The following is a 40831-nucleotide window of genomic DNA, read 5'->3' as shown; positions in this document are numbered from 1 at the left end:
TGTGCTGGTTATGACGACTACATCTTGGGAACCGAGGATGGTCGGACGCCACTGTTCACCGCCATGGGGTTTGAAGAGGCGCTGCCGTCGCGAGACAACAGCGCATTCCAAAACCTGCTGATCGGCTTGGACAACACGAACGGTCTGGTCCAGCAGAAGCTGGAAGAGGCCCGGGCAGCCGAGGCGCGAGTCACGATCGCCTATCGCCGGTATTTGGAAAGCGACCTGAGCTATCCGCAAGAGCGGATGCACCTGTCGCTGCTCAATCGGCAGTACGAAGGCGATACCGCAACGCTCACCTGCGGACTGTTCGACCTGCTGGGCACCGAGTACCCGCGCCGCAAACTGACCGCTGCCATCGCCCCGGGAATCATCTTCATATGACCGACCTCGCCAAGTACATGCGGGCTCCCTACGTGGACGAGGCGCGGGGCCCTTTGGCGTTCGATTGCTGGGGCTCTGCCGCGCGATACGCGCCGAGGTGTTCGGCTTCGCGATGCTCCCAAGCCTTGGAGGTGTCGGGCGCAATCGTCTGCGCAGCAACACCAAGGCTTATCAGGAGTTGAGCAGGGGCATGGAAGAGTGCCAGCCAGAGCCTGGGGCAATCGCCGCAGTTTTCCGTAGCTCCCAGCTTGCCCACGTCGGCGTAGTGGTCGAGGTCGAAGGCCGGCTAAAGGTCATCGACACCAACCCTGGCGGCGTGCGGGTTCGCACAGTGCGCGACTTCGGAGTCCGATTATCCGAGAGTGGTGTATTACAAATGATCGAATTTTACCCGAACAAGATCGCCGACTCGGCGCCGATCGCGACCTTCAAGACCAATCGCCGCATGTCCCTGGAAGAGTGGCTGAAGTCGCAGGCACCAGGGTACGAGCGCCGGGAAAGCGCGCCGATCAGCATTGAGCTCAACGGCGAGATCATCGAGCCGCACCTGTGGCACAAGGTCAAGTTCAAGCCTGCCGACCATGTGCAGATCTGGCGCGAGCCGAAAGGCACTGACCCGTTCTCGATGGCGATCGCTCTGTTCAAGGGCGTGCAAGCCGTTGGCAAGTGGCTCATGCCCAAGATGCCAGGCATGCCATCGACGGCCGGCACCCAGCAGGGCGACCCGCTCCGGGAAGCCAGCGCCCGAGGCAACAAGGTCAAGCTGGGCGAGACCATTCGGCACGTTGTCGGCAAGCAGAAGGTGTTCCCCTCCTGCTTGAGCGAACCGCGCACTTGGTTCGCCGCTCCTCGCGAGCAGTGGGTGGAAATGCTGCTCTACATCTCCGAGGGCGATGTGGACGTTCCGATCAACACCATCAAGGTGGGCGACACGCCGCTGATCTCCCTGGGTGCCGACGCACAAGTGACGGTCTACGCACCAGGTGCAAGCGTGCTTGGCGATACCGCCCTCAATGCTCTGGTACAACGTCGGCGAAGTCGGGGCCAGCTCCAGCGGTTCGGCAGGTCTCGAAATGACCGAGTCGAAAAGCATTGCGCCATCGTCCACGGCGTCTGCCTACCAGTTCAACGGCGACTCGATGCGATCCCCGCCGGCGCCGGGACATTTCCGGATGACTGGGAAAGCGGTTTGGTGATTCGCGTCCAGGCACCCTACAACTACACCGTCGTGGATGGCGGGGCAGGGCGGGACATCGTGCAAGGCCCGCTTGAGATGCTTAACCCAACACCGGGCATGCTGATCGAGGTAGCCGGGGCGAATGCAGGCAACTACGTCGTCAACAGCTACACGCCGTATGCGCCGGCGGTTCCGCCTACATCGGGTACCGCGTCGACCATCCTCGGATCGAGCATCCCGGCGCGCTACGACTTCAACGTCACGCCGCTGTCGGTCACTGTGACGCTGGGCGGCACGCCGTACGCGGTCAACCTGACCACGGCAACCACGAACCTTGCCGGCTTGGTGTCGGCATTCAACACCGCCAAGGGCTCTGCTCCGTTCATTGCCAGCGCTTCATCTGGGCGTCTGCTTATCACGCAGTTCGGCACCTTCGGCGGCGAAACGATGGTGGCCACCGGCGGCGCAGATATCCTCGGCAGCAGCCCGACCAACACCACAGGCACACCGGCCAGCACCGGGACGGCTGAAGTTCCGGCCCAAATGACCCTGGACTACGACGGCGGCACACCAGTTGTCGGCCTGGCCCTGGGCTCTGGGTTGGCAACCATCGGGCCGCGCGGCCTGCGCTACCGGATCACCGCCTTCAGCTCCACGGTGATGGTGGTGGATCGTCTGACTTCGGCAGGGCCGGTTGATGCTGGGTGGCCTGGCTTCAACCTGATGGAGACAGTAAACGGGGTTATCACTCTTGACCCGTCAAGTCTTGAGGGAAGCTATCGAGGTCCCATCACCTGCAGCCCAGATGGGGAGTTGGTCTCACGCCTTGAGTGGACCGTATTTCATCCAAATGGATTGTATGGCGCCGGCAGGGAAGGCCAGATTTATGAGGTCCGCTCATTCCATACCTTCGAATTTCGTGATGCAGACGTGGCCGGACCATGGACCGTGATCGAGAAAGAACACGCAGGAAGCAGTCGCGATCCTCAGGGATTTACCTATTGGACAGATCTGCCATACCCGATGGCGAACCCAGAGGCACGCGTCAAAAACGATTCGTCAGCCAGCCAGGCCGCATCGACAGTGAGAAGCAGGACGACATCAATTGGTACAACGTTCGCGCGCTGCGTCTGGTTAGGCCTGCAAGTTACCCAGGCATGACTGTTATGTCGGTCAAGGTTCGCGGCGGTGATCGTCTTTCCGCTCAATCGGAGAGCCAGATAAGCGTCGAAGCTACTCGAAAACTGCCACTCAGGTACGCCGGGACCTGGCTGCCGCCAGAGCCTACACGCGAGATCGTGCCGTGGTGCCTGAATATCCTGAAGGCTTTGGGCTACGAGGATTCGGACATTGATCTGGCGGAGTGGGATCGTCTGCACGGTGTTTTCTACGGAGCCGGCCAGACCTATGACCGAACGATCGACGCCGGTAGCACGGCGAAGGATCAGTTGAACGACGCGCTGGCCTGCGGCTGGGCTGAACTGACCATCAATAACGGCCTCGTCAGCCTGGTGCGAGACGAGCCTCGGGCAGCCTTCGATCGCGAGTACGGCCCGAAGACTCAGACCTACTCGCCGCAGAACATGACCGAGAAGCCGCTGACCATCAACGGACCTCACTCCTCGGCCAACGACTTCGACGGCGTTGATGTCGAGTTCTACTCGAGCACCACCTGGGCATGGGAAACCGTGCAATGCCGGTGGCCTGGCGATGCCGGGCAGAAGGTCGAGAAGCTCAAGCTCCCAGGAGTCGGCAGCAGGAATCAGGCCTACCGGTTCGGCATGCGCCGTCGCGGTCACCAGAAATTCCGGCAGGACGTTTACAGCTGGGAAACGACGATGGCCGGTATGAACTCGGGCTACCTGAGCTTCTGCGCAGTGGCCGGCAATGCGCCGGGCACCTGCCAGAGTGCCCAGATCGAGGATGTCCAGCCTGTCACCGGTGGATTCGTCATCACCTCAACCGAGCCGCTCGACTGGTCCGCAGGTGGCGCGCACAAGATCGGCTTCAGCCGGCCAGACGGCACGCTTTCTGGGCCCTATCCAGCGACTCAGGTGGATGAGTACCAGGTGCTAATTGCTGATCTGGATTTCGATCCGGACACCAGCCATGACATCAACCTGCCGCAGATCCTGTTCGGGCCTAATGGCAAGTGGGCCTACCCGGTCCTGGTAACCAAATCTGATCCATCAAACGGAAACGTGGCCATGAAGGGGATGCCCTATGACGCCCGCGTCTACACATACGACAACGCCACTGCGCCCGCATAAGGATTGGCCATGATCGATTACCCGGAAGGCCTGCCGTATCCGCTGCGGGAGAACTACGGGCTTGAGCCTGTCAGTCCCATGACGCGCTCGAAGCTCGGCAACGGCAGGAGTGAGGCTCGGCGCAAGTTCAAGAACGTCCCAGTGCTCGTCAACGTAATCTGGGAACTTAGCGCAGAGCAGGCGCAGCTATTCGAAGCTTTCTTCGAATACACGCTGGTCTCCGGCGTGAAGAAGTTCGAATGCCCGCTGCTCACTCCCCTGGGGCTTGATAAGTACACCGCTGAGTTCGACGACATCTATAAAGGCGGCTACCTCACCAAGCTCAACCACTGGCGCTACACGGCGCAGCTCTGGCTTCTCAAGCGTCCGCTGATCGACAAGGATTGGCTGTATGCGCCTGAATTCGTGCTGTATTCGGACATTTTCGACAGGGCCATGACCCAGAAGTGGCCGAAGCACACGGGCTAATCAAGCCACACCACGTCTTACGAAATTCCACCGGCAGCTCGCCGGAACTTAAATCCCAGCGCTCACGACTCCGCGATCATGCGGTGGACATGGCGTGCCTGCGAGAAAATGCCCATGGCTTTCAACACCGGAAACGCCCCCGGATCCAAATCCCCGAAGGACTTGATCGATAACGCCGAGGACTTCGACCTTCTCATGACCACCGAGGCGGTATCTGTTCCAAACCGCCTGGGTGTTGCGCTCAGGTCGTGGAGAGGAATGGTGGCCGAGTTTGTGGCCGATCAGGTATCTCGAGCCAATACCTTTATTGCTACCCAGAATGCAAAGCAGTCGGAGTTTGATGCGACCCAGAACGCGAAGCAGGCGGCATTTGATGCTGCGCAGGTAGCACGGGAAAATGCGTACGCAACCAGGATTTCCTCGGGGATCTATCCCAATACAGCACTTGGTTTGGCGTCGACCGTTTTCGAGCAATACTTCAGCGTGCCGCCACCAGACAGCAATGACTACCTGATCCTTTACCAGAACAGTGCTGGTGTAGCAGCTGAGATTAAGCGCTATCCGAGCGCCGCGTTCGTTCAAGCGGTCAGCGACTCGTTCAACGCCGTTATACAAAAGCCGACGGCCCCCGGCGTACTGATATCGTCCACTGATGCGGCTGGTAATCCAACATGGCTCCAGGCCAATGATACCGATGGTGGACCCACCGCGTGGGCCGCTCAGATGCTAACCAAAAGCCTTGTCCCGTCGTTAGTGCCGCCCGCAGTGACCTCCTCCCTCACGGCCGGCGTTCTCGCCGAAGCTGGCATCAGCAAGCCCGTGGTGGCTGGCGCCTTGGTGGCAATTTCGGACATTGTGGGTAATCCTACATGGCTTCAAGCGCGAGACACTGATGGTGGTCCGACTGATTGGGCGCTCAGCTTGCTCAGTAGTCGGTTGGCATCCGGTACTGCACCCAAGACGGAATTTAACAACTCCGAAGCCTTGCGCGCCGTGCGTATGCGCCTGCGTCAGATCAGGGCCGCCGATGCCGGGGCGGTATTGAACATTGCTTTTATTGGTGACTCGTACACCGCTGGCCACATGTACTACTTGAATAAGCTCAACCTTGCGATGGCGCAGGACTTTGGCTTTGCCGGTCCCGGGTACATCGGCTTTAACCACGGCGCGGCCTTGGGCGATACGAACTTTCAGTACACAAGGTCGAGCACCACTTACTTCGGTGGCGCCTGGGCTGTCTCTGGCCTAGGTGCTGCCAGCCCCGACAACCGCACGATTACCTCTACCGCCCTTGGCGATTATGTGAGCGTCAACTCTATCGAATCGGCCGGCATCACCACTGCTATCTCGGAAGGCAAGCTGCTGTACCTGGGCAACGGAGCTACGCATACACTGCAATATCGTTGGGCTGATGCGGGCGCCTGGAACACCCTGACCTTGACGGGCACAGGCCCTCAGCAGATCGCCTTCCCGGTCTTGCCGGTAGGTACTGGGTGGAAGTTGCGCATTGAAGTGGTTTCCGGCGCTCCGACCCTATTCGGTATTTATCTGGCAAACAGCTTGCCGGGCGTCCGCTTCTCGAAAATGGCCGCCAGCGGTTCCACCTCGGGCAACTGGTACAGCACCGACCCAGCTTGGCAGACTCAATGGAAGGCTGCTGCTGCTCTTATCCCGGCTGATGCCTACATGATCATGCTGGGTGCAAATGACCAGGGCACCAGCGTTACACCAGCTCAATACCTTGCAAACATCCAAGGGTTGGTTGGAATGATCCGGGAAGTAGCCCCCGGCGCCGATATCCATCTGTGTATGCAGGCGGAGACGCCGCGAGTCAGCACTTACCCGATATCGGCCTACGGCACGCTGTTGCGCAACTGGGCCTATACACAAGGTATCCCTTGCTCAGATCTGCAATACACCTTCGGTCGCGACGTACCCGGATATGCCAGTACTGGCGCATTCCCGCTGATCGACACCGACAATCTTCACCCGATAATTACGAAGGGCGGCCGGTTAATTACCGAGTTCTTCTATCGTCTTCTTCGACTTTCCTGAGAGGTTTAAAAAATGACTTTGGTTTTCCGCGCCCCCGGCGTCCTATCCGCACCTCTTCCTGGCGCACCTGTAATTCCAAATCTTGAATACGGCGTTCTTTGGACGCTGGACGCGCAGGATCTGGCGCTGCCCAATGGTGCTTCTATCAGCAGCTGGGTTGCATCGGGCCCTGCTCCCGCTGTCGACCGTACCTTCAACTCTAAATACGCCGGCTGGAACTTTCCGACGTACTCGCTCGCAGGTGGTCCTGGCGGGAAACCGGCAGCCCTCTTTAACGGCACGCAGCAGATCGCCAACGACGTAGGGGTAACCCTCGAAAGCCAGCCGTTGAGCCTGGTCTTCGTCTGCAAGTCCGATACGTTCGCGTCCACCCAGTCGCGGATTCTCACGGCCGGCAACCAGATTATTGGTCCGGGAGCGACTGGCTACTACGCCAGTAATGCCGGTGAGTCCAGGCTGGAGAGCGGCGTAAGTGCCGCAGGCTGGTTGTTCTGGCCGTGGTGTTTAACGGCGCCAACTCCAAGATCAAGGCGGGGGCGGGCGCTATTGTCAAAGGCGCTACTGGCACTGCCCAGAACAACCGAAACACCCTTGGTGGTCAAGAGTCCGCCTTTAGCGGAGTCGGCCTGAGCGGTGGGATCGCGTATGCCCGCTGCTACAACCGCGCCTTGGCCGATGAGGATATAAACGCCATCGTTGCGCAGCTGAACGCTCGCTTCGGCTTGTAATCGCTGCCATGACAATCAGCCCGCCCCGAGCGGGTTTTTTTACGCCCGGAGAAAAGTAATGACCACAACCGACAAAGACCGCGACATCCTCGCCCGCACGCTCTGGGGAGAAGCTCGCGGCGAAAACCTGGCAGGCCAAATCGCCGTAGCCTGGACCATCCGAAACCGAGTGTTCGACGGGAAGGCCAAGTCGTGGTGGGGCGAAGGCTACGCCGGCGTCTGCCTCAAGCCGTGGCAATTCAGCTGCTGGAACAAGAACGATCCGAACTACGCCTATTTGAGCGGAGCGAAGCCTATCCCGGCTGTGCAGTATGCCCAGGCGCTGAAGGCTGCTGATCAGGTCATGGCGGGAACCACGCCCGACCCAACTGGCGGCGCGACTCACTACTACGCGACGACCATGCCGAAGCAACCGACCTGGGCAAAGGAAGCCAAGCAGACGCTAAAGCTCGGCCACCACGTCTTTTTCAAGGATGTGCCATGAAAGTGCTTGCTCTATAGCCTATTCAAACTGGAACATTGGCGTATTGACAGCGCCATCAAATAGCAGAACCGTCTCGTCGCCTTCTCCTATAATCGAAATTGGCACCGCATTTATATAGTCCACGTCACCACATTTACAGAAGTTTATAGATTTTTCCGTGATTACAATGGCTGCATTACCTTCCGGCCAAAATCCCTGGACTCGAACCTGCCCAGGCTTTATTACTTCTAAATCAATAGCTATGATTCGACCATCGGCACCGTAACTCGGGTCACTGTTTCTCATGAGCATGAGAGCTGTTGCTGGCAAATAAAATTTATTAACGGGAACAGTTACGCGAAACCTGCCAGGCCTTTGCTCCAGAATTAAATCGTCGTCAATATTTATTCTGATGTTATTGTCTGTGACTTTTAGTACGGTTCGACCAAGTCGGTCAACTAGTGTCGCGCTTACTTTAAGCCATTCATCTTTTACAGAGTATTGAAGTTTATTCAGGCTTGGTAAGTCAAAGATTACCGTTTCTCTTTCTTTGGTTGCTTCGAGTGTGACGGTCCCTGCGCTGATCCTAGTTTTAGGAGAGGAAGATACAAAAATATGAGATTCGGCGTATCTTGCTTCTTTCGATATGCCCTTCCACTGATACAGTTGTTCATCCGTGATTTTCATTTTTCCAAAATGGCAAGCATCGTGGCAAGCGGGACACACTGCAATCATGTGTTTGTCGTCGTGAGTTTTGTAGACAGCCCACTGCTTGATATGATGAATTTCTAGGCGAGAGTTATCACATCCCGGGTTGGCGCATTTACCGCCAGCGTCATCCAGTATTTTTTCCCGTATTTTTCTAGGGATTCTTCGGGCGTTCTCTGCCATTGCCTTCTCCAAGAAGGATTAGTGATGTCTAGCACGGCTCCACTTTATCAAACCGAAGGTTATCGCAGTACTGGCCTTATCAGGTCTGGACCTTGATTGCGCACGTTACCGATCGCCCGGTCCACCCTGAACCACTCGAACGCCTCGGTAGGCTCACCCTGGAGCAGCACCATCTGCTCGGCGCGCTCCTTCGCCGTAGCCGGGTCCAGCCATTCGCGAGCAAGCTCAGGCGTGAGCGCCACCGGGCGCCGGTCGTGGATGTCCACCATGCCGCCCGCGCTGTCTGCAGTGATTATGACAAAGCCGTCGTGCTCACCTGGCTCATGCGTTGCGTTCGGGTATTGGCCGATTGCAGCGCAAAGGATCGGCGACTGATCGCGGTGGCGGATGAGGTAGGGCTGCTTCTTCGGACCACCCTCATCAACCCACTCGAACCAGTTGTCGATCGCGATGATTGCCCGGTGCGGCCAAATAGCGCGGAAGAACGGACCGTGCGCGACTTTCTCAACTCGGGCATTGATCGGCGCGGCGCGATCTTTCGCCCAGTGCGGCCGCCACCCCCATCGAACCATATCAGCGCGCAGAAACTCACCTTCCTGGTGGAAGAGGGCGAGCTGAGTAGACGGCGCTGCGTTGTAGCGTTCGAACGGCTGCTCACTGGTGTTGTTGATAAGCGGGTTCGGAAACGCGAGCGCCTCAACGAAGTCGTGAATGCCGCGATACTGGGTGAGTCTTCCGCACATGATCATCTCCTGTGATTCAGCTTGAGCGCCTCTAGCTCGCGAATGACGACTTCTCTCTGGTGAAGAATTTGATTCAGGCGCCGGATATCAGTCAACTGAACGGTGGTCTCCGATTCGAGGTTCGCGATCCAAGTCCGCTTTCTTTGGAGGTCGGCGGACAATTCATCGTTCATTGTGATGAGCCCAGTTATATTTTCCTTGGCTGCACGAAGCTCTAACTTCAGCGCCTCAATATCTTCCTCCAGCATGCCCGCGTAATGCTTCAGGGTTTGGAGCTCAGTAGGGCTTCCCAGCCAGTCGCTGGTGTCTTCGATGTCGTACGGGTCCACGGTGATGCCTTTTCGATACTGTTTGGATGTACAGTAATCGAGGATGGCGGATTGGGCGAGGGTGATGCGATGAGCTGCAGGTTTCGGGATTGTGTTCGGTCGGCAGGACGCCGAAGAAGGGGTGCGTGACTTTTGCGTGACTTTCTCACGCACTTGTAAGCACTTGTGGGCATTCGATTGCAGCGAGCGCCAGTAAAAACGGCTATTGCACAAGGACTTACAGCGGTACTGCGTGCATGGGGTGCTAGGGGTCGAGTGTTCGAATCACTCCGTCCCGACCATATTTTTCAATGACTTAGCCCAATCTGAAAAGGTTGGGCTTTTTCATGTCTAAAAAAATACTCCCACATTTACTCCCACGGATATCTTGGATCTCGGTAGATATGCCACTTTAGAGGCGTTCGACTCTCGTTTCCCGGGCGGCTCGTATCAGTGCAAGAGCCTGAAGGCGCGAAGTTGCTTGTTAAGGGGTTGCCGATTTGGAGAGTCTGCGAGGCAAGCTTCGGGCGAAGGCGATAAATAGTGCGGAGCCCTCTGTTGCTGGTTAGGTGGGTCGGGCATTCGCTCAGACTCCGCTAGAGTCATCGGATATCACATGGTGCCAGCGGCGGAGTTCGTATTTTTGGCGGCATGAACTTCCTGATGATGGAAAAAAACGAGTTATGCCCCATTTTTCCCCCATTCGCACCGGGTGTTGGGAGCGATCGCGAATGGCGATTTATGACAGAGACCAGGACGGATTCGGATGGCTTTGGGTGTACCTCCATCGCAGATTGGACTATTTGGCCTCGATATTCGGTTGATGAGGGCAGAGAGGGTGGCGGGTTTGAACGCTGCTTTTCAGGGTACACCTAAGAGGATGTTCACTGATAGCATGTGGCCACTGATTAATCAGCGCTGATTTTCACATTCAATTTGGTGAATGCAATGGCCGATGCTACAGGGAAGTACTTAGACGTCTATCAAAGCTGGCAGCAACACCTCTTCAATTTCAACTTGGCAGTCCGGGAAACCAATACGCCAGGCTTGCGTAAGCCTCAGCTTGCCGCCCTCTACGCTTCACTGGGCCACTTAGTGATGTCTCCGGCCACGACCGCAACGATCGTGATGCCAACGGGTACCGGCAAGACTGATACCATGTTGGGTTTGCTTATCGCAGGGCGGTTGGCAAGGACATTGGTGCTAGTCCCGTCAGATGCCTTGCGCTCCCAGCTTGTCGAAAAATGCCTCGGGCTGAAAAAACTTCGGGAGATCGGTGCTGTTTCTGCCACTGCACTTAACCCTGTGGTGAGAGCGATCGGCTCAGGAATGTCGGCTGAAGATGTACAACAACTTGCCGAGGCGAATGTAATTGTCGCTACCCCGCAAGCGTTGCAGCGATTCGACACAGAGGCCCTCCAAGCCTTGGCTGAGCTCTGCAGCCACCTGATCATCGATGAAACGCATCATGTGGCCGCCATGACGTGGGGCAGGGTGAAGACCGCGTTCAAAGAAAAGCCCTGCCTGCAGTTCACTGCTACGCCTTTCAGGGAAGACAACCAGCCTCTTGAAGGCAAAATTATCTACAACTACCCGTTGAAGGATGCACAGATCGATGGCTACTTCAAGTCGATCGAATTTCACCCAGTGCGCGAATACAACCTCGAGTTGGCTGACCAAGTGGTTGCTGATAAGGCGGTAGAGTTGTTGCGAGGCGATCGAGAGCAAGGCTTTAACCACCTACTGATGGTACGTGCACGATCGCAAAAACGTGCTGAAGCGCTGTTTGAACTCTACAAAAAGCATGAAGACCTCTCACCCATTCTCATCCACAGCAAGGTGCCGAATCGGGTCAAGCTGCTGGGTGAAATTGTCGAGAAGAAATACAAGATCATCGTCTGCGTGGACATGCTGGGCGAAGGCTTCGACCTGCCAGAGCTGAAAATCGCGGCTATTCACGATCAGCATCGCAGCCCGGCAGTCACGCTACAGTTCATCGGTCGGCTAACCCGGGTTGATGACACGCTAGGCGACGCCAAATTCGTCTCAAACATTGCCAACCAGAAAGTTGATTACCAGATGGCAGTGCTTTACAAGGAAAGTGCCGACTGGAGCGCTGTGATTCGAGACGTGAGCCAAGACAAGATCGCCCGCGAAATCGAAAAGGAGACGTTCACCGAACAGTTCCCGGATGATGCCGACTCCGAGGACATCTTCGGGTTGAACCCCAACCCCAAGATCAGTGCGGTCGCCTACCATGTGGAGCGCGACCAGTGGCGGCCAGAGAAGGCCAATCACTTCTCCCAGAAGAAAGAACCACTGCAGTTCCTTTCCATCAACGACGCTTCAGACACCATTATCATGGTCACGCGACGAGATACTCCGGTCGGATGGGCTCAGACCTCGACGATCGTGGACACCAACTGGATTTTGTACCTGGCTTACTACCATTCGCCCGACAAGACGCTCTTCATTCACTCCTCTGGTGATGAGTCGCAAGCGACGCGTTTTTTGAGTTTGATTGCAAAGGATGCCAGGCGAATCAACGGCGAGCCTACCTTCCGCACCCTGCACGACATCAAGCTCATGAAGCTACAGAACGTGGGGTTGTCCAGGACACGCAAGGATCTGAGATTCACGATGCACGTCGGGCGGGACATCAATACCGTCATCAGTGAAATCGAGAACGGCACGGCGAAAAAGTCCAACATCTTCGCAACGGGCTATGAAGATGGACAGCGCACTACCGTTGGCTGTTCTCACAAGGGGAAGATCTGGGAGATGAACTCTTCCAGCATCATTTACTGGATTGAGTGGTGCAAGCGCGCCTCGCAGAAACTCAATGACGCCACGATCAACCCCTCTGAAGTGCTCAAGGATGTGATTCGCTCGGAGAAGATCGAGGGGGCCTGGCCAACGGGACTCTTCTATTCTGATTGGCCTGAGTCCATTGCGATCGAAAACGAGCAGAAAATTTCGCTGGCGTTCAATGGTGAGATTTTCAACCTGCTTGATGTCGAGCTTGGGAAACCTCAGCGGACTGACGATCTGACACTAGAAGTGCCCGTCATCGCCATAGCAGCAGATGGCACGGAGCGTCAGCTGCCTGACATCACAGTACGGTTGCTGAAGGATAGCTACAAATTCTCCTGCCTTGAGGTCAAGATCATTTTTGCCGAAGAGAGCTCGTTCGAACAGTACCTGGATGCGAATCCTTTGGTGCTGCTAGCTGTGGACGGTTCGATGGTCGAGGGCAATTATCGGTTTTACACACCCAATAGCTTGGGCTTGAAGCTTCCGATAGCGCTGATTGAGGCTTGGGACTGGGGGACCACCCAGATCCACAGCGAGTCCATGAGGGCAACTCGTAACATGGACACCGTCCAAGGGTTCACCTACAGCCGAATCGAGGACGACTATGCATTCATTTTCAACGATGATGGCGCAGGTGAGATTGCGGATTTGGTGGCAATCAAAGAGAGCAAGGACGCAATCTTTGTCGACCTTTACCACTGCAAGTATTGCCCCCAAAAAGATGGCGAGGCTCGACCTGGCGCTCGTGTGAACGATGTCTACGAGGTCTGCGGCCAGGCATCACGATCGGTGAAGTGGCTGCACACCGAGGAAAAATTCTTCAATCGATTGATGGGTCGGTACCAGCAATCGCTGCCGAAAGGATTCGACAGAATCCTCAAGGGTGACCCAATAGATTTGGAGCTGCTTCGCAACAAGTGCCACGACCACGAGATGATTTTCAGATTCGTGATCGTACAGCCTGCCATTTCAGCGGCGAAAATCTCCGCTGATCAGCTTGCTGTCCTCGGCACCAGTTACTCCTACATTAAGAACGTATCTGGTTCAGATGTCCGGGTCGTAACCAGTGCATAACAGAAAGGGGGCACCGTATTGCCTCCGGCTTCTTGGCCAGGTGAATCTGGAGATAGGGCGGGAAGGTATTCATTGATCAAAGAATTTTGAGGCCTCGGAAGTGGGGCAGGAGCAAGGATGGCCCAGTCAAAGAGAATCAAAGTAATGCTGTCCAGTCGTTGTAACGATCGCTTTCCCACGGACCGCGATCAAACGCTCAGCAGTATCCGAGAGCAACTCAAACGTGAGATAGAGGGCACGAAGCTATTTGGCAAACAGGTATTCGAAGTTTGGATTAACGAAGATGCACCTTCTGCGGACGGAATGCAGGACAGCTGGGATGCCTGTTTGCAAGCCGTGAGGGATTGCGATGTGCTACTGGTGCTGTCCAACGGCAATGCCGGCTGGGCCAGTGGTGACGGCGACATTGGTATTTGCCATGCAGAGTACATGGAGGGACTAGCCACTACTCGGGGGAAGGTGCGCTTCATCGCTATGCCAAATATCCCAGCAGGCGATGGCCAGGTAGCTGAGACAGCACGTAATCAGCGCTTCCAGGCCTTTATTGCACAACAGACACCCTTCAGGGGTGGAATGGTTTCAACTGTTGAGCAATTGCGTAGCCGCGTCCAGGAAGCGCTTCTCGATGCGTTGGTCGTTCTGACCCAGCGTGGTGTAACCGCTGCGGCTTCGATTCGTTTCGATATGGGCCAGGCGCTGGATTGGACACGGATGGACTTCCGTCAGCGCAAACGAGCGATGGAAGCGGTGTTACTGCAGGCGCTCAATGGTGGCAAAGTCCCTGCTAGCGAAGCGTTCGCCATTGTTCCAATTGCTGGAGTGAATGTCGTTGTGTTTGTCCATGCAATCCCGGCTGCGTTCACGGTTGCTGCTGCGCGTGAGCTGGTGGGTAAGCCTTTTCTGCGTGACCATGAGCATGCTGATCTGTTGAAAGGTGCAGAAGGACCGTTACATTTAATCGCCTGTCACCGTGGAGCGACAGAGACTCAGGCCACTGCGTTGTTAGGCTTTCCTGATGCTACGGTTGTCAGCGGTTCCTTCGGTATTTTTGTCGCTGATGATGTACAGAAAGTACAGTTTGCCTTCCTGGCCAACTGTCGCGATGCGTCGCAAACGCGCCATGCGCTCCAGCGTTTTAGGGAATGGTTGGATCAAACAGGTGAAGCGCAAATTCTGGCCAAGAGAGCCGCTTCACGCGCCAAGATTGTCAAAGTTATTGCCGCCGAACTTGAAGGGAGATAACAGGGATGTCAAAAGCACTTTTTACTGTGGGGCCCGTGTTGTCCTTCCGAGGCGTCAGCAAATCCGGGCAGTGGCAGGTGACCGCGTTAGTCGGAGTTGTAGCTGGCGCCGCATTTCCTGTTCTTTCTGTTGACGGCCAGGCTTGTCCGACGCCGAAGGTTTTGCTGGAGCGTCCGAAAGAAACCATCCTTCGTTACGACCTGAGCTGTGATCAGCAGGCGCAGGAGCGATTAGTAAAGTTTGGTGTAGGGCAGGAAGGGCCGCAATGGCAGTTCTCCATTCCCGGTCGAGACTATGCCCCAAGAATGGCCTACGTCTCTTGCAATGGCTTTTCGGACCCTAGTGGAATGCGCAAGTTGGTGCGCCCTGAAAACGCCGTATGGGCTGACCTGATCAGCAATCATGACAGTGACTTGCGTGCTGCAGGTTACGTGCTGGACAAGGAACAGCTTTGGCACGAAGGACGAATTCATGACAAGGGCTTGAAGCGGTTCCAATTGCTGCTGATGGGGGCGACCAAATTTACTTTGACTCGATTTGGGAGGATGTGAAGTCCCTCAAGAAATGGGTCGGACTGTCGCGCAAGGAGCAATTGGCGTTCAAGGTAAGCGCGGCGTTGGAGAAAGAGATCGAGTCCTACTATTTCGGGCTCTATGCCAATCGTTGGCTGCCAGATACGCGGCGTGACTGGGGCACCCCAAGCCGAATTTTGATGCAGCTGATGCGATGGCGAGAATCCCTACAGTGATGATGTGGGACGACCATGACATCTTCGACGGTTGGGGGTCCTATAGTCCGGCTATGCAGCACTGCGAGTTGTTCCAGGTGCTGATGCGTCATGCGCGCAAGGCTTTCTGGGTGTTTCAGCTGCAGCATGCCCTTGATGATTTGCCGCCATTGCAATTGCTCCAACGTGCAAACGTTTCCCCGCAGGACCCACAGTATGAGCCGGTGCAATGGAGTGCTCGATTAAATGGAGATCGATTGGCCTTGCCGCTCTTGGATGGTCAGCCGGGCTTTAGTTTCGGCTATCACTTGGGGCCGGTATCGTTGTTTGTTGCTGATCTGCGCACTGAGCGTTCACGTACCCAAGTACTGGGGGCCAATACCTGGACTGCTATGCAGGCTTGGCTCAACACGCTCCGTGACGGTAAGCCTGCTCATCCGGGAAGCAAATGTCAGCACTTAATCTTCATGTCCTCGGTTCCGGTCGCGCACCCCAAATTGTCGCTGGCTGAAGGGTTGCTCGATACGTTTGGGCAGGATCATGTGCTCGACAGTAATGCTGATGACCTTAAGGATCATTGGTCGCACGGGGATCACGAGGGGAGCGTAAGCGACTCTTGGAGTCGCTGACTCGTATTGCTGAGCAGAGAATGCTGCGGGTATCCATTGCTTCTGGGGACGTGCATGTCGCGGCCTGGGGCAGTTGCTACCGAAGGGATATTCCGCCAACGTCGAACTGGGCGCAGATTCAGCAATTTACTTCGTCAGGTGTGGTGCATCCGTCGTTGATTGGAGTGGCCGAACGGCTTTTTCTTCAATTGCTGAACCATACCGCCAGCAAGGTCCAATCCATCGATGTGCAGCACTGTGTCGAGATGATGTTGTTCCCCGGTTTTAATCGGTATGTGATGCCGGCTCGGAACTGGTTGGCGTTTGAGTTGGACATGGGGGCGAGACGGGATGCAAGCTGTGGGCGACTTGGCGTTGTGAAACTGAGGCCGGTTTTTCCAACCATCTGCAAGCGGTGCATCCGGCTCAGAAATAGTGGTTCTAGGATAGGTGCTTTCAAGGGGTATGATTTGAAAGGCAGCGTAGAAATTGTATGTGATGGCTGTGTGGGGGATATCTTTCTTCGGCAACGTATTCGTGATCAATGCGATATGGCCAAGTGTTCGGTCTGTGAGCGTGTGAGGCCCTGCATAGCCATTGAGGTTTTAGCGGATGATATTGCAGAGATTCTTTACAATTTCTACGGGACTGATCTGGTCATCAGAACTTGCGGTGCTGGGGATCTGGGACGCTACATTCGCGCCGGCAATCCCTTGGCGCTCATCGTCGCGGAAATGCTTGAGTGCGACGATAATGAAGGCTCCGTCACTGCTGCCATTGTCGAGTTGCTCACTGTTTGCTCTGACTATTACTTGAAACGAGGCGGTGAACCACGTTTTGAGGCCGATGCGCTGTACATGCGGCGCAGTATCCGACCGACAGAAGTCGAGGAAAATGGCAAGAATTCAAAAGTGGTGTGATGCACCGCAGCCGTTTCTTTAACGATCACGGTAAAGCGTTCCTCGATTGGTTGTTTAAAGGTATTCATCACCTCAAAGACGAAAACAGCCAGGAGGTGGTGCGATTGTTTGAAGTAGAAGATGGTTGGGAACTATATCGAGGGCGCTACTGCCCACCGTCATCGGATCCTAAAAACATTCTTGTCTCCCCGGAAACTGAACTAGCGGCACCTCCCAAGGAAAAGGCGCGCGCAGGACGAATGAATCCTGTTGGTGTGCCTGTGTTTTATGGCGCATTTGATCGCGACACGTGCATCGCCGAGCTGCGCCCCTCGGTGGGCGGTATGGTGCTAACGGGGGCGTTTCAGTTGTTACGGGATGCCCGGGTGCTCGATTTTGGTGTGTTGGAGAATATATTCGATTCTCAGCCTATGAGTTGTTTTGATCCGGCTTATCGAGCGAGTATGGAACGAAGGCAGTTTCTACGCACCTTGCACAGCAATCAGTTCGCCAGTCACGCCTGATCAAGAGCAGGAATATCTACTGACCCAAGTGATTGCAGAGTACCTTTCCACGCAGGTTGATCCGCCTATTGATGGGGTGATTTTTGCCTCTGTTCAGCACCAGGATGGGATCAACATTGCTCTGTTTTCACGTGTGCTCGCCAGCATTCCTTATCAGGAGAGAATCGAGGACGACCCCATCATCGGCAATGGGCCTTTCCCGTCTGGGCTCGTGTACATTCCCGATACACTGGAGGCTCACAAAATCGGCTGTGTTACCTTTGAGGTCGAGCCGCTAGTTATTAACGGCGACACCGTCATCAGAGATTGGCGTTACGAGCAAGACCCCTATGGTGAATGGGACTATTGAACACCTATTTGTTTATCACCGATGCATAGGCTGCCCAGTCAATTGCTGGGACCGTGCCCAGTGATTGGAGTCGAGAGAGCAGGCGGAATAAGAAGTAGATGAGTGCACCCTCGGACCCTACGACTTTCAAGCAGTCTCCGAAACTGTCGAACGCTCCATTCTCCAAGGCACACCCACAGTCCAACCGCTCCATTTCCTCTGTAGGAAGATGTTTTAGGAAGTGTTCTCCTAATCCATCCGTCCAGCTCGACTTGGGGGCGACGATGCCGGCTATAATTGGAAATAGCGGTTTCGGCTCATAGGTTCCCCTGCATGCGCGATGGGGACAGAGGTGCGATGCAGCTTACGTACTGAAGCAGCCTTGTTTCCTGCGTACTCAAAGTAGCTTTTATCGAAATGTGGCTTCGATTCAAAGACGGCATATACAGCTTCAACTGGGATATACCGGTGATTTTGCTGGTCAAGCAGGGTAGGGGTGAAGTGACGGTCGAAGATGACGATATCGATCTGATCACTTCGGTTGCCCAGGCTATCTATAACCAAGCCTGTTGCCACTTCGTAACGATTAGGTAGGTACGCCCGGAAGACATCGATCCAATGATCTTCGACCACCGTACCGTGGGTTCCGGCGTGTGAAATGGATTGAGCTGCACGCTTCAGCTTTAGCGCTAATTCCGCCTGAACGTCCACGAAGGAATCTTTCATCCACGCTGTGTCGGCGATGCGGTCTTTTTTGGTTGCCATATTTCCCTCACTTGCGATGCACTTCTCGAAAGTTGTCTTGTGGCGATTAGATGATGTGATCCTGAAATGCTGGTGTTGGGATCATCCGCTGCGCCACCAATATTGCCCGCTTCGCATCAACGGCCTGGGTTGGATAAGCTTCCAAGACTATGGACGGTATCAGGCGTTGAGTCAGATCAGAGAATGTGAAACCAGGGACATTGCCTTCTTGAGGTCCTGTCGCGATGACCAACGCTTCAATGGCTGTTCCTGATATACCCAGTGAATTGAGTCGGCTTGTCATGATGTGCCGACGTTGCTCGTCATTTGGACGACCAAAAGACAACACCTCGGCGGCGCGCCGCCGTACTGCCGGATCTAGGGCATTCAGGCGGTTGGTGCACATGATTACCGCCGCTGGAAGCTGGGCGTTTGCGATCCGGTCGATACCCCGAATGAAGGCATTCACGCCAGCGCGATCCTCATGGTGCATCTGAGCGCTCTCACGGGATTGAGCCAGCGCATCTGCTTCGTCCACAAGCAAAATGACCGCTCCGCGTGAACGGCCGTTTGATGACTTGAGCTTTTTGCCTCTTCGATGGTGTAGTCAAAGGCCGCCGAAAGGAGTTGGGTCATTTCACCGACTCGTCCTTGCCCCCTGGTAGAAAGGCTCAACGGAAACAGGGTGATCCCAATGTTTTCTTGCCGAGCAACCGCATCACCAATAGTTTCCGCAAGCTCGGTCTTCCCAGAACCAACGTCACCGGCTAGGACGACGAGGGAGGGCGGCGCAGTACGGTATCTAGCAGGGCCTCAGAGCCAGGGTGGAATTTCTTCGCCCAATCGGTGAGGCCCGACGAGTTGACTAGGAGGCCAAGGATTTTAGCCAGGCGCTGCTTCTGCTCATCCAGACCAATGAGCCTTGCCAGCCGCCCCTGCGGCTCAAAATCTGGATAGTTCACTCGGTACTCGAACAGTTCATCCAAGGTAGGTTTGGTACTCATTAGAAGCTCCTTACTGTCGAGCGATTGAGGGAACGGCCACCTGATGAGTAGGAGCGGTCGTCAACGAGATAGCCGCTAACACCAGGTGCAGAAGCCGTGCCGCGAGAGAATGGTCGCTCACTTTCCAGGGCGTCCCTTTCGCTTTGTGATGCGAGATTCCAAGCAGCGCTATAAGTCAGGTAACTGTAGAAACTAGCACCTGAAACATCCGCCCCTGGGCGAATGCGGCCAGGGGAATCATCGGTTCCTGTACCCGAAAGCTCGGATGCTGAGTAGTTGAGAGTGGGTTCGATCCAATTCTCTCCACGCTTGAATCCGAAGGTTACTGTGCCAAGAAAGCCCGACTTCAACAGCAGAGTCACTTCCTGTTCGTACTCAAGAATATGCTGACTGCTTGGCGCCCCATAAAGGCGCTGGAGTCGCATGAGATCCGCAGCGACCTTCGCTGCCATATGCTTGGCATGAGTTAGGGTAAATGTTTGGGTCTCCGCGACCGTATAGCTGTAAGACGACATATTGCTACCTCACACTTGGAAGGAAGACCCGAAAACCTTTTGCCAGTAACCGACGGTTAGCTGCTTGTTCGGCGCATAAAGGGCTGCATCGATTGCGTCACCAGCGTCCAGAGCTGCATCGATGATCGCGTCGACATTTTGCTGCGTGTAAAGGCGGGCGACGTTGTTCCCGGGGTTTACGGGATCAATGATCTGCACGGGATTCGTAAACACGCCGACCTTTGACGCCGGGTAGTTATCTTCGAAGAAGATTTTTTCCCGAAGCTCCGAGCGCGCGATGTACGTGAAGAAGGCCTGGAGGGCTTCGGGGTAATCAGAAAAGTCGACACCTTGGTCGCTGAGTTTCGCCAAGATCATTTCGATCATGAACGACTTAAAGCGGAAGCCGTCGCGCTCCTGTTTCATCAGGCGGGCCCAGAATTTCACAAGCCTCACGATTTGCGCGTAATGAGTGGGCTGAGCCTGTTTACGTGCTTTTGCGAAGGCCAGATGCAGTGGAATGCTGGTTTCCAGAAAGGAGCCGTCGTCTTGGCTGATCAGGTTGCCACGCCAATCGGGAAGGCCCGAGTACAAGACAGGAACAATATCGACGTCCAGACCCGTTCCACGAAAGGAAACGGTTACGGAATAGGTTTGTGGAACGACCTGGTCCCCACTGAAGTTCGGAAAAGCCTTACGCAGTTTGTCAGCCAAGTAATCGAGCAGCGCCTTGGTGTCATGTGGCGCGTCCGAGCCGCTGACATAGACCGCGACATCAATATCATTCAGGGAACGCAAAGCGGTGCCTTTTGCCAGGCTCCCGGAAACCATCATCCGCTTCAACGAGAAGTCGGGGTGATCGGAAAGATAACCTTCCAGCTTGTCCTGCAAACGTCCTGCCTGCTCTCGATATGCGCTAGCCTTGTCCTTGGGAAGATTCACCTTTTCTTCGGCGAATCGTACGATGTCTCGGTGGTCGACGTGCTCTCTGGACATAACTGCCCCCTATGGGAAGTGCATCAACTGAAGGCAGGACGACTACACCTAAACTGCGGGTTATCGGCTAGCCTGATAAAAAGTTCGGTACAGCGAACTTTTTGTAAACCTACTCCTTCTATCGCTGTTGTCAAACGCTTTGTTCGGAACCGTGGTACTATTTTTACCAATCACCATCAAAAGGGAGGCGCGATCGTGACAACTCGTCTCGGCGAAAAGCTTCGCGACCTGCGCAAGCAGCGTGGGCTGACCCTGGAGAAGCTGGCGGACATGGCAGGTCTGAGCAAAAGCTATCTTTGGGAACTCGAAAACCGTGAATCTCAGCGGCCATCTGCGGAAAAGTTAACGGCTCTCGCTGACGTTCTAGGCGTGGCGACACCGTATTTTTTTGAAGAGGATGTTCGCGCTCCGCAGGAACGGCATCTAGACGATGCGTTCTTTCGAGGCTACAAAAACCTCGAACCGGACGCAAAAGAGCAGCTTCGAAAGATATTGGAAACCTTCAAAAAGGGATCTTGATGAGCGACGAGCAGGTATGGACACCTCAGAAGGCGGCGAATCGCCTATCCAAAATCGTAGATTTTTTTGTGATAAGCACGGTGGGCACAGATTCCCCATCGATGTGCCGATGCTCGCGCTGGAGGCTGCCAACATTTTCGGCTGGCCCGACCCCATCACCGAGGTCACGCCTGTCGATATTAAGAGCTTCGACGGTGCACTGTTTCCGGACGATGAGCGTAAGAAATGGATGCTTCTGTTCAATAGTGCGATGGCATCACCAGGCCGGATCCGGTTCACACAAGCTCATGAGCTGGGTCACTACATTCTGCACCGTCACACCCGCGAGGGATTCCAGTGCAGTAATGACGACATGCTTGACTGGGAAGAGAAAACGATCGAGGCGCAAGCTGATCTGTTTTCCTCTTACCTACTTATGCCTTTGGACGATTTCCGAGCGCAAGTCACAACTGTTGTCGACCTTGAATTGCTCGGGCACTGTGCAGATCGATATGGTGTTTCGCTGACCGCAGCAGTGTTGAAATGGATTCAATACACCGAAGAAAATGCGGTCCTTGTCTTATCGCGCGACGGCTACATGCAGTGGGCGTTTTCGAGCCGCCAAGCAGCTCGTGCAGGTGCTTTTTTCGGACGCGAAAACAAGCTGTCCCCGTGCCTGCTGGCTCCCTTGCCGTCGCACCTGGAGTGAAGCATGAACGTCGAGGCATCGAACTGCCTGCAAAATTTGGTTTCCTCACGCTGATGTAGGAACTGCGGTTCGGGAGATGAAGGTGTCTTCAGACCAGTATGATTACGTCCTATCTCTACTCTATTTGCCGCGATCAGCTTCGGTATGGCGACCTTTTGAGGATTGAAAGACCGAGTCTTCCAACGATCATTCGTAGCTCATATCTCTCCAATGTCGTGGGACAATTTGACCATTGGCGTTCCCCATGTCTTTGGGCAGCAAATCGGTGACCGCTTGCGGGTATTTACCTGGTGTGACCCTGGCGACGCCCTCAGCGTTAAGCGCTACGGTCTTGCTTAGAAATTGGTCTACCCCGGTATGGTCACCAGCCACTCGTTAGTATGCATCGGCCGATCTTGGCAAGTTGATTGGAAGTTATCTTTAGGAACAGAGGTGGTTGGGGCTGCCGTTCGGTTTGAGGACGTCTCCCAATCGTGCTTGTTCGCGGACAATGCGCACCACCATAATGCAGGCTTAGCTACCGGACTGAACCCAATCGCATCGGATCCTGACTCGGAATGCATAACTTTTCGTCGAACTGGTGGCACCTTTCATCCATGCTGGACGGGTATGCTACGCACAGGCGTCGACCTGAGTGCTATGAGTACACGGACCACGTCCAGTCCAAGGCACTGGCCATCTTCTTTGCGCATGCCAAGTTGGCCACGCCCCCACTTGACCGAACTACAGTCGAAGCCTTACTAGATGGACGAATGACTTGGCCTCGTGCGGATAGTGAGCCGCCGCAGCCAGCAGTCCAAATCCAGCTAGCTTTGCTTGAAGAGCACGGCCTAGTGTCCTTCATCGCCGGCTGGTGCGTGGTTCACTGCCAGAGTGTACGGAACGTTGAGGTCGTAGATCCCAGCCTGAGGCCGCTTATACAGACCGTAGAATTTCTAAAAGCCATTCGGGATGGTAGCGACGGCTACTATCCACCCCACTTCACTTTGCCGGTTGGGGAGCTCGAAGCGCGGTTGCTGCCACTCGCCGGAATCTCCCCCATCGCCGAGCTGCTTCCGCAATTACGGGTTGAAGACGGGAACTTTGTTTCGACACCAGGCAATCAAAACTTCGACTCATTGGTCTGCACCTACTTATGGCAAGTGCTACGAGAAGTGCTAGCGCCAAGGCAGGCATTCGAGCACTGGTTGTGGTGCTTGCGGACGCACTGCAGATGGGCTATGCCGGTCATCTGGGAGCAATTGGGCAACGCGGAGCAGCGTGAGTTTGCTGATCAATTGGTGGCGCATCTAGCCGACGACGTCTCACTACATGGATCAATGACAACTTTGCTCAAGCAAGCTTGGAACGAGCACAGTTTTTCCAGTCTCATCACGCCAGTACAGATCACGATGCACGTCAGCATTGGTTCCGAAGAAATTGCCAAAGAGAAACAACATGAAGTGACTCCATGTGAGCGACTGACCTTGGCAACGTTGAATAATGCCTATCCTGTGTCCCCCGAAGATCACTCGGATGCCCTGCAGTTCGTATGCCTGGGACAGCGATTCAAACATTGGCGAACTGTTGATGGCTTTTATAGTTGGTTAATCGCGAGCTCCATCGAAGTCAGCGTGGGTATCGACGGCCAACAACTCTTTTCGTGGGGAATTGCCGAATCCCTACTGGATCTCGCTACGACGCGTCCTACCTTGAAATACTTGCTTTTCAATGCAGTGCCCGAGTACGACATTGCCGGCTACCTAGCGTTCCTACTGTCAAGGGCGGACACATGCGACATTGCCCTGTTCCATCTCGCACAGAAGCGCTTCAGCCAGGGAAACCAAGACAGTCCAGCGCTGGGTGGGTACCTCGACAAGGTTTTCCAGCACTTGGTCTGTGATGAATACCTTCGTGCGTTGGCAAAAATTCCTGACGTAGGCGAGCGCTTGCTCAACGCGATAGACTTTTTGGGTGATCGTTGTTACCTGCACACGAGTAAACTCTCACAAACCTTGGAGTATCAATTCCTTCTAGGACTGCTAGAACGCCTCCAGCCACAGCAGATCCGTCAACTCGGTCAGGCCTACGTCCGCCAACTTACGACTCACCGAAGCGCAGACGAGCTTCAGCAACCAGGCCACCATCAGTATCTACTGGGTTTCTGGTTGCTCGAGCATGTCCCCACAGCCAGCATTGATGCTTCAGATAACTTACTAGAAACCATCCAAATCGCATTACTGAGCTATTATCGAGCGGAATTCTCTGCAAACTTGGCTGGCCAGCAGCGAACGCTGCAGCCTAGCGAATTCTTCGCTGCTCTGCCCTGGCACAAGCTAATTGGCAGCGAGGGTGTGCGTCCGCTGCTCGCGTTTTCCGGTACCTGCAACAGGTGGTCGGAGCGGCTCTCTTACTCGCATAAGTACAATTTTGCCGTCGGAGCTGCCATCCGACAGTATCTACAAGTACTGCTGCAGGTGGGGCGCGCTCAGAAAGTCGACGGTTGGGAGCGTGTCAGGGAGCGGGTCGCTGAGATCGTACGCACCCTGGGATTTGGCCCCCGTGAGGAGGCTACATATCTGTTTGACAGTGCGTTTTACAGGGATGAGTACGATCTGTGGCGACACTTCTGTTCCTATGCCAACTCTTTCCCAGACTCCCTGTTCGAGGATCTGCTTGATCGCTGTGGGCCGCTCATACCGGTTGACCAGTTGTTCGTTCTCCTCGAGCACTGTTCGGCGATCGCTCGTGCGGAGCATGTGCAACGCATTATTGCTGCTCATGAACCGCAGGAAGCGGAAGACCTGGGACTTCAAGGAATCGAGCAGGCTTTTACCTCAGCCTGTAATTATGGCAATACCGCAATGGCCCTCAAGCTGATTACGTCTGCTAAGGCATTCTTGGCGCAAGAGCGCTTCGTCAGCACTCGCAACCCTCACATTCTGCGGGCCCGTAGAGTCTGGTTGACCTACGAATACAAATTCGAGCTATTAGAACTGCTGGAGACCTTAAAAGACGAACCTGAGCAGTTCGCCGAGGCCGCGCGTCACCACCCTGTACCTTTTGAGCAACATTCCAACCTCGATGAACAAGAGGAGCGCGCTCAGCGCCATGAATGTGAGGTGTTCAAGCGTTACATCACAGCTGCGGCTTTCTGCGACACCAAGCCGCAAAGGTGCGTCAGTATCATGGAGGCGCTCTATAAGGAGACGAAGCATGATATTCACAGCTTTCTGCTGTTTAAGAGCCGTCTGGCTGTCCATTATGGGGCGTCCGACACCTCCCAGATTCGATACGCGTTAGCGCAATTCATGGCAAGTCTCGGAGACACCGAGCCCGACCTCATGCCGGCACCTTGGGTCGCGACGATCTTGGAAGGTTATCGTCAGCTCCGACAAGCTCAGGACATCGATGTTTTCTGGTCAAAGCTCAGTACTGAGCAGCAGGTACAGGCGGAAATTCTAGGGCCCTATTGCATGGCGCTTATTGAGCGGAACGAGCCGCTGATCGCCCAGCAGATCTTCAACCGCTACTGCGAACTGAATCCACAGATTCCGGAAGGCTTGGGGCTAAACGACCTGATTAATCAACTCGTTGAAGCATCACCGGCCGATCGCTCCCTTTCGCAGCTAATCCAAATTGTGAACGAAGACTCGCAGCGCACTGACCTTCAACTGACCAAGCACTACACACAGATCGTCTCTAAGGATTTCAAGGATTACGTGGCTATCGTCGGCCAAGGGTTACTTCCGCACGAGTTCCTGCAGAGGGCCATGTTGGAGGTAGCACAGGAGCTGGTGTTTCGCAAAAGAACCTGCAACTCCACTCCGTAGAATCGAACGAAACTGCCAGCTTCCGAATCACCAAGGAAGACCTGATTAACGACTGGTTTACCTCGCTATTCAACAAGCGGATGGCAGAGGTACGTGTTGGTATCAACGACCAGGCGCGTGGTGGTGAATCTCCTTCTGGTAAGAGCCCGGGAGAGATTGACGGATCTATCAGGGATTCGAAAAACAGGCGCATAGCCATCTTCGAGGCATTTCGGCTGTTTTCCACAGATGTAACGGTCATCACCACACACCTGGATAAAATTGAGGGCTATGATCCCGAGTCGCTCAGTCCAGTATTCATCGCAGCCTACTGTGACGTCATTGATTTTAGGTCGCTGATCCGGGGGTACGCTGAACTCGTTGCTGCCCGAGACCACAGCGGATACACCAAGAACCATCCAAGCAATGGTGTTGGAGTGGAAGTACTGCACGCCTCGGACAACTTATGGCTGGGCATGGAGCGACGGTGGCGGGGCCCGCGAGAAGTGGTCTTTTATCACATTCTGCTGAACATGAGATTCCGGTCGGCTACAGTCACATCTCAAAATGCCACAGGAGTGACGCCGGTAGATTCATGCGAATCGCAGGCATACCTCCTTCCCTGCGAGCACCCCGTGGACCACTGAATGAATATCGTGTGTGGGCACGCACGCTGCCCACTGAGAAAAGAGCACAGCCCTGTTCCAGGTGTGGATCGAGGGCGCAGGTTTAGCGATGCGTCCATTGCTCACGCAGCATCAAGGAGAGCGCTGTTATCGCTGCCTCAGCGACTACAATCGCGAGCAGCACTTCATCTCCATCGAAGGGGGGTAGAACCTATTTTTCGCCGGCCAAGGCTGTGAGGGGCTTTACGTTCCGCTTTCTGCTTCCGTCTCGATTCGGGCGGCCAGCCTCGGCCTGGCTGCGGCTCTTGCATGGGGAAGCAGAATCCTTAGCCTGCACTGTCCACTCGCGTGCTCAGCCCGGTGCACACGGGAGCGACGCACGACTGTACCCCACTGGCTCGATTAGGATGTCCTGCATGCAGTTTGTAAACACATGGGTCGACCCTGCGACTCAGCAACTGGTTGCTCTCTCTGCACAGCCGCTTGAAGTGTTTTCGAGGTATGTTCAGGAAGGTGAGGAGTCCAGTGAGGCAGGTGGCATTTTACTTGGGCACGTACGTGGGACTCATTTGGAAATCCTGGCGACGGAACCCAGCTTCTGGGATCGACGATTTCAGTATTTCTTCGAGCGCATGCCATATCGACACCAAGGTATAGCTCGTCGACGATGGAGCGAAAGCAATGGTCTTATCAGATATATTGGCGAATGGCACACCTATCCGCAGGATCAGTCCAGTCCATCCTCGATCGACCTGCACGAATGGCAACTCCTGCGCTGTGATCGTAGACTGTTACTGGCACTAAAGTGGGGCGTATGATTTGCATTTTGAATACATGCATGCAACTGGGAGGCGACAAACGCTCCTGCAGGGGGCTGCCTCATAGTGCCATCCGGTGAGGCAGGACAGTGTTTAAGCTGTATTAATATTTTCCATATGAGTAGTGTCTTATGTTGGAGCAATTAGTTGACTTGCTTAAAAGGGTAGTGGCGTTTTCCGGGCAAGATTTCTCAGGTCTTGGTGTCATAGTTCAGGAAAATGACGCCAATCTTCCTGTGTTTCCACTCGCGCGTCGATCCGATAATTCCAGATCAGGCTGACACAGCAGAGGTTTTGGCCGAAATTTCCCATTCACACAATGATCTACACGATGGTTTTCATTTGTTAACTACCGATCTATTGCTTTCAGGCGTTGCGCAGTACTTTTCTCCCCCAATCGTTGAGGGGTCGAATTGAAACGTGAGCGCCGTTTTGGAGGAAGGTATCTTGCTGCGCTGTTTGGCTCTGTATTACCAGGAGTGAAAATGATTGGGATCGCTACGCCTACATTGGGTATAGCAATTTTTGAAAACGGTCGCGAAATCCATTTTGAGGAGCTGTAAATGTTTTCTACGTTATCCCCGCTTAAAGCTATGGTGCTCGTTGGAAAACTTTATGCTGCTTTCGTAACACTGATAGTCTTTATCATGTTTGTATGTGGTGTAGAAGCTTCCCTGCAGGCGGCGTTTAGGGTTGTGTTTGGTGGTGCTTTGCTGTTGGAAGGACTTTTGTTTTTGACTGCGAATTTTTTTGGAAAAAAATTTGGGCCCGATATCCAGTACTGAATGAATGGCTATTTCCTGATCTGAATGGCCAGTGGAAAATGGAAATAAAATGGAAATAAAATGGACACGAAATGGGGAGGATGGAGCTGTTGAGGCTGAAGCTAGCATTAAGCAGAGCTTGTTTGGCGTTAGCATGGAGGTCCATTCCGAAGGCTCGGACTCGGAAACTCTTGTTGTAAAAACTATTAAGGATATTAACTCCTCTAGGCCGATGCTTTATTATTTTTATAGGGTAATACCAAAGAATACTGGTACCGATTCGGTAGGCCCCTATGAAGGTGCTTCTATATTGAAACTGTATGGTCATGAGGGTGGTGTTCTTAGAGGTAACTATTTTACCAGTCAAAATAGCAATGGTTATTTTGAGCTTACGCGGTTAAGTTAAAATTTCTGTGTCCGGTTCGCGCAATAAGCTCGGGGGAGTTGGTGTTAATTAAGTTTTCGAATGCTCCTTGCCTGCATGCCGCGTTGATATTGGCGCAACTCTCGGTCTGAGTGGTCCGCTCAGCTCCATCGGTACGAAAGTATGCGAGATGCAAAGGATTGATCGCTAACTGAACACCTAGGTTTTGCTATAGCAGAAATGCGGTCTCAATGTCCTTTTCTAGCTACAATCGGCAGGCTTTGCGATATCTGGATGTTCATTCTGGGTCAAGCATGAGAAAAGGATTATCGGGAGGGACTGTTCCGAAAAGCAGCTCTGTTTTTCCTAATAGATAACCTTTGAGTTTTGCCCTCTTGCGGGGGCCTTGGATCTGGCAGGTCCATATGTTTAGACCATTCTCACGTTTTTTGTGAACCTTCAGTTTTTCAAAGTGCTTCTGCACCCAGCGCCATTCTTCAATTTCTTGATCGGTCCCCTGTGAGATACCAGGAAACTCCTGCGCGTAGCGTTGGAAGAGGCCAGGTGTGACTAGAAATACGCTGCCACACACCGTGTGGATTTTGGCCTTGCTGTCATTGATGATCAGCTTATGGCTGAGGATGCCCTCCTTGACCCAATTCAGGAATGCCTGACCAGGGTTGTCCGATGAAGGATTTGAGATTTCGAGGGTGCCAGCTGACGATGCGTTGCTGACCTCAGACTCTTTCAGCTCGAACATATCTAACAACGTGTCGAGGTAGTCGGCATCCTCCATCGCCATGGGATCGGGTTGCGATGGGCTTTGACGCGATCCTGTATTGACAGTCTCGGACGCCGCTGGTGATGCCGTAGTCTCAGTCGGGTGATCATCGGCCGCAACGCTCACCGTTCCGCTGAAAGGCTCAGGCCGATCTTCGTTCCCCCAGATCAACGCCGGTTGAAGGCGCAGAAAGGTAAAGCTCTGCTGCCAGTTTCCCTGCGCGACAAGGGCGGTCCAGATGGCTTTGCCTTCTATTGTGGACTCGACCAGCCCATGCGATTGCAGTTCGTCGAACACAGCAATGTTGGAGGAGGGAATGCCCTCTATCGCTTGCGACAGCAGATAGGCTCGCAGCTTGTCCGTGACCGTCTTGCTGACCAGCCAGAGTGCGTCCTGGGTCAGCCATCCCGCGGCACCCGGCTGGTTGAGTTTCAGCTCGTGCTGAACCAGATGGCGTAGTCCGCTGATCAAGTGATGTTGCAGCGAACGAATCGGCGCTTGCAGCGCCTTGCTCGGGTTGCCACCGATGTTCTGCGCGGTGGAGACGCGGTCGGCCTGAATGACCACTTCGCCGAGCACGCCAGCACGTTCGTACTGGCCCGCCAGGACATACAGCAGGCTGGCCCACAGCGACGGAAATCCACTGAGCCAATCGAGGATCAGGCGGTCGAGAATCTGTGTGTAGAGCAAGCCTGCGGCGGCGCCATGCAAATGGTAATCCCGACCTTTGAGGTAGCGAAAACGGTAGGGCTGATCCAGGGCACCCTGCCAAGGATGCCAAACACGGCCATCCTGGCGTTCGACCAGCAGGTCCACGGCGATCTTGCCGATGTCATGCAGCAGCGCGCCATAGGCGATGCCCGCCGACCACGCGTCGGTCTGGGCCGCCTGGTCTTCGGGCGCGGCGCCAGTGGGAAGCAGATACGACTGACGCAGTTTCAAACTGCAAGCGACCAGTTCCAGTCCATGGTCGAGCATACCGCCGAGATACGCATGGTGGTGGGTCTCGCTGGCCGGGAGTTGCTGGACCTGTTCGGCGTAGCGATGGATCGGATTTAAATAGAGCTGGATGAACTGCGCGTGGGAGAGGGCGGTGTACTGCCAGATGCGATCGAGCAACTGGCGGCGGTGCTCCGCAGCTAACAAGCTGTGAGCCGACTCGATGGGCAGGTAACCTTCGGCGACGTTGACGGTCAGTGGCGGAGAGGGCTTCTGCCTTTTGCGGCTAAACAGGCTGAGCATCGTGACCTCCGGGAAGTGGCTGGGTCAGTGGCCTTTTAGCCTTTTCGGATAGGGCTCTTACCCTTGACCCCCATTCCTTTCCAACCCTTACCGTCCTTTTGGCGCGTGTCCCTTTGCGCGGCAATCGGAATATGGATACTGCTAGGCATCGTTTTGTTGGGGCTAGTACGGCAAAGACAAGAGTCGGTACACTGCGGTGCCTATTTTTTGGGTCTTGCCATGAACCTCACAGACGCCACGCTCGTGCTGCTGCTCGCGGCACGTATCCATGGGACCGACGAAGCCGTCCGGGCCTCGGCGAAGAGCGTGGTCAAGAAGTTGCCGCGCAGTAAGCGTGATCTGATTTACAAGGTAATCGATAGCCGAAGTCCGCTCGAGCTGGTGGATTTTCTGGCGCAGAACCTTGATGCGGAATGACAGGCTGCGAGTGTGTGCCCATCCCTGACTCTTTGCATCAGAGCCCCGCGGCATGGGGATTTTTCTGGGCGCAGAAAAGGGCCCAACTCGCGTTGGGCCCTGTGATGCGATTGCAACGGTGAGTTAACGATCAAACTCCATCGTTCATGCATCGTGAGTCATCCATTACCATCTGCTTCAGCTGCTGCTCCAGGTTGAGTACATACTCCGAGGCGCTTCGGGCCAGACCACTGGCGCGAAAGATCGCGCGTTTGTCAGCCTTGAGCAGGCCGAGCCAGGAGTCGATGTAGCCCTCGTGCCGCAGCTCCCCCTGTATACCGGCGTAGGCACATAAAAAAGCAGCGCCCATCTCGGCGATCAACTCCTCAAACGCGTAGCCTAGCGAGCCGAACGGACAGGCTGACGTCATGCCTTCGCGCTGCAACCGAGAGTGATGCCCGGTCCAGTGCGTCAGCTCATGAAGTGCCGTGGCGTAGTACCCGCCTTCATCGTGAAATTGTGCTTTTGTCGGCAGTTGGATGAGATCCCTGATCGGGTGGTAAAGGCTTCGTCGGCAGGCCGATGAACGATGCGTGCACCTGAACTTAATAGCAGATTTTCCCCGGTGCTGTTGGGCTGGAAGGGATCACTCTGTTCCGTCTCGAGCAGGGTTTCATTGAGCATTTCGAGCCCCTCCGTTTGCTCGATGTTGAACAGAAAATTTGTCCTGAGAATGCCGAAGTGAGCGACCTTGGGCTGACCGTTTTCATCGAGTACGGGTTGGCCTGACTCGGTCTGTTCCTCGCGCTCCATCGGCTTGTAGAGCACCGCCAGAGTGCTGTGCTCACCCTTACGAATGTGCCCACCGGTCTTTTTGGCTTGGTTGAAGGTCAGCCAACGATCTTGAGTGAACCCCTGCAACCTGGCCTCGGCCCAGAGCAGCGGTAAATTGATGCCCGAATACGGACGTCGTGTGATGGCGTTGACGGGGTAGGGTTGATGACCGATGTAAGCGGAGCCACTTGAGGACCAGGGTTTGATCCAGGGAGCAACGCCTTGGTCTAACGCGGTAACGATCTTGTCAGTTACGTCTTGGTAGATATCGCGCATGGCAATTTCCTCGAGAGAAAACGGAGGAACGCCTTGCCCGTCGGGGAGGGTTCCCCGGTTGGGTGATGGGTTGGATTGATGCAGGTCTTGCATGCCGCCCGAATGTGGAGGTGGGCGCCGCCCATTGCGCTTAGCGCTGGTGTTCTCCTGCAAGCGCTATCAGCAAGGCGGCAGGCTGACCCGGTTCTTGGAGTAGGCTCAGACTCAATTGCAGCAACGGGTCGTGGTGTAAGTGATCGGTTGGTTCAATGTGGATTACCTCGAACAGCACGTAGGGCTTGTGTGGATAGGCCAGGTGGGCTTCGAAGGCTGCGCGCAATACGTGGCTCAACCGATCGACCTGCAGCTTCTCAGCGTGATCGGATTGCTCGAGCAGTACTGCGCGTTGCCACGCGCCAGGGGTGAACACGATGGGCAACCGAAGGGTGTTCAGTGTTTGCGGTGTAAGTGAGTCGGGCATGGTATGTCTCCGTTGAAAACGCGAAGAAACCTGCCCTGTGCGGGGAAAGATTTCCCCGCAGTGGGTGGAAGAAAAACAAGAAAGTTTGCCTGACGAGCAGAGCTCGAAAGGCGCTCCGGAGAGCAGTAGGCGTTCATCACCGTAGAAACGGTCACCGTGCGAGCTACCGAACGCTAATCGCACTTGGGGAGAACCATCACCGAAGTGAACGTAGCCTTGAAGGCTCTGGCTACCTGGGAAGTGCTGTCGATAACAGCGATCCATACCTTGTATTTAGCCGGACGATTTGTATGGGTCAATGACTGTAGAGACGCTGTTTCACGGAGCTTGTCTTCTGTCTTCCAGTGAAGATTTTACGGCTGGGGCAAACTGATAAACGGTCAGGCACGGGCCGATTTCAGTAGTACGCTATTACTTCTGTCTCAATCATGAAAACGCTCAGAAGAGGGCGAGAACATGCAGACGCAGAATCCCGTTCAAGTTTCCCGTGCCCACCGCAGGGCCTACACATGTGGCATGTCGGTAAAGCGTGGTTACCGTAAGTTGAAAACGTTTGAGTACCGCGTGGTTGAGCGTGCGGTGACGGCAGGTATGCCCGCAGGTAAATTACTAGTTCGCGGGAGTTTTTTGACTTCCAAACTGGCATTGATCGGAGGATTGCTTTTTGTCAGTGCTTGGATGGTTACTTTCATTGTGATGATGCTGGCTGTCACTACTTTGCTATGGCTCAGGGTTTTTATTGGTGCCGATCAACAAGAGAAAAATCCAGGGCCAGACTACCTAGGTGCTGACCTGTACATCGGTGACTTCGACGACAACGGGCATTATATAGGCGACAGCAAGTCATCTAATTGAGCGCTTTGCAGCACCCAATATTTGATCCGCACCTTTGCTCGCTGAGTCACTTGCAGCTTTGCTACCGTTCGCCAACATACCTTGAATCCCGTTGCCGACTGAATATCCTGCCCAGCTCATGGCTCCTAGAAATAGCATCGGCAGCACGATGAACATCGCACCCATCACATACTCAATTACCTGCGCCGTAACTGTCCCCTCCATGAAGCCGGATGTGGGCAGCGACAACAGCACCTGATTGGACGCCGACACCTGGTTGTACAAGGTATCGAGCATGCTTGAGTCGACCCAGCGTGCTAATTCCCACCAGAAGGTCAGCATGTGCAGTGTGAACAGCGCGAACGTCACGGTCATGACGGTCTTCAGCTGATAGGTACTGACCAGCAGTATCAGCGGCAAACTGATGATGATGCCCATGATCAGGAATGCCTGCACCATTGGCAGGGCAGCGCGTAGTGCATTCATCGCCGGGAAGTTGCTGAAGGAACCGAGGGCCAGCCCGGTGTTGGTGGCCAGATTATTGAGCCCCTGATTGATCGAGCCGCCGCGTGCGCTGGAGCCATAGTCCTGGTACACCTGTCCGGGCGACATGGACATTGATTGCTGGCGCGGGCTGACCAGTTCGCGCAGGGTGGCATCCTCGATCTCGTTGCTCGAACGGCCAGTCAACCAGCCTTTCAGCTGAGTCAGCAGCGAAGGATCGACTTGCTTGATTAAGCGCTCGTGCAACCCGATACCGTTATCGCTCCACCACTGTTTGCAGGTGGGGTAGCCCGCACCATTTTCTAGTCTAGGTAAGGAGACATCGCGGCTTTCTTCATACGGCCAGCTGACTCGCGGTGTACGTGAGCGGTCGGTGTCGTAGTAACCTGGCGTATTGAGAAAATAGCTTGAGCCGATCCAGGACGCGTCGTGACTTTGTGCCTTGTCCAACTGCGGACGGTTGGTGAATAGCCGAGAACGGGAATAGCCATAGCAGTCGCGAGTGAAGTCGGCGACTTCCTGCAGCAGTATTTGGCTGTCGATACGCGAGCTGTCGATTTCCATGCGCATCTGCCGGATATCCGGTGCGCAGGGAATGGAGGCGGTGGCCGCGGCGGTCACGCCTTTGCTCAAGGCATGCACCAGAAACCACCAGATCGGCACGTTGGCGGAGCGTTCGCCAATAGTATTGAAGGTCGTCCCCCAGGCGGTTTCCGCTGGCTTGGCCACACTTACGCCGCAGCGCTGACTCGCCGCATCATCGAACGTCATTGACGAGAGGCTCAGCGGAAAGACCGGCGCGCAGCCGAACAATAGGACGATGTAGGCCAGCCACAACCGGTTCTCGATCCGCGGCACCGAGAGCAATCCCTTGTTTCCCTCATCCGCGCCCTGCTGACGGGCTGACAGCCATTCCTGGAGGATGATCGCGCCGAAGGGCGCGGCAAACAGCCCGGTGTCGGACAGGACGCCCCAGAGTCCGTTGTTAATGATCCAGGCCAGCAGGGATAGGTAAAATTCCAGGTAGCTGTTAGTGCTCAGGAGCATGGTGGTGACCTCACAGTCGGGTGAGTTCGACGCAGGTAAAGAGCAATAGCCCTAATGTCCCGATGCGTTTCATGCGCAGTCGATCCTGGGGTCGATGTCGGTAGCGCTGAAGCAGATCCCACCAGAGCGCAAAGAGGGCGCCGTAGAGCAGGGCACGCCACCCCCGCAGATAGGGTCGTACGGATTCGAATGCCTGCTGCCAGGCCTCGAAACTACCCAGCGCAGTGCGGCCGATCCATGCGACCAGTGCAGCGGTCAGGATCATCACTGCGGCAATCCCCAGACTTGAAAGCAAAGTGAATAGCGGTGAGCGTTTCATGGCTCACTTGCGCCTGGCGTCAGCATCATTGAGTCGACCGGGCTCGGGGTCGCCTTGCTCGACGGTACGCGATGCGTCGGCACCACCGGCATGCCGGTCGAGCACCAGGCTGGCGGTGTTGGTGGCCAGCATCTGCCGGACCTGCAGTTCGGTCTGCAGCAGGCGTATTTCGCGCTCCAGGGTGTCGATGTTTTTCGTCAAGGCGCTCTGTGCCGGCTCGGCTGAGGCGATGTTCGGTTCGTGACTGCCCGCCAGCAGGGTGCGCAGTAGCAGCAACGCTTTGTCGAGCACACTGGACAAGGCCGTCTCACTGGCCAGGCGCCGCGCCAACAGGTCCTGATCGGGGTCGTCACGCAGGGCTTCGACCACACCACGGGTCACCGGCAGCATCGGGCTGGAGGCTTTCGCCAGGTTGTCAGGGGTAGGCGGCAGAGAGCCAGACAACAGCCCTTGCAGGGCCTTGAGGCGCTCGTTATAGGCCTCCTGGATCAGCGGCGTCAGTCCGCTGCCAGCGGTCGCACGCAGAGTTTCGCAGCTGTCGCAGGTCGCGACTTCGCTCTCGCCCAGTACGCGGGCGGCCCATTCGGATTCCTCTTGGGGCGAGGTCCAAGTCTGGCAAATAGCCCCGCCTAAGCAGTCGCTGCTACTGATCGAGGCGCTGTCATCCACCGACCGGTTATGCAGCAGGTTGTAGCCTGCTCGCACTACGTCGGAAGTCACCCGGATGGGGGCTGCCCACTACCTCCAGCCTTCTGGCCGCCGACCCAGGACACCCCATTGCTGCCGTTACGGGCCTCGGTGTTTTTCACCGCGGCCACAGCATCACCGCCGGTTTGCTCCAGATTGCCCTGCATTTCCTGGTTCTTGGCCAGCGCGCCCCAGCCGGCTTGACCGACCTTGTCCGCCATCTTCTCGGCCATGGCCTGGCAGGTCAATTTGGAACGATCGAAGTCGATACGCCCCTGCATCACCCCGTTACTCAGCAACTCATAGAGTCCGGGGTTGGCGCGCTGAATGATCAATGCTGGCAGCGACATCACCGCCTGGGTCGCGTTCTGCACGATGCTGCCCATGATCTGCTGGAAACCTTCGGTGGCACCGTTCAGCTGGTTTTGCAGGGTATTAGTGAGGCTCATGTTTCCGCACATCATGTTCGCTCGCCAGGACCCGCCGACACCGAGACCACTGGGTCGGTAGAGCGAGCTCGGTGAGCCCACTGCCGAGCCACCACCGATGGTGTACATCACTCGGTCATCGAGCACTTCGCCTTGAGTGCCCAGGCGGTAATCGCCCTCGGCGGCGTGGGCATGAGTGGCCATAGCGAGTAGCCCATAGAGCAACAGACTCATCACGCCCAACCAGGGGCGCGCGAGAAACCGGCTCATGAAGCACCTCCTTCGAAGTCGATGCTGAACAGGAAGGTCTGCCCCTCACGTTTGCAACAGCTATAGGGCCGCCACAACGACCAGGCGTAGCCCCCATCCGAACTCTGTACCGGATCGCTGGGAAAGATGGCGCACGTGGGCTGAACCTGAGGGTAGAGCAATTGCCATTTGTGGGTCGAAGCGTCGTTTTCAACGATCGGGCCGGGCGGCCAGTAGCCGTCACGTTTGGCGGGCAAGAGCGGTAAATACACATGCGGCTGTCCGTTATGGGTGATGACATCGCCGGCTCGTTGCGTCATGACCGCGGCCGCCTTGAAATCGTCGGGCTGTACCAGAAAGCCCTGCCGGGGATAAACGTTGCCCCACATGTTTCCCGAGGCCTGACTACCGATTTCACGGAGCCCCGGCATGAGCGACTCGGGGTAGAAACTTTCCGGGATGCCATGGCGCCAGGCCAGTGAGTCCAGGGTACTCAGGTAGTAAGGCATGAATGCAGTTGCGCCGCTGGCGCAGGCGTAGCCTGATTGCGAAGCCAGTTGCGTGGCGATCCTGCCACCGGGGTGGCCGATACCGTCGACGTTCTTGAAGCGGGGCAGGTTGTCGCGGCGGGTGTTCGGGGTGATCAGGTTGCCGCCACCCTCCGCGCCGCTGATGGGAGCGGAGAGGGCAGCCATCTCGGTCCAGGGGTTGTTGCCGGTGTTGGCGTAGCTCGAGACCACCAGTTCAGGAATGAAATGACGAACCTTGGTCGAGGTTTTGACTGTGCAGCCGAAGGGGTGCAGAACAGCCAGAAACAAATGCCGACGACCCTGTAGTCGAGGCAGTTTTGCGAAAAGCACGGAGGACGTGATGCTGGCGGTGTCCAGCGCCACGCTTGGGCCGCACGCCAGCAGGATGCTCAGCGCCAGGGGCCGTAGCTTTGTGGGCGAGATTGACGAGCAGGCAACAGGCATGATCCAGGCTCTCGATGTATGGCCTGGGCAGGTTCGATTACGGACTGAAGACTGTCAGTGGAAATTATGAAGGCGGATCTATCGGATTTGTGAGCCGTGAGACTATTATTTGACGTGAAGGGCGCTGCGCAGAGTATCGGGTTCTGCAAGTAGCTGATCTGTTGTGATTTCGAGAATATTGGCGAGCTTGCACAGGACCAACAGCGACGGATTGCCCGTGCATCGTCTCGATTTGACTGACGTACGTGCGATCCACCTCGGCCATGAGCGCGAGCTGCTCTTGGGTAAGGTTTTCACGCGTCGCATCAAGCGGATGTTTTCCGCCAGCTGAAGACGAAGCTGTTCGTAGTCTTGAGTCATGCGCGCAAATTGCGCCTTGAGGGACTCTCAATCCACGGGTATATAGTCTACATTGGCATTGATCTAGGCCATTTGATGCTCATGCCTGTTATCGAGTGTTCATTTGGCTTCGTTAAGCTTTTCGAAGCTGGGCCCAACGTCTAACAATAAATCAGAAATCTAGGGTGTGTATGGACGAAAACTACATTTCAATTCCTGCGGCGGATGGTTGCCCAAGTCTTCTGACACCTTGGGGCAACGAGTTTGCCTCGATGATCGAGCGTGGCGTGCAATGTGCTCGAGGCTTGGCTTGATACGCCCGGCGAGATTCCCCTGTGGTGGGAGCTGGCGCAAACCCGCAAGACCTTTCCTGTCGGTGACTGCCAGGATGCCTTCGAAGCCGGATTCCTGTTGAGGATTCAGCAGCGGCTCCGGGGCGTACCGCAATAACCGGTCACTCGCTTTAGAGCGCGAGGAATAGATTCGCCTATGCGGGTTCTATTCCTCGCGCTATATCGATCCGTTCAGCTACCCTATACGCCGCTTCCAGTTCTGAGCAGCCGTTCTCTTGCATCAGTGTCCAGCGCTCGGCTTTTTCCTCGGGCTCCGTCATGGCCAGGGCGAGATAAAGACTCGGCGGTACGGCCCGAAACAGCGTTTCGAGCTTCTTCGATAGCACGACCCCCTCAGTGTATTTACCCGGCTCCTTACTGGCGGAGAGCAGCAAGGCTTTCTGTGCCGGCGTGAGTTTCTTGAACCGTGCGATCTCTTCGATTTCCGCGGGCGGCATGTTCAAACAAATCCACCATTCGATCATGTTGAGCATGGTCTGCGCGGCAGTGGGAAAGTCGGCAAGGTTTTGCGTCGCCAGCCAGAACCAAGCGCCGAGCTTGCGCCACATCTTCGTGCCCTTGACCACGAACGGCGCCAGCAGCGGGTTTTTGGTGATGATATGGCCTTCGTCGGTGACCATGATGATTGGCCTCCCCAGGTACTGGTCGCGTTCGGCTAGGTTGTTCACGGTGTTCATCAGGCTGATGTAGCTGATGGACATCTGCGCCTCGTAGCCTTCGCGAGCGTAAGTGGCGAGATCGACAATGGTCACATCGCTCTCGGGCCAAGGCGTGCCCTCGCGATCGAACAGTTCACCCTCGAAACCTTGGCAAAACAGGTCGATGGACTCACCCATTTCCTGGGCACGCTCGCGACGCTTCTCCGGCAAGTGTGTGTCAGCGGCGACGCGCAGCAAGGCGTCGCGCACGTTGCGGGTCAGTACCTGGCGACACGCCGCGACACACGTTTGCGCCGCATCGAGAATGCACTCGCGGATCAAGCTGCGATCGGCTCGACTCAGGCGCGCCTCTTCCTTGGCCTCGCCGCCGGTGATCATCAGGCGGGCGGTGATTTCCAGTTCGCCGAGAACATCGCGCTGGTCTTCGCGACTGGTTACCACCTCATCGTCCAGCTCATCGATAGACAGACTCGCTACCTGATCCGGCTGCTCGACCAGGCGCCAAGCGTCGGCGAACGGTGCGAGGCTGACCGAGGCGCCAGGTTTCAATTGGACCTTGTTGACCGACAGGCCCTGTGTCGCGAAGTAGTCGCCCTGCAAGCCGAATGAGTTGCCGGCCTCGACGATAAACAGGCGAGGGCGGTACAGGCCATGACCTGCATCAGTAGGCTGACCAGAGTGGCCGACTTGCCGGCGCCGGTGGGGCCGAACAACAGCAGATGACCATTCATGGCTCGGTCTAGGCGTGATAACGGATCAAAACTCAACGGCGAACCACCACGATTGAACAGGGTGATACCTGGGTGGCCGGTGCCGGTGCTGCGGCCCCACACCGGAATCAGATTCGCCAGGTGCTGGGCAAACATCAGGCGGGTGTACCAGTTGCGCGTGTCGCGGGCCGGGTTGTAAGCCATCGGTAACCAACGCAGGTAACTGTTGCAGGCGGCGACTTCATCGCCTTCGCGTACCGGTTGTAGGCCCGCACCCAGTAGTGCGTTAGCCAGGCTGACCGAGCGCTGGTGCAATTGCTGTTCATCGTTACCGCGCAGGTAGAACGCCAGGGTGCCGCGGTACAGCTTGTGCTGGCGACCGATGATTGCACGAGCTTCTTCAACATCTTGGCGGGTCTGGGTCGAGGCCAGGTTTTCACCGATGGCTTTGCGCGCCAGGCGGTTCAACTGCTCCTCAAGTACATCCTGCGGTTTGACCACCAAGGTTAGACTCATGACTGTACCTTCGGGTAACTGGTCGAACAGTGCATTCACCGCGTCACCTTTGCGGGTTTCTCCGGTGAGCTGACCAATCAAGGGCGCTCGGCGCAGCTTGTCAACCACCATGACCCGATGGGGTTGATCATCGAAAAACCAGAGCCCGTGCTGGACATCCGAGCGCGGTTCGTTGAAGAACAGCCGCTCGGCGAAGTCATGATCGAAGGGCAGTTCCAGCGACTCGCCGTCGCCCGACTCCGGATAGGTCACGCGGCGGTAGAACTCCTCGGGCGCTTCATCGGTGAGCCTGGGTGCCGGATTGAACCAGGGCACTAACCAGGCATACAGACCTCGGCCATCGACTCGCGTTGTTTGCACCCCGCATGCCTGCAACGAAGCAGCAATACGTTCGCAAGCCTGATGCAGGGATTGCACCGGGTTGAGTCCTGTCTCCTCAGCGTCAGACTCAAGCCAGCGATAGACCACCAGTCGCACCCGACGGTTATTGCCGCGCCAGGGCAGACGGGTCACCACCTTATCCTCAAACAGACCACCGGGCTTGGCGATGGCCTTCAGATGACGGCGGCTGAGCTCTAAATACGCCTCGGTGAAGACCGTGGCTCGCGCGCTGTCCTGGATATAATCGGTGAGCCGGGTCAGGTAGGGGTGAAGTCGTTGTCGTCCTGACAGAAAAACTGCGCCACCCACGGCGCTTGGTCCAGCTCGTCAA

Annotated in this window: 37 protein-coding genes and 5 pseudogenes; 25 read left to right on the top strand and 17 right to left on the bottom strand. The window is 55.6% G+C overall.

Features of this window, described 5'->3' with window-relative positions; genetic code table 11:
* The 6 genes and pseudogenes from JFT80_RS11860 to JFT80_RS11830 all read left to right on the top strand — a co-directional run.
* Window positions 1-384, top strand: a 384-nt coding sequence (locus JFT80_RS11860; RefSeq protein WP_201147992.1) for a DUF1833 family protein, incomplete at its 5' end; no start/stop codon positions are given.
* A 376-nt stretch (window positions 385-760) separates the two neighbouring features.
* Window positions 761-3831, top strand: a pseudogene (locus tag JFT80_RS11850) (host specificity factor TipJ family phage tail protein).
* Between the two features lie 9 nt (window positions 3832-3840).
* Entirely contained in the window at window positions 3841-4299 is a 459-nt protein-coding gene (locus tag JFT80_RS11845) for a hypothetical protein (protein WP_201147991.1), read from the top strand.
* Window positions 4300-4413: 114 nt separating this feature from the next.
* Window positions 4414-6354 carry an SGNH/GDSL hydrolase family protein gene (locus tag JFT80_RS24180; RefSeq protein ID WP_242482899.1) on the top strand — a complete coding sequence of 647 codons (1941 nt, stop codon included), beginning with the start codon at window positions 4414-4416 and terminating at the stop codon, window positions 6352-6354.
* A 12-nt stretch (window positions 6355-6366) separates the two neighbouring features.
* Window positions 6367-6984 carry a hypothetical protein gene (locus JFT80_RS11835; protein WP_201147990.1) on the top strand — a complete coding sequence of 206 codons (618 nt, stop codon included), beginning with the start codon at window positions 6367-6369 and terminating at the stop codon, window positions 6982-6984.
* Between the two features lie 156 nt (window positions 6985-7140).
* Window positions 7141-7566, top strand: coding sequence for a cell wall hydrolase (locus JFT80_RS11830; protein WP_201147989.1), 426 nt, complete (start codon window positions 7141-7143; stop codon window positions 7564-7566).
* 18 nt (window positions 7567-7584) lie between these two features.
* Here the strand turns inward: JFT80_RS11830 and JFT80_RS11825 are convergent, their stop codons facing one another.
* Genes JFT80_RS11825 through JFT80_RS24175 form a run of 3 tightly spaced genes read right to left on the bottom strand, consistent with a single transcriptional unit; the run spans window position 7585 to window position 9661 of the window.
* Window positions 7585-8436 carry an HNH endonuclease gene (locus JFT80_RS11825; protein WP_201147988.1) on the bottom strand — a complete coding sequence of 284 codons (852 nt, stop codon included), beginning with the start codon at window positions 8434-8436 and terminating at the stop codon, window positions 7585-7587.
* Between the two features lie 59 nt (window positions 8437-8495).
* Window positions 8496-9179, bottom strand: coding sequence for an SOS response-associated peptidase family protein (locus tag JFT80_RS11820; protein ID WP_201147987.1), 684 nt, complete (start codon window positions 9177-9179; stop codon window positions 8496-8498).
* A 2-nt stretch (window positions 9180-9181) separates the two neighbouring features.
* Window positions 9182-9661, bottom strand: coding sequence for a hypothetical protein (locus tag JFT80_RS24175; RefSeq protein WP_242482898.1), 480 nt, complete (start codon window positions 9659-9661; stop codon window positions 9182-9184).
* Between the two features lie 774 nt (window positions 9662-10435).
* On the opposite strand from JFT80_RS24175, the gene JFT80_RS11810 reads away from it, so the two are divergent.
* The 8 genes from JFT80_RS11810 to JFT80_RS11785 all read left to right on the top strand — a co-directional run bounded on the left by JFT80_RS11810 (window position 10436) and on the right by JFT80_RS11785 (window position 17724).
* Complete coding sequence (locus JFT80_RS11810; RefSeq protein ID WP_201147986.1) at window positions 10436-13375, top strand: DEAD/DEAH box helicase; 2940 nt, start codon at window positions 10436-10438, stop codon at window positions 13373-13375.
* 117 nt (window positions 13376-13492) lie between these two features.
* Entirely contained in the window at window positions 13493-14617 is a 1125-nt protein-coding gene (locus JFT80_RS11805; RefSeq protein WP_201147985.1) for a DUF4062 domain-containing protein, read from the top strand.
* 5 nt (window positions 14618-14622) lie between these two features.
* The gene (locus tag JFT80_RS24170) at window positions 14623-15168 is read left to right on the top strand and encodes a hypothetical protein (RefSeq protein ID WP_242482897.1); all 546 of its coding nucleotides are present in this window, start codon (window positions 14623-14625) and stop codon (window positions 15166-15168) included.
* Window positions 15165-15365: a hypothetical protein gene (locus tag JFT80_RS24850; RefSeq protein WP_307833076.1), complete on the top strand. Its 201-nt coding sequence runs from the start codon at window positions 15165-15167 to the stop codon at window positions 15363-15365. The genes JFT80_RS24170 and JFT80_RS24850 overlap by 4 nt, the downstream gene beginning before the upstream one ends.
* Window positions 15344-15973 carry a hypothetical protein gene (locus JFT80_RS24165; RefSeq protein ID WP_274610187.1) on the top strand — a complete coding sequence of 210 codons (630 nt, stop codon included), beginning with the start codon at window positions 15344-15346 and terminating at the stop codon, window positions 15971-15973. The genes JFT80_RS24850 and JFT80_RS24165 overlap by 22 nt, the downstream gene beginning before the upstream one ends.
* Window positions 15961-16872: a hypothetical protein gene (locus JFT80_RS24160; RefSeq protein ID WP_242482896.1), complete on the top strand. Its 912-nt coding sequence runs from the start codon at window positions 15961-15963 to the stop codon at window positions 16870-16872. The genes JFT80_RS24165 and JFT80_RS24160 overlap by 13 nt, the downstream gene beginning before the upstream one ends.
* The gene (locus JFT80_RS24845) at window positions 16872-17375 is read left to right on the top strand and encodes an RES family NAD+ phosphorylase (protein ID WP_201147983.1); all 504 of its coding nucleotides are present in this window, start codon (window positions 16872-16874) and stop codon (window positions 17373-17375) included. The genes JFT80_RS24160 and JFT80_RS24845 overlap by 1 nt, the downstream gene beginning before the upstream one ends.
* The gene (locus JFT80_RS11785; RefSeq protein ID WP_201147982.1) at window positions 17293-17724 is read left to right on the top strand and encodes an RES family NAD+ phosphorylase; all 432 of its coding nucleotides are present in this window, start codon (window positions 17293-17295) and stop codon (window positions 17722-17724) included. Before JFT80_RS24845 ends, JFT80_RS11785 begins: the two co-directional genes overlap by 83 nt.
* Before the next feature lie 270 nt (window positions 17725-17994).
* Here JFT80_RS11785 and JFT80_RS11780 read toward each other — a convergent pair whose 3' ends face one another.
* The 5 genes from JFT80_RS11780 to JFT80_RS11765 form a co-directional block, all read right to left on the bottom strand.
* The gene (locus JFT80_RS11780) at window positions 17995-18468 is read right to left on the bottom strand and encodes a DUF6602 domain-containing protein (RefSeq protein WP_201147981.1); all 474 of its coding nucleotides are present in this window, start codon (window positions 18466-18468) and stop codon (window positions 17995-17997) included.
* Window positions 18469-18514: 46 nt separating this feature from the next.
* Window positions 18515-18985, bottom strand: a complete 471-nt coding sequence (locus JFT80_RS24155) for an AAA family ATPase (RefSeq protein ID WP_307833077.1) — start codon at window positions 18983-18985, stop codon at window positions 18515-18517.
* A 229-nt stretch (window positions 18986-19214) separates the two neighbouring features.
* Window positions 19215-19451 (bottom strand): hypothetical protein, encoded by a 237-nt coding sequence (locus JFT80_RS24150; RefSeq protein ID WP_242482894.1) that lies wholly within the window; start codon window positions 19449-19451, stop codon window positions 19215-19217.
* A complete protein-coding gene (locus tag JFT80_RS11770; protein WP_201147980.1) occupies window positions 19451-19966 on the bottom strand; it encodes a hypothetical protein in 516 nt (171 codons plus the stop codon). The genes JFT80_RS24150 and JFT80_RS11770 overlap by 1 nt, the downstream gene beginning before the upstream one ends.
* 9 nt (window positions 19967-19975) lie before the next feature.
* The gene (locus JFT80_RS11765; protein WP_201147979.1) at window positions 19976-20941 is read right to left on the bottom strand and encodes a CBASS oligonucleotide cyclase; all 966 of its coding nucleotides are present in this window, start codon (window positions 20939-20941) and stop codon (window positions 19976-19978) included.
* A gap of 195 nt (window positions 20942-21136) precedes the next feature.
* On the opposite strand from JFT80_RS11765, the gene JFT80_RS25130 reads away from it, so the two are divergent.
* From JFT80_RS25130 to JFT80_RS11725, 8 genes are all read left to right on the top strand, one after another.
* Entirely contained in the window at window positions 21137-21460 is a 324-nt protein-coding gene (locus JFT80_RS25130) for a helix-turn-helix domain-containing protein (protein ID WP_063341190.1), read from the top strand.
* A 16-nt stretch (window positions 21461-21476) separates the two neighbouring features.
* Entirely contained in the window at window positions 21477-22148 is a 672-nt protein-coding gene (locus JFT80_RS11755; protein WP_242482893.1) for an ImmA/IrrE family metallo-endopeptidase, read from the top strand.
* 1220 nt (window positions 22149-23368) lie between these two features.
* A complete protein-coding gene (locus JFT80_RS11750; protein ID WP_201147978.1) occupies window positions 23369-25960 on the top strand; it encodes a hypothetical protein in 2592 nt (863 codons plus the stop codon).
* Window positions 25961-26040: 80 nt separating this feature from the next.
* Window positions 26041-26586, top strand: coding sequence for a hypothetical protein (locus tag JFT80_RS11745; RefSeq protein ID WP_201147977.1), 546 nt, complete (start codon window positions 26041-26043; stop codon window positions 26584-26586).
* 395 nt (window positions 26587-26981) lie between these two features.
* Entirely contained in the window at window positions 26982-27383 is a 402-nt protein-coding gene (locus JFT80_RS11740; RefSeq protein ID WP_242482892.1) for a Mov34/MPN/PAD-1 family protein, read from the top strand.
* A gap of 413 nt (window positions 27384-27796) precedes the next feature.
* A complete protein-coding gene (locus tag JFT80_RS11735; RefSeq protein ID WP_201147976.1) occupies window positions 27797-27946 on the top strand; it encodes a hypothetical protein in 150 nt (49 codons plus the stop codon).
* Window positions 27947-28168, top strand: coding sequence for a hypothetical protein (locus JFT80_RS11730; protein WP_201147975.1), 222 nt, complete (start codon window positions 27947-27949; stop codon window positions 28166-28168).
* A gap of 49 nt (window positions 28169-28217) precedes the next feature.
* A complete protein-coding gene (locus JFT80_RS11725) occupies window positions 28218-28553 on the top strand; it encodes a hypothetical protein (RefSeq protein ID WP_201147974.1) in 336 nt (111 codons plus the stop codon).
* Between the two features lie 256 nt (window positions 28554-28809).
* Here the strand turns inward: JFT80_RS11725 and mobH are convergent, their stop codons facing one another.
* Window positions 28810-30534: a MobH family relaxase gene (mobH, locus tag JFT80_RS11720; RefSeq protein WP_201147973.1), complete on the bottom strand. Its 1725-nt coding sequence runs from the start codon at window positions 30532-30534 to the stop codon at window positions 28810-28812.
* 219 nt (window positions 30535-30753) lie between these two features.
* Here mobH and JFT80_RS11715 point away from each other — a divergent pair, with 219 nt between their 5' ends.
* Window positions 30754-30951, top strand: a complete 198-nt coding sequence (locus tag JFT80_RS11715; RefSeq protein ID WP_007901093.1) for a hypothetical protein — start codon at window positions 30754-30756, stop codon at window positions 30949-30951.
* A gap of 130 nt (window positions 30952-31081) precedes the next feature.
* Here the strand turns inward: JFT80_RS11715 and JFT80_RS11710 are convergent.
* Window positions 31082-32040: pseudogene (locus tag JFT80_RS11710) on the bottom strand (ArdC family protein).
* Between the two features lie 130 nt (window positions 32041-32170).
* The gene (locus JFT80_RS11705) at window positions 32171-32500 is read right to left on the bottom strand and encodes a hypothetical protein (RefSeq protein WP_016978896.1); all 330 of its coding nucleotides are present in this window, start codon (window positions 32498-32500) and stop codon (window positions 32171-32173) included.
* Window positions 32501-32956: 456 nt separating this feature from the next.
* On the opposite strand from JFT80_RS11705, the gene JFT80_RS11700 reads away from it, so the two are divergent.
* Entirely contained in the window at window positions 32957-33355 is a 399-nt protein-coding gene (locus tag JFT80_RS11700) for a DUF3742 family protein (RefSeq protein WP_201147972.1), read from the top strand.
* Here JFT80_RS11700 and JFT80_RS11695 read toward each other — a convergent pair.
* The 5 genes and pseudogenes from JFT80_RS11695 to JFT80_RS25125 all read right to left on the bottom strand — a co-directional run bounded on the left by JFT80_RS11695 (window position 33344) and on the right by JFT80_RS25125 (window position 37902).
* On the bottom strand, window positions 33344-34885 hold the full coding sequence (locus tag JFT80_RS11695) for a conjugal transfer protein TraG N-terminal domain-containing protein (protein WP_201147971.1): 1542 nt from the start codon (window positions 34883-34885) through the stop codon (window positions 33344-33346). The genes JFT80_RS11700 and JFT80_RS11695 overlap by 12 nt on opposite strands.
* Before the next feature lie 10 nt (window positions 34886-34895).
* Window positions 34896-35204: a hypothetical protein gene (locus JFT80_RS11690; RefSeq protein ID WP_201147970.1), complete on the bottom strand. Its 309-nt coding sequence runs from the start codon at window positions 35202-35204 to the stop codon at window positions 34896-34898.
* A 3-nt stretch (window positions 35205-35207) separates the two neighbouring features.
* A pseudogene (locus JFT80_RS11685) lies at window positions 35208-36589 on the bottom strand (integrating conjugative element protein).
* A complete protein-coding gene (locus JFT80_RS11680) occupies window positions 36586-37542 on the bottom strand; it encodes a TIGR03756 family integrating conjugative element protein (RefSeq protein ID WP_242482891.1) in 957 nt (318 codons plus the stop codon). Before JFT80_RS11680 ends, JFT80_RS11685 begins: the two are co-directional and overlap by 4 nt.
* Before the next feature lie 105 nt (window positions 37543-37647).
* Window positions 37648-37902: pseudogene (locus JFT80_RS25125) on the bottom strand (helix-turn-helix domain-containing protein).
* Window positions 37903-38163: 261 nt separating this feature from the next.
* On the opposite strand from JFT80_RS25125, the gene JFT80_RS25120 reads away from it, so the two are divergent.
* Complete coding sequence (locus JFT80_RS25120) at window positions 38164-38331, top strand: LasR-specific antiactivator QslA (protein ID WP_307833075.1); 168 nt, start codon at window positions 38164-38166, stop codon at window positions 38329-38331.
* Window positions 38332-38368: 37 nt separating this feature from the next.
* On the opposite strand, the pseudogene JFT80_RS11670 reads toward JFT80_RS25120, so the two are convergent.
* Window positions 38369-40831: pseudogene (locus JFT80_RS11670) on the bottom strand (conjugative transfer ATPase); the annotation flags it as partial.

It is taken from the genome of Pseudomonas sp. TH10 (genome assembly GCF_016651255.1).
Lineage (GTDB): Bacteria > Pseudomonadota > Gammaproteobacteria > Pseudomonadales > Pseudomonadaceae > Aquipseudomonas.
The sequence above is the reverse complement of the archived record's forward strand: the minus strand, read 5'-3'. Positions and strand labels throughout refer to the sequence as shown.

Bases quoted from the DNA above. Each gene is read 5' to 3' on its own strand.
- JFT80_RS11845 (WP_201147991.1), top strand. From the start codon at position 3,841: ATGATCGATTACCCGGAAGGCCTGCCGTATCCGCTGCGGGAGAACTAC.
- JFT80_RS24180 (WP_242482899.1), top strand. From the start codon at position 4,414: ATGGCTTTCAACACCGGAAACGCCCCCGGATCCAAATCCCCGAAGGAC.
- JFT80_RS11835 (WP_201147990.1), top strand. From the start codon at position 6,367: ATGACTTTGGTTTTCCGCGCCCCCGGCGTCCTATCCGCACCTCTTCCT.
- JFT80_RS11830 (WP_201147989.1), top strand. From the start codon at position 7,141: ATGACCACAACCGACAAAGACCGCGACATCCTCGCCCGCACGCTCTGG.
- JFT80_RS11825 (WP_201147988.1), bottom strand. From the start codon at position 8,436: ATGGCAGAGAACGCCCGAAGAATCCCTAGAAAAATACGGGAAAAAATA.
- JFT80_RS11820 (WP_201147987.1), bottom strand. From the start codon at position 9,179: ATGTGCGGAAGACTCACCCAGTATCGCGGCATTCACGACTTCGTTGAG.
- JFT80_RS11810 (WP_201147986.1), top strand. From the start codon at position 10,436: ATGGCCGATGCTACAGGGAAGTACTTAGACGTCTATCAAAGCTGGCAG.
- JFT80_RS11805 (WP_201147985.1), top strand. From the start codon at position 13,493: ATGGCCCAGTCAAAGAGAATCAAAGTAATGCTGTCCAGTCGTTGTAAC.
- JFT80_RS24170 (WP_242482897.1), top strand. From the start codon at position 14,623: ATGTCAAAAGCACTTTTTACTGTGGGGCCCGTGTTGTCCTTCCGAGGC.
- JFT80_RS24165 (WP_274610187.1), top strand. From the start codon at position 15,344: ATGGCGAGAATCCCTACAGTGATGATGTGGGACGACCATGACATCTTC.
- JFT80_RS24845 (WP_201147983.1), top strand. From the start codon at position 16,872: ATGCACCGCAGCCGTTTCTTTAACGATCACGGTAAAGCGTTCCTCGAT.
- JFT80_RS11780 (WP_201147981.1), bottom strand. From the start codon at position 18,468: ATGGCAACCAAAAAAGACCGCATCGCCGACACAGCGTGGATGAAAGAT.
- JFT80_RS24150 (WP_242482894.1), bottom strand. From the start codon at position 19,451: ATGAGTACCAAACCTACCTTGGATGAACTGTTCGAGTACCGAGTGAAC.
- JFT80_RS11770 (WP_201147980.1), bottom strand. From the start codon at position 19,966: ATGTCGTCTTACAGCTATACGGTCGCGGAGACCCAAACATTTACCCTA.
- JFT80_RS11765 (WP_201147979.1), bottom strand. From the start codon at position 20,941: ATGTCCAGAGAGCACGTCGACCACCGAGACATCGTACGATTCGCCGAA.
- JFT80_RS11755 (WP_242482893.1), top strand. From the start codon at position 21,477: ATGGACACCTCAGAAGGCGGCGAATCGCCTATCCAAAATCGTAGATTT.
- JFT80_RS11750 (WP_201147978.1), top strand. From the start codon at position 23,369: ATGCCGGTCATCTGGGAGCAATTGGGCAACGCGGAGCAGCGTGAGTTT.
- JFT80_RS11745 (WP_201147977.1), top strand. From the start codon at position 26,041: ATGGCAGAGGTACGTGTTGGTATCAACGACCAGGCGCGTGGTGGTGAA.
- JFT80_RS11740 (WP_242482892.1), top strand. From the start codon at position 26,982: ATGCAGTTTGTAAACACATGGGTCGACCCTGCGACTCAGCAACTGGTT.
- JFT80_RS11730 (WP_201147975.1), top strand. From the start codon at position 27,947: ATGTTTTCTACGTTATCCCCGCTTAAAGCTATGGTGCTCGTTGGAAAA.
- JFT80_RS11725 (WP_201147974.1), top strand. From the start codon at position 28,218: ATGGAAATAAAATGGACACGAAATGGGGAGGATGGAGCTGTTGAGGCT.
- mobH (WP_201147973.1), bottom strand. From the start codon at position 30,534: ATGCTCAGCCTGTTTAGCCGCAAAAGGCAGAAGCCCTCTCCGCCACTG.
- JFT80_RS11715 (WP_007901093.1), top strand. From the start codon at position 30,754: ATGAACCTCACAGACGCCACGCTCGTGCTGCTGCTCGCGGCACGTATC.
- JFT80_RS11705 (WP_016978896.1), bottom strand. From the start codon at position 32,500: ATGCCCGACTCACTTACACCGCAAACACTGAACACCCTTCGGTTGCCC.
- JFT80_RS11700 (WP_201147972.1), top strand. From the start codon at position 32,957: ATGCAGACGCAGAATCCCGTTCAAGTTTCCCGTGCCCACCGCAGGGCC.
- JFT80_RS11695 (WP_201147971.1), bottom strand. From the start codon at position 34,885: ATGCTCCTGAGCACTAACAGCTACCTGGAATTTTACCTATCCCTGCTG.
- JFT80_RS11690 (WP_201147970.1), bottom strand. From the start codon at position 35,204: ATGAAACGCTCACCGCTATTCACTTTGCTTTCAAGTCTGGGGATTGCC.
- JFT80_RS11680 (WP_242482891.1), bottom strand. From the start codon at position 37,542: ATGCCTGTTGCCTGCTCGTCAATCTCGCCCACAAAGCTACGGCCCCTG.